The sequence below is a fragment of the Massilia sp. UYP11 genome, assembly GCF_050434805.1.
Lineage (GTDB): Bacteria > Pseudomonadota > Gammaproteobacteria > Burkholderiales > Burkholderiaceae_D > Telluria.
Genome location: NZ_JBNDJE010000002.1, coordinates 341,437 through 398,038 on the forward strand (window position 1 = coordinate 341,437; position 56,602 = coordinate 398,038).

A 56,602-nucleotide genomic window follows, 5' to 3' on the forward strand; every position below is an offset into this window, starting at 1 on the left:
GGTCCTCGCGCCCGCGCAGGCCAAAGCGCGAGCTCTGGGCGCTGCCCGACTGCACGCGGACGATGTCGTCGGTGGGCGAGCCCACCCCGCCGGTGCGGACCTTGTTGACGTATTCGACGCCGGCATCCACGAGGCCGTAGAGCTGGACGTTGGTCTGGGCATGGGCCGTCGTCGACAGGGCGAGGACGGCGCTTGCGAGGGCGATACTGGTTCGTGCCAGGTGCATATTGTCTCCATTGATGTTTTGTTGTTGACTTCTTTTGGGGTGCAACTTGCCCTGCCGGCATCCAGGTGGCGTCGGCATGGGGTCTTACCAGGGCAATGGCAGTGCTACCTGACGGGCATGGCCCCTCAGGACGTCGGTCGGTGGATCTGGTGGCGCATCGGGCTCCTTGTCCGGGTTGAAAGGATGCGGGTCATTCCGCGTCCGGCTGGCGCGCCGGGTGGGCGGCGCCGAACGCCGGCAGGCTGTCGCAGCGTTCGACGATCGCGCCGGCCAGCGGGAACGCGGACAGGTCGGCGCCGAAGCGTTGGGCGTTGAACATCTGCGGCACCAGGAACACGTCGGCCATCCCGGGCGTATCGCCATGGCAGAATGGACTGGCCCGCTGGCGCCGCGCCAGCATGGCCTCCACCGCGGCCAGGCCGTTCTCGCACCAGTGGCGCGCCCAGCGGGCCTTGCGCTCCTCGTCCAGGCCCATCGGCCCGGTCAGGTACTTGAGCACGCGCAGATTGTTCAGCGGGTGGGTTTCGCAGGCGATGGTCGCGCACAAGGCGCGCACCCAGGCCCGCTCGGCCGGCGCCGCCGGCAGCAGGGCCGGCGCCGGATGCGTCTCTTCCAGCCATTCGATGATGGCGCTCGACTGCAGCAGGTGGATGCCGTCGGCCTCGAGCACCGGCACCACGGCGTCAGGACTCATCGCGCGGAAGCCGGCGCCGAACTGCTCGCCGCCGTCGCGGTTCAGGTGCACCGGCGCGTAGCGGTAGTTCAGCCCCTTGAGGTTCAGGGCGATGCGCACGCGGTACGACGACGAGCTGCGAAAGTAATTGTGGAGTACGTAGGCCATCGGTTCGTCCCTGTCGTGCGGGGTCAGCAAATCCGGACGCGGATCTCGCCGAGTCCCTCGACGCTGCCCGTCATCAGGTCGCCCGCCACGACCGCGCCGACGCCTTCCGGCGTGCCGGTGAAGATCAGGTCGCCCGGCTGCAGCTCGAAGTAGCGCGACAGGTAGGCGATGGTCTCGTTGACGTTCCAGATCAGCTTCGTGATGTCGCTGTGCTGGCGCTTTTCGCCGTTGACGTCGACCCGGATGGCGCCTTTGGCGATCTCGCCGGTCGCGGCGATCGGATGGATCGGGCCGATCGGCGCCGACTGGTCGTAGGCCTTGCCCAGCTCCCAGGGACGGCCGGCCTTGCGCAGGTCCATCTGCAGGTCGCGCCGGGTCATGTCGAGGCCGACGGCATAGCCGAAGATGTGGGCCGCCGCCTGGTCTTCGGCGATGTCGCGGCCAGCCTTGCCGATCGCCACCACCAGTTCGATCTCATGGTGCAGGTTGGCGGTCTGCGACGGATAGGGAATGGCCACCGTCTCGCCCGGCGCCACCGGCACGACGGCGTCGGCCGGCTTGCAGAAGAAGAATGGCGCCTCGCGGCCGGAAAAACCCATCTCCTGGGCGTGCTCCACGTAGTTGCGGCCGACGCAGTAGATGCGGCGCACCGGGAAGGCAGTGGCGGCGCCGGCCACCGGGACGGCGGCGATGGGCGCGGGAGGGAAGGCGTAAGCTGTGGTCATGGTGGTTCCTGGTCGGTCGTCGGTTGAAGTGGTTGTTACAGGAGCTGCTCGCGGAAGATGCCCAGCGCCTGCTGGATCGGGCGGTCCGAAAAGCTGAACAGGACGGTCTCTTCGGTCGTCTCGAAGCGCACGGCATACCACGACGGCACCACGAAGTGGTCGCGCGGACCAAAGGCGAACACGTGTTCGTCGTCGCCGCGCGTGACGATGGCGCGGCCGCGTCCCTCGACCACCGAATAGACGGTGCCGTCGGTGCCGCGCTGCGCCTTGCCGGCGAAGCCCTTCGGCAGCAGCTGCATGAAGGCGCCGATGGTGGGTATCGGCCAGCCGCCGGTGGCCGGGTTCACGTAGCGCAGCTTGACGCCGTGCCACTCGTCCACCGGGCCGCCGTGCGCGAGCCTGGCCAGCGCTTCGCGGGTGCGTTCGTACGGATAGTTGAACACCGGCGAAGTCATGCCGTAGGGCGCGTCATAGCGCAGCGGCAGCATGTTGGCGCCATAGCGCGCCAGGCTGTCGCCCTCCGGCCGGAACACCGGCTGCTCCTTCTCGGGATGGTTTTCCGCGAAGCCGGCATCGAAAAAGCGCACGGTCGGGATGTCCAGGCCGTCGAGCCAGACCACCGGCTCGCCGCCCTGCTCCACACCCGGATTACCGTGGTCGTGGAAGGTCCACGACGGCGTGATCACGAAGTCGCCCGGGCGCATCGTGGTGCGCTCGCCGTCGACCGCCGTGTAGGCGCTGGAACCCTGCACCAGGAAGCGCAGCGCGCTCTGCGAATGGCGGTGGCTGGGGGCGATCTCGCCCGGCATGATCAGCTGCAGGCCGGCGTACAGGCTTTGCGTGATGCTGGACTGGCCGCGCAGGGCCGGGTTTTCCAGGATCAGCACGCGCCGCACGGCTTCCTCGGCCGAGATCAGCTCGCCGGCGCGCATCAGGAAGGGCAGCACGTCCTGGTAGGCCCACAGATGTGGTACGCACGGGGTGCGGGGCTCCCGCGGCACCAGGGAATGGAGCGACTCCCACAGCGGCGTGAGGTGCTGTGGCGACATCGCGTCGTACAGGGCTTGGCGTTCGTTCATGGCAGTCTCCGGGGTGGCCGATCGGCCGGCCGTCTAGTTGGCCGATCGGTTGGCCAATTAGTTGGCAGTGATGTTCGCGCTGCGGATCACCTGCAGGTAGCGCGGGATGTCCTGGCCGACCCTGGCCGCCAGCGCGGCCGGGGTGCCGCCCACCACGTCGTACTGCTGCTCGGCCATCTTGGTCTTGACGCCGGCGGTGGCCAGCTCCTTGTTGACGATGGCGTTCAGCCTGGCGACGATCGGCTGCGGCGTGCCGGCCGGCGCGAACAGGCCGAACCAGACGTCGATCGCGTAGCCCGGCAGGTTGATCGCCTCGCTCACGGTCGGCAGATCGGGCGTGTGCGGCGAGCGCGCCGAGCCGGTGACGGCGATGCCCTTGATCTTGCCGCTCTTGACGTGCGGGGCCATGATCGCGATGGTGCTGAACGAGACCGGAACCAGGCCCGACAGGTGGTCGGGCAGGCCGCCGGCGCAGCCCTTGTAGCCCACGTGGATCATCTCGATGCCGGTCATCTGCGCCAGCAGCTCGGCCGCCAGGTGCTGCGGGGTGCCGGCGCCGCACGAGGCATAGGACAGCTTGCCCGGATTGGCCTTGGCGTACTTGACCAGCCCGGCCAGGTCGTCGATCTTGAGCGAAGGGTGGACCGAGATCGCCACCGGCGAACTGCCGACGATGGCGATCGGCTCGAAGTCCTTGGTCGGGTTGAAGTTGACCTTCTTGTACAGCGACGGATTGATCGCGATGTTGTTGGTCACCATCAGCAGCGTGTGGCCGTCCTTGGGCGCACGGGCCACCGCGGCCATGCCGAGGTTGCCGCCGGCGCCCGGCTTGTTCTCGACCACGAAGGGCTGGCCCAGCGCCTTGTTCAGGCCTTCGGCGATGACGCGCGCCATGGTGTCGGTGCCGCCGCCGGCGCTGAACGGGACCACGATCGTGACCGCCTTGTTCGGATAGTCCTGGGCCGCGGCCAGGCTAGATGCGAGCATGCCGGCGGCGAGGCCAAGCGCCGCGACCGCGTTGCGGGTGATGTGATGCATGGGTGTCTCCTGTTTTGTTTTTTTCAGGGGCGGCGCTGCGGCGCCGCGTCATGGGTTCATGCGCCCAACCGGGCCTGCTGCTCGGCCAGCGCGCGGGCCGTCGCACCGGCCTTGATGCTCCAGAAATCCCAGGCCCGCACGACCTGGGTCTCGATCACGCGCACCGTCTCGGCGATCTCGCCTTCGGACAGGAAGGTGACTTCGCCCAGCTGCTGCGCGGCCGACTGGATCTGCGCGTTCACTTCGGTGTACACGGCGCGGTACACGACGCGCCGCAGCGAGTCGGCCACCACGGTCGAGCCGTGGCCGCGCATCAGCACCAGCGAGCGCGTACCCAGGGTGCCGGCCAGGGACTGGCCCAGCTCCTGGCTGGTGATGAGAAGGCTGCTGCCCTCCCCCGCATGGTCGCGGATCTCGTAGACCGGTGCCGCGACGCCGATGAAGCCGGCCATGTGGCAGGTAGCGCGCAGCGGCGAGGTCTTCGACACGCTGAACGGCACCACCGAGGGAGAGTGGCTGTGGACGACGGCGACCACGTCGGGCCGCGCCTTGTAGATCTCGCTGTGGATGAAGCGCTCGAGATAGATGGCGCGCCCGGCGGCATTGAAGGGATTGCCGTCGAGGTCGAATTCGACGATGTCCTGCGCCTGCACCAGGCCGGGCGCCATATTGCGGGCCAGCAGGAAGCGGTCGGGCTGCTCCGCGTGGCGCACGCTGACGTGGCCGAAAGCGTCGAGCACGCCCTGGTCGTACAGGATGTGGTTGGCCGTCACCAGCTCGGCGACCTGCGCCGCCGGCGCCGTCGATGCGCCGTCGGCGTGGTCGCGGGCCTGCTGGGTGAAGCCGTGCTGATCGTGATGCTTGTCCTGACACATGGTTCTGTTCCTTGATGATGAAAGGTTCGCCGCCGAAGGTGGGGGTAAGGTTGGAGCGATCATGGCGCCAGGCAGTCCTCGGCCCGCCAGCCGTACAGCCATTCGAGCGCGTCATAGAAGCGCTCGGCCGGCCGCCCCTGCCACAGCGCATTGCGCACGTGGCGCTCGATGCCCTTGGCGTGATAGATGCGGCCCATCTCGCGCGCCGACAGCACGACCCGCGCGGTGCGCGTGGCGCGCGAGCGCTGGTACAGCCCGAAGGCGGCGTCGAGGTCGCCTTCGCAGTGGCGGATCGCTTCGCCCAGGGTGACCGCATCCTCGATCGCCATGCAGGCGCCCTGGGCCAGGTATTGCAGCATCGGGTGGGCCGAATCGCCCAGCAGCGTGATGCGGCCCTGGCTCCAGGTCTCGATCGGGTCGCGGTCGGCCGTGCTCCAGCGCTTCCAGGAAGTGGGCTTGTCGAGCAGGCTGCGCGGACGTTCGCAGATCCCGGTGAAGTAGGACAGCACTTCTTCCTGGCTGCCCTCGCGCACGCCCCAGGTTTCCTCTTCGCGGCTGTGGAATGTCACCACCAGGTTGTATTGCTGGCCGCCGCGCAGCGGGTAGTGCACCAGGTGGCAGTTGGGACCGGCCCACACCGCCGGCGCGTTCCAGCGCAGGTCTTCCGGCATCTCGTCCACCGGCACCACGGCGCGGTACACCACGTGGCCCGACACGCGCGGCCGGTCTCCGACCAGCTTGTCGCGGATGACCGACTTGACGCCGTCGCAGCCGATCACGGCGTCGCCCGTGTAGCGGCGTCCGGCGCGATCGATCACGGTCGCGCTGCGGCCGTCCTGTTCCACGTCCACCGCATGCACCGAGGTGTGGAAGGTGATCAGGGGCGACTCCCTGACCGCCTCGTACAGCGACAGGTGGATGTCGGCGCGGTGGATCACGGCATAGGGGTTGCCGAAGCGCTGGCGGAAGGCCTCGCCCACCTCGAAGGTGGCCACCTCGGCGCCGTCGACCGCGTCCATCATCACCAGGCGCTCGGTGAACACGGCGCGCCGGCGCGCATTCTCGCCGACGCCCAGCGCATCCATCGCGGCGAAGGCGTTCGGCCCGAGCTGGATGCCGGCGCCGATCTCGCCGATCTCGGCGGACTGTTCGAGGAGGGTAATGCGGATTCCCTGGCGCGACAGCGCCAGCGCCGCCGCCATGCCGCCGATGCCGCCACCTACTATTACGATCGATAATTCACTGTTGTCTTGCGCAGCCAATGGCGCCTCCTGCTTGCTTCCATTTATTGATACCCCATCTATGCAGGGCAGGTACCGGCGGTGCGCCGGGCGCCGCTTTTTGGGGCCCGGCACCGTCCGGATCGCAACAAGTGTCGCCTGCCGCCTTGCCTTGCGCAAATCGCTGAGGTAATTAGCTGTATTATGTTTTTCAATAAAGGCACGATCATAACGACGAAGGAGACATGGCTCATGGCCAAATTTGACCTGGAATGGCTGCAGGTTTTCGACGGTATTTTCACCAGCCACAGCGTGTCGCGCACGGCCGAGCGGCTGGGCCTGGCGCAGGCCACGGTGAGCATCGCGCTCAACAAACTGCGCGCGCATTTCGACGACAAGCTGTTCATCCGCACCTCGCACGGCATGGAACCGACGCCGCGCGCGCAGGCGCTGCATCCGCAGCTGGCCGCCGTGCTGGCCACGCTGGAAGCGGCGCGCCTGGCGCCGACCGAGTTCGTTCCCAGCGAGGCGAAGCGCGAGTTCAGCCTGTGCATGACCGACATCTCGGAAGTGGTCCTGCTGCCGCGCCTGATGAACCACCTGCGGCGCGTGGCGCCCAAGGTCAGCGTGGTGGCCGAAAAGATCACGCCCGAGAGTCCGAAGCGCCTCGAATCGGGAGAAGTCGACATGGCGATCGGCTTCATGCCGCACCTGGAAGCGGGCTTCTACCAGAAGACGCTGTTCACCCAGAACTTCGTGTGCCTGGCGGCCAGCAACCATCCGCGCATCCGCGGCGAACCGACCAGGCAGGCCTTCCTGGCCGAGGCGCACATCCGGGTCAGCACCTCGGGCACCGGTCACACCATCGTCGACAAGACGCTGGCGATGCAGGGCGTGCAGCGCGAGGTGGTGCTGAACCTGTCGAGCTTCCTGGGCGTGGCGCGGGTGGTGGCCGAGACCGAGCTGCTGGTGATCGTGCCGAAGATGCTCGGCATGACGCTGCGCACGCAGGAACAGGTGCAGATCCTGGCCCTGCCCTTCGACCTGCCCAGCTACGCGGTCAAGCAGCACTGGCACGACCGCTTCCATGCGGAGCCCGGAAATATCTGGCTGCGGCGCACGGTGGCCGACCTGTTCCGCGATTTCTCCGATTAAGTACTCAACCGGAAATAAATGTGAATTTTGGCAAACAGAACCGGATGCGGTGCAAGGCGGCGACTGCGCCGCAGTGCGAGCACTGCAAGCAGGAGCCAACGCAGCAACGCGCCGGTTCTGGCAGCCAAAAACACATTTATTGACGGGTGAGTACTTTAGCTCCGGCGCTGTCACCTGCATCGTTCCCTCCTGTCGGACCGCGCGACCAATTTGGCGCGCACGGCGCACATGTGTGCTGGACAAAGCCAGCGGCTTGTCTTATATTTTACTTAGAGATCTAAATAAAGCAAGACGACGCCAGGTCGCGCCGATCTCTGCAAGCACATCGCGCCAGACATCTCACACACATGAAGACAGCCGAGGAGACACAACATGAAATACGGATTTCACCAGTTCGCAGGCCTTGCCGCGCGCGTCGCGGGCACGATGCTGCTCAGCGCCGGCGTGGCCCTGAGCGCCCATGCCCAGACCAGGATCATCGTCGGCAGCACCGTCTCGACCGATGTCTCGGCTGCGGCGCTGGCGCTGGCCATGAAGGATGGCTCGTTCAAGCGCGCCGGCCTGGACGTGCAGTTGAAGAATTTCGTCCAGTCCAACCAGAAGTACGACACCTTCAAGGCCGGCGCGATCGACGTGGACATCAACATGGGCGCGATCAACGCGGCCCAGCTGTATTCTTCCGGGGTGCCGCTGCAGGTATTGCGGGCCGCGACGCCGGCCGATATCTGGGCCGTGGTCACGCCCACCGCCTCGCCGTTGAAGGTGCCTGCCGACCTCAAGGGCAAGCGCTATGGCGTGGTCTCGCTGTCGGGCACCAACTACGGCGCCACCTATGCGGCGCTGAAGCTGGTCAATGTCGACCTGATGCGCGACGTCAAGGTGTCCACGCTGCCGCCGTCGGCCATCCTGCTGGCGCTGGGCAAGAACGACATCGACGCCGCCACCCTGTATGAACCCTACCTGACGCCGGCGATCCAGAGCGGCCGCGTGAAGGTGATGTTCAAGCCTGACGACCTGTACCGGTCGCACTACAAGGAACCGTTCCTGGCGCTCGTCATTGCGGCGCGCAAGGACTTCGTGACCAAGAACCAGGCCGCCGCCGCCAAGTTCGTGGATGTGATGGAGCAGGCCATGGCCAGGCTCGCCGACAACACCGATGCGGCGGCCACGGCGCTGACCGAGGTCATGCCCGAGATCAAGCTCACGCCGGCCCAGGTGAAGGAGCTGCTGCTGCCGTACATCCCGAACATCATCAAGACGCCGAACGATCCCGCCACCATCAAAATCGCGCAGAACCTGTATGACCGCATGCTCGAGGCGCGGCAGTTGCGTTCGCCGGTGAAGGCCAGCGAGTTCTGGATCAAGCTGTGATGCCGGGAGCCGATGCCATGATGACTTCCCAAACCCTCGCGGCGCCGTCGGGCGCCGCGGCCAAGCATTCCGCCCCGTCGCCGTGGGGCGCGCGCCTCAGGCGCACCGCCGTCGCGATCCTGCCCTACCTGGTGCTGGTCGCGGTCTGGCAGCTGATCGCCGCCACCCAGCCGGCCTATGTGTTCCCGCCACTGGGCGACATCCTCGACACCATCGGCCTGCTGCACCAGGACGGCCTGTTGATCCCGGCCACGCTGGCCACCGCGCGCTCGGTGCTGATCGGCGCCGTGATCTCGCTGGTGTTCGGCACCTTGATCGGCTTCGCGCTGGCGCGCATGGAATCGTTCACCAACCCGATCCTGAACTTCGTGCAGACCGTGCCCTATGTGGTGTGGGCGCTGATGGCGCTGATCTGGTTCGGCCTGACCCCGTTCTCGGTGGTGTTTACGATCGTCGTCGCGGCCTTCCCGATCGTCTCGTTCAACGTGGCCGCCGGCCTCAAGAACGTGGACGGCCTGCTGCTCGGCATGAGCGAATCGGTGCGCGCCAACCGCACGATGGTGCTGCGCCACATCGTGTTCCCGAGCCTGACCCCGTACCTGCTCAGCGCCAGCCGCACCATGCTCGGCATGTGCTGGAAGATCAGCGTGCTGGCCGAACTGTTCGCCGGCGGCGCCGGCGGCGGCGGGGTCGGCTACAAGCTGTTCGTCGGCTGGGAATTCAGCCGACCGACCGAGGTCTTCGCCTGGACCCTGTGGCTGGTGCTCTTGATGATGCTGTCCGAATGGCTGATCATCAAGCCCATCGAAGCCTTCATCACCCGCTGGAAGAAAGCATAAAGGGACATCACATGAGCAGCATTGACATCCAGGGCCTGACCAAGGTCTTCGACACCGCGACCGGCCCCCTGCTGGTGGTCGACGACGTCAGCTTCGAGGTCGCGAACGGCGAATTCGTGTGCCTGCTGGGCCCATCCGGTTCCGGCAAGTCGGTCACCCTCAACTGCATCTCCGGCCTGCTGGAGGCCACCCGCGGCGAGGTGAAGGTGGGCGGCGTGCCGGTAGCCCGGCAAAAGCCGCACTACGGCTACGTGTTCCAGCAGCCGCGGCTGCTGCCGTGGCGCACGGTGGAACAGAACCTGCGCTTCGCGCTGCGCGCCGAAGGCGGCCGCGCCGTGCCCGGCGAGGACGAACGGATCCGCCAGGTGCTGGAACTGGTGAATCTGTCCGGCTACGAAGACTTCTATCCGCACCAGATCTCGGGCGGCATGCAGCACCGGGTCGGCATCGCCCGCGCCTACATCCGCAATCCCGACCTGCTGCTGATGGACGAGCCGTTTGGCGCGCTCGACGAATTGACCGCGCGCCGCCTGCGTTCGGAACTGGTGGACGCCTGGCTCAAGGACCGCCGCACGGTGGTGTTCGTGACCCACGACATCGTCGAGGCCTGCTACCTGGCCGACCGCATCGTGGTGTACACGCCCAAGCCGACCCGCATCGCCCAGGTGATCAAGGTCGACCTGCCGCATCCGCGCGTCTACGGCAGCCCCGAGCTGCATGCGATCGAGACCGAGGTCTTGTCGGCCTTCGAGCGCAGCATCAGCGCGTTCGCGGAAACCGCGTGAACGGCCGGCCGGCGCGCGGTCGGCGGGTCCGCGCGCCGACCGCGCGCCGGCGCCTCGTATAATGACGGTTCCGAGCCGACGACGCAGCATTGCCCCCATGAGCACCAAGACCAAGACCAAGACCAAGACCGCGGCGAACAACGAAACCGAAGCCATCCTCAACCACTGGCAGGACGGCGGCTTCGACGACCGCCTCGCCCACCTGGTCAAGGACGCGACCCGCGCCCTGGTGCGGGCCCTGCAGATCCGGCTGATCGAGCACGACGTTTCGTTCGGCCACTGGACCTTCCTGCGCATCCTGTGGGGCAAGGACGGCGTGACCCAGCGCGCGCTGAGCGAGGCGGCCGGGGTGATGGAGCCCACCACCTATGCCGCCCTCACCGGCATGGAAAAACTGGGCTATATCGAGCGCCGCCAGTCGCCCGAAAACAAGAAGAACATGTACGTGTTCCTGACCGAGGCCGGCCGCGCGCTGGAAAGCAAGCTGGTGCCGCTGGCGGTCGAGGTCAACGACGTGAGCATGCGAGGCAGCAGCGAGGAAGAGATCCGCGTCACCCGCAAGGTGCTGCTCAACATCATCAAGAATCTCGCGGCCGACGAGCGCGAAGCCACCGACGTCGCGCGCAAGATGCCGTCCACCCGCCGCCTCGGCGACATCGTCGCCCGCAGCGCCGCCAAGTAAGCCGGGCCCGCGCCCGCACCCTCGTCCACCGGCCGCCGCGCGGCCTCATTCCCTCCCTCCCCCCGCCGACCTTCACGCCGCCGCGGCCAGCGCCATGGCGGCGCGCCCGCGCGCGCCCGTCCCTGCCCGCCGCGCGCGAAAAACCCCGGAACGCACTGGACAAACCGTTTGCCCGATCCTATACTTATACTTAGAGATCTAAGTTTATTCATGCATGGCCGCCAGCGGCCGGCGTTCGACAATCCGGAGAGAGACATGCTGACCAAGGAAGAAAACGACTTGCTGTGCCGCGTCGAGGGCGACGCGCCGATGGGTCAACTGATGCGGCGCCACTGGCAGCCCATATGCCTGATCGAAGAGGTCAGCGAACCGGACGGCGCGCCGGTGCGGGCGCGCATGTTCGGCGAAGACCTGGTGGTGTTTCGCGATACCGAAGGCGAGGTCGGCGTGATGGACGAATACTGCCCGCACCGCAAGGCCTCGCTGGCGCTGGGCCGCAACGAGGACGGCGGCCTGCGCTGCCTGTATCACGGCTGGAAGATGGACGTGCGCGGCAACGTGATCGAGATGGCGTCCGAGCCGGCGGCGAGCTGCATGGCCGACAAGGTCAAGCACCTGGCCTACCCGACGAAGGAATGGGGCGGCTTCGTCTGGACCTATATGGGCCCGCAGGACGCCGTGCCGGAGTTCGCACCGCCGGCCTGGGCGCCGACCGCCGATACCCGGGTCAGCATCGCCAAGGTGCTGGTGCCGTGCAACTGGGCCCAGATCCTGGAAGGCGCGATCGATTCGGCCCACAGCTCGAGCCTGCATTCGTCGGACTTCGTGCCGGCCCGCGTCAGCAGCGCCGAAGCCACCGACAAGAACTGGCTGCGGCCGTCGACCGACAAGGCGCCGCGCATGCAGGTCCAGCGCACCGGCTATGGCTTTCGCTATGCCGCGATCCGGCGCCCGATCGCCAACGCCGCGACCCACGACTACGTGCGCTCGACGATTTTCGTGGCGCCGGCCACCGCGCTGATCCCGCCCAACAACCTGTACAACGTGGCCAACATCAACGTGCCGCGTGACGACACCTGCACGGCCTTCTATTTCATCGCCTGGGGCCATCCTTCGCAGACGCCGGAAACCGAGACCTGGCGCAAGTTCCTGGGCCAGCGCGTGGGCGTCGACCTCGACGCCGAGTACCGCCCGCTGCGCACGCGCGAGAACAACTTCATGCAGGACCGCGAAAAGATGAAGGCCGGGAACTTCACCGGCATCACGGGCTTCCCGAACCAGGACCTGGCGATGTGGGTGACCATGGGCCCGGTGGCCGACCGCACCCGCGAGCGCCTCGGCGCCAGCGACATCGCGGTGGTCGAGTTCCGGCGCCGCATGCTCGACGCCCTGGCCGCCTTCCAGCAGGGCGAAGCGGCCATCGGCACCGGCGAACTGCGGATCCCGCCGCGCGACGTGTCGTACCAGGCGATCGTGCCCAAGACCGTCGACTGGCGCAACTACGAGGCCGAGTACATCTGGACCCGGCCGGTGGCCGCCCTGGAGCCGTCGTACAACACGGACGGCCCGAACGACTGAGCGCCGACTGCCCGCTCAGACCAATAATCACAAGGAGACACACGCATGGCCAAGCTGAACCTTTCCGTCGCCATGGGCGACTATGACCGCACCCGCGCCCTGCTCGACGGCAGCGTCCAGATCGACGGCGTCGATCCGGTCTACATGACCCTGTCGCCGGAAGAGATCTTCTTCCGCGCCTTCCGCAACCGTGAATTCGACATCAGCGAGCTGTCGCTGTCGAGCTACCTGGTCAAGGCCTCGCGCGACGAGAGCCCCTATGTGGCGATCCCGGTGTTCCTGTCGCGCGCCTTCCGCCACACCTCGATCTACGTGCGCAAGGACCGCGTCAAGCGTCCCGAAGACCTGAAGGGCGCGCGCATCGGCATTCCCGAGTACCAGCTGACCGCGATCGTGTGGGCGCGCGCCATCCTGCAGAACGACTACGGCGTGGCGCCGCAAGACGTGACCTGGGTGCGCGGCGGGATCGACACCCCGGGCCGTCCCGAGAAGATCAAGCTGCAGCTGCCGCCTGGCGTCGAGATGGAAAGCGCCCCGCCCGACCGCACCATCTCCGACATGCTGGACGCGGGCGAGATCGACGGCTTCATCGCCCCGCGCCCGCCCAGCGGCGCGGCGGCCCGCAACCCGAACGTGGGCTGGCTGTTCGACGACCCGACCGCCACGGCCAAGGAGTACTACGCACGCACCGGCGTGTTCCCGATCATGCACGTGGTGGGCGTGCGCAAGGAACTGGCGGCCGCGCATCCATGGCTGCCGGGCGCGGTTGCCAAGGCCTTCGGCCAGGCCAAGGACGCGGCGCTCGACAAGCTGGCCGACACCTCGGCCACCAAAGTCACGCTGCCCTTCGTCGAAGAGCAGCTCAAGGCCGCGCGCGAGCTGATGGGCGCGGACTACTGGTCGTACGGCGTGGAGCCGGCGCGCAAGACCCTCGAGACCTTCGTGCGCGCACACCACGCGCAGGGCCTGTCGGCGCGCCTGATGGACGTGGACGAGCTGTTCCATCCCGCCACCTACGAGTCGTACAAGATCTGAGCCGCGGCCCGGCCAGGTTCGAACACGACGATACCCTCGATGCGGCGCGGGCGCGCGATGTGCGCGACGCGCCGATGGAAGACATCGGCCGCGGCGGCTGGAGCGCGGGCGCTACTGGAAGGAACGAGACATGCAAATCACCACTGAAGCGATGATGCAGCTGCGCATTGCCAGCGTCGGCGACGCGGCCAACGGCATCCGCACCTTCGAGCTGCGGGCCGCGGACGGCGCCGAGCTGCCACCATTTACACCCGGCGCGCACGTGACAGTGCAGGCGCCGAACGGCATGCTGCGCAAATATTCGCTGTGCAACGACCCGAACGAACGCGAGCGCTACGTCATCGCCGTCAAGCGCGACCCCAACGGCCAGGGCGGGTCGCTGAGCATGCACGACGAGGCGCGTGAAGGCATGATCCTGCCGACCTCGCTGCCCGACAACGCCTTCCCGCTGGTCGACACCCGCGCCGGCTACATCTTCATCGCCGGCGGCATCGGGATCACGCCTATCCTGTCGATGATCCGCTCGTTCGGCGAGCTGCCGCCGGCGCCATGGAAGCTGTATTACTTCACCCAGTCGCCGGAGACCACCGCCTTCCTGGAAGAACTGTCGACGCCCGAGCTGCGCGCCAACGTGGTGATCCACCACGACTGCGGCGACGCCGCCCAGGCCTTCGACCTGTGGCCGGTGCTCGAGCGCCCCAGCAGCAAGCATATCTACTGCTGCGGCCCGCGCGGCCTGATGGAAGCGGTGCGCGACATGGGCGGCCACTGGAACAGCGCCAACCTGCACTTCGAGAGTTTCGCCCAGGGCGGCGCGGCGCGCCCCGACGACCGACCCTTCACCGTCAGGCTGGCCGCCAGCGGCCGCGAATTCGAAGTCCCGGTCGGGCAAAGCATCCTGGACGTGCTGCGCGCCGGCGGCTGCGAGGTGCGCGCCTCGTGCGAGAGCGGCACCTGCGGCACCTGCCGCACGCGCCTGCTCGAGGGCGTGGCCGACCACCGCGACATGGTCCTGATGCCGGACGAGATGGACGACCACATCATGCCCTGCGTATCGCGCGCGAAGACCGACACGATCGTGATCGACCTGTGAGGACGGCGCCATGACAGCACCGACCATCCGGCTGGGCGTCGCGGGACTGGGACGCGCCTTTTCGCTGATGCTGCCCACCTTCCTGCGCGACCCCAGGATCGCGCTGGTCGCGGCCTGCGACCCGCGCCCCACCGCGCGCGCACGGTTCGCGCAGGATTTCGCGGCCAACGCCTACGCGACGATCGAGGAGCTCGCCGCCGACGCCGCGGTGGACGCCATCTACATCGCCAGCCCGCACCAGTTCCATGCGGACCACACGCAAGTCGCGGCGCGCCAGGGCAAGCACGTGCTGGTGGAGAAACCGATGGCGCTCTCGCTGGCCGAGTGCGATCGGATGATCGCGTGCTGCCGGGAAGCGGGCGTGCACCTGGTGGTGGGCCACTGCCACAGCTTCGACTCGCCCTACCTGGCGGCGCGCGCGCTGGTGGCGGGTGGGGAATACGGCAGGGTGAAGATGATCCACGCCCTGAACTACACCGACTTCCTGTTCCGCCCGCGCCGGCCCGAAGAACTGATGACGGCCGAAGGCGGCGGCGTGGTGTTCAGCCAGGCCGCCCACCAGGTGGACGTGGTGCGCCTGCTGGCCGGCAGCCCGGTGGTGCGGGTGCGCGCCGCGCTGGGCGCCTGGGACCCGTCGCGCCCCACCGAGGGCGCCTACAGCGCCATGCTGTGGTTCGCGGACGGCGCCTTCGCCTCGCTCACCTATAGCGGCTACGCGCACTTCGATTCGGACGAGTGGATGGGCTGGACCGGCGAGATGGGCAATGCCAGGAACGCGGACGACTACGGCGCCGCGCGGCGGCGCCTGGACACCCTGGCATCAAGCGAGGCCGAGGCGCGCCTGAAGGCGGCCGGCACCTACGGTGGGCCGGACTACCGGCCGCCGGCGCTGGATGCGGCCGCCCTGCACCAGCATTTCGGCCCGCTGGTGGTCAGCTGCGAGCGCGCCGACCTGCGTCCGCTGCCGTCCGGGGTGATGGTGTATGGCGACCGCAAGCGCGAACACCATCCGCTGCCCGCGCCGGCCGTGCCGCGCTTCGAAGTGATCGACGAACTGGTGGACGCGGTGGCGCACGGCGTGACGCCGCTGCACGACGGCCGCTGGGCGCGCGCCACCCTGGAAGTCTGCCTGGCGCTGCTCGACTCCGGCCGCGAGGGCCACGACGTCGCGCTAGCGGCCGCGGGATGACCGCGCACAGCTTCGGCATCGTCCTGGCCGTGGCCGCGCTGGGCATGTTCTCGGCCAATGTGCTGCTGATCAAGCAGGCTTCGATGCGGGTCGGCCTCGAACTGGGCTTCCTGGTCTCGGTGAGCGTCAATGTCGTGTTCTGCGCGCTGCTGCTGGCGGGCCAGCTGCTGCTGTCCGGAACCGGCATCGGCTGGTCGTGGCAGGCGGCGCTGTTCTTCATGCTGGGCGGGGCCTTTTCCACCTATCTCGGACGCTGGTTCTTCTTCGAGGCGGTGGTGCGCATGGGATCGTCCAAGGCCAGCCTGTTCCAGGTCAGCAGTCCCGGCTTCGCGGCGCTGATCGCCTGGGCCGCGCTGGGCGAGACGCTGTCGCCGCCGAGGACGGGAGCGATCGTGTTCACCATCCTGGGGCTGGCGCTGATCGGCTACGTGCCGGGCATGTTCTCGCGCGGCCAGCGCGCCGGACCGGCGCCCGTGCGCCCGCGCCTGACAGACCGCATCAAGGGTTCGGCCCTGATGCTCGGCGCCGGCGGATCGATGGCGTATGCGATCGGGACCGTGGTGCGCGGCGCGGCGATCCGCGACTGGAACCAGCCGATCGTCGGCGCCCTGCTGGGCGCGGCCACCGGGCTGCTGCTGTCCCTGGCGCTCGGCCGGGAAGTCCGCGGCCTGCCCGCCAGCCTGCGCGCGGCCGACCGGCGCGGGCTGCTGCTGTTCGTGGCCTGCGGCGTGCTGACGATCTCGGCGCAGGTGTGCTCGATCTGGTCGTTGCGCTATATCGAGGTCGCGCTGTCCAACCTGATCACCCTGAGCACGCCGCTCCTGGTGATCCCGGGCGGGTATTATCTGTTCGCGCAGAGGGAGGTCTTGTCGGCGCGGACATGGATGGGCGGGGCGATGGTGCTGGCGGGGGTGGCGGTGCTGACGCTGGCGCGCTAGGGTTTGTCTGACTGATGCGGTGCGCGGGATCGCGGATTTCCGTGGGGTGATCGGCGCGTTCGACCGCGCGTTCGGCTCTGCCATGCGTGGCGGCTGCGCTCATGCCTGTCGGACGCACGGTCAGATCAAGTCTATCGACGATGAACTCGAGCATTTTGAAATTCTTCGCAAAGCATTTGAAAGGCGCGTGAGGCTTTAAGCAGCACGTCGACCATCGGCACGTAACTAAACCAGTCGGCCAAGATAGAAAAAAGATGTTGATCACTCACCCCAAATGACCAACAGCTCTTCAGTTTCAATTCAAAATCAGTTACTTAGGGAACTCCGCTCACGCCCACTCAATGAACAATGGCTGAGCTAAGTCATTGAACAGAGGGAGCTTCCTATGGCCAAAGACTCGTCGATACCATCCGATATACCATGTACCTCGGTCCGGGCCATGTCGAACACGGGACGACTGTCTCGAGTCCAACGCGAAGAATGGTTTGCTGCAACTATGCCGGCCCCTGCTACAAGACGTCCCGGGCTCGCTGCCGGCAACCGATCTGGACAGCTTGCGGCCGCTGGACGAGCGCTATTCTTCTGCCAGCTTCCCGATGGTGGAGAACAGTCCGGCTGTCGTAGCATACGCTTCGCCCGAGGTTTCCCGTCCACGAACCAATACAAGTTTTTCTGACGGATCGACAGGGTTCGAGAAGCGCAGCCCCAGTACATCGGCGGGGCGCCTGGTGACGCGGGCAACCCGGTCGACGCCGCATCCAGAAGCGTTGACGATCAGGATTGCGCTGGACTTGCCGATTTCGTCGAGCCGCCGGAAGAATCGTTCCCTGAGCTGGGTTTCGACGGACATCATATCAATGACGAGATCACAGTCCTTCAGGTGGTGAAACCTGGCGGTGGCGCTACAAAGCGCAAGCCGCCAGTCGCGCTGGCCCGCAGCCAGTGCTCCACTGACCAGTGACTGTTCGTAACGCGAGCGAAGCAGCGCAAGCCCCTGGTCGAGCGCATCCCGCTTGTCGAACACGGTGACCGGCATGCCGGCGTCAAGCAGGCCCATGGCGAGGTTGATACTCGCACCGTGAGCACCCATGATCCCTACTCGGCCCACTGGCCGTACGGCGTCATTCGCCGGCTGTTCGGAAAAGCCGGCGGTTTCCGTCAAGGTCCGCACCTGCGGGTCTGTGTGAATCTGGCGGTGGTCGCGAAGACGATCGTCCATTGCGCCGTCGCTCTGCGGGGCAGTCGCAAGGGTGCTTGCGGAGCCGGTGTTTGTATTATTCATGGTTGTCCCAGAGATTGGTGAGAATGTTGGGCGCCGCGCTCGGCAGGCGCCCCCGTTCCAGCAGCCGATCAGAACTGATTCATCGTATTGTGCTTGCCACCGGCCTTCAGCGCAGCTTCGCCGCTGAAGTAGTCCTTGTGATCGTCGCCGATATCCGAACCGGACATGTTCTGGTGCTTGACGCAGGCGATGCCCTGGCGGATTTCCTTGCGCTGCACACCCTTCACATAGCCCAGCATGCCTTGATCGCCGAAGTATTCCTTGGCCAGGTTGTCGGTCGACAATGCCGCGGTATGGTAGGTCGGAAGCGTGATCAGGTGATGGAAGATGCCCGCCTCGCGCGCGGCATCGGCCTGGAAGGTACGGATCTTTTCATCGGCGATGCGCGCCAGCTCCGTCTCGTCGTATTCGGCGCTCATCAGCATGTTGCGTTCGTATGCGCCGACATCCTTGCCCTCGGCCTTCATGCTGTCGAACACTTGCTGGCGGAAGTTCAGGGTCCAGTTGAAGGACGGGCTGTTGTTATAGACCAGCTTTGCGTTCGGAATCACCTTGCGGATCTCCTTCACCATGCCGCCGATCTGGCCGATGTGCGGCTTCTCGGTTTCGATCCACAACAGGTCGGCGCCGTTCTGCAGCGAGGTGATGCTGTCGAGCACGCAGCGGGCTTCGCCCGTTCCCTCGCGGAACTGGAACAGGTTGCTCGGAAGGCGCTTGGGGCGCACCAGCTTGCCGTCGCGGCTGAGGAGCACGTCGCCGTTATTCAGGGACTCGACCGACACTTCTTCGGCGTCGAGGAAGGCGTTGTACTGGTCGCCCAGGTCGCCGGGTTCGCGGGTAAACGCGATCTGCTTCGTGAGGCCAGCGCCCAGGGAATCGGTACGGGCAACGATCACACCGTCGTCCACGCCCAGTTCGAGGAAGGCGTAGCGGACCGCGCGGATCTTGGCAAGGAAGTCCTCGTGCGGCACGGTGACCTTGCCGTCCTGGTGACCGCACTGCTTTTCATCCGACACCTGGTTTTCAAGCTGGATGCAGCAAGCGCCCGCTTCGATCATCTGCTTGGCCAACAGATAGGTCGCCTCTGCGTTACCGAAACCGGCGTCGATGTCGGCGATGATGGGCACCACATGGGTCACGTGCCGGTCGATCTTTTGCTGGATTTCCTCCCTGGCGGCGCTAGATGCGCCGTCCAGCTGGCGGAACAGGTCGCCCAGCTCGCGTGCGTCGGCCTGGCGCAGGAAGGTATATAGCTCCTTGATCAGGGCGGGCACCGTCGTTTTTTCATGCATCGACTGGTCCGGCAGCGGGCCGAATTCCGAACGCAGGGCTGCGATCATCCAACCCGACAGGTAGAGGTAGCGGCGATCCGTGCTGTTGAAATGCTTTTTTATCGAAATCAGCTTTTGCTGGCCGATGAAGCCATGCCAGCAGCCGAGAGACTGGGTATACATGGACGGATCGGCATCGTAGGCCGCCATATCGGTGCGCATGATCTTGGCGGTGTAGCGCGCGATATCGAGGCCGGTCTTGAACCGGTTCTGGGCGCGCATGCGTGCGGCAGACTCGGGATTGATCGCATTCCATGCGCTTCCGTACACCTTCTTGAGACTGGAAATCGATTCGATATCGGCTTGAAACTGAGACATGAATAACTCCTGATTTGCGGATTAAAAAACCTGGATGACCGAGCATGTTGCCAGTGCCCATACAGCAAGCGGCTTCATGTATTTAATGGTACGCAGTTCTGCTGCATCGCACGCGTTAAACCCATCCGCGATGAAGTAAATTAATTTCCTTTGTTTTCAATAACCTACGAGTTTCATTTCACATAGTAAAAACAAGTCTTATAGAGCAGAATAAATTTCTGCTGCTGCGCAGCGAGCATTTTGTATTGTGAAATGTCATTTACTGTGACGAAAACAGGACTCTCGTTTTCACAGGGCATTCGCATCCACTACCTTCGGCGACCTCGATGCCTAGTCGATCCTGGCCAAGAAAAATGCGCGCTTGCTTGGAGGGACATTCAGTCTGCACAAGCTCACTGAATCGCCACGACTTCAGTAGACACTCCTGAGCCATAATGTCGGGCACAAGGAGAAGATATGAGCGGTAAGCGGTACACAGAGGAATTCAAGATTGCAGCGGTCAAGCAGGTGGCGCAGGGCGGTCACCCGGCGAGCGAAGTAGCGGCACGGCTCGGGATAAGCATCCACAGTCTGTACGCCTGGACGAAGCGCTATGGCGTGCCCGAGGCGGAGCGCAAGGCTGTCGATGCCCAGTCCGACGAGATGCGGCGCCTGAAGGCCGAGCTCAAGCGCGTCACGGAGGAGCGTGACATATTGAAAAAGGCCGCGGTGTACTTTGCCAAGACGTCCGGGTACGGTACACCTTAATTATTGAGTTGCAGGACCAATTTCCGGTGCGCCGGCTGTGCAAAGTGCTCGAGGTGCATCCGAGTGGCTTCTATGCGTGGCGCCTGAGCCCTGAAAGCAAGCGAGCCAGGGAAGACAAGCGCCTTCTGGTTCCCATCAAGGAATCGTGGCTGGAAAGCGGCAGCGTGTACGGTTACCGTAAAGTCAGCGACGATCTGCGCGAGCTCGGTGAACAATGCGGCATCAATCGCGTCCACCGTCTGATGAGGTCGGCCGGGATTCGTTCGCAAACCGGCTACGCCAAGCGCAAGTACAAACGCGGCGGCGCCCCTTCGCTGGTAGCGCCCAACCATCTTCAGCGCCAGTTCGACGTGCAAGAACCGAATCGGGTCTGGGTGACAGATATCACGTACATCCGCACTTATGAGGGCTGGCTTTATCTAGCCGTGGTGCTTGATCTGTTCTCGCGCCAGGTAATTGGCTGGTCGATGAGTTCACGCATCGATCGCGAGCTGGCGATGAATGCGCTCTTGATGGCGGTTTGGCGGCGGCAGCCCAAGAATACGGTGATGGTGCATTCCGATCAGGGCAGTCAGTTCAGCAGCTATGACTGGCGCGACTTCCTGAGCCAGCACAATCTGCAGCAAAGCATGAGCCGACGAGGAAACTGCCACGATAACGCCGTGGCCGAGAGCTTCTTCCAGCTCTTGAAAAGGGAACGAATCCGACGCAAGATTTACGGCACCCGGGAAGAGGCAAGGCAGGATGTCTTCGATTACATCGAGATGTTCTACAATCCGAAGCGCCGGCACAGCTTCAGCAATGACTTGTCGCCGGTCGAGTATGAAAAGCAGTATTTCCAACGGCTCTCGAGTGCCTAGAAAACTCGTGGCGATTCAGGCCAAGACAGTAAAAAAGCCGTTGATCATTCAATCCGATGATCAACGGCTCTTTATTTTTCAATTCAAAATCAGTTACTTAGAGGACTCCAGTCAATCCCATTCGATAATCAATGGTTCAGGTAAGCTGCTGAATCCGTTTCGGATTTATTAGTCCTGCGTGAGCAATACCACGAGCAATACCATGCCGGGCTCACCCATGCCCGTGGCAGCAGCGAGCATGAATCGGGTCCGCCAGCCCGCCGATGAAAGCAGCAGGACAGGCGCCGGGACACCATCCTAGTGCAAGCCCCGCGGCCGTGCTGCCGCCGTATGACGCCGCTCGGCGCCGGCCGGCGGGGGCTGCAGCTCCTGCTCCCGGTCCGTCGGTCCCGGCCGCTGCGCGACCGCCGCCTCCTTCTGCCACACTTCGAGCAGCCGCGTTTCGCCCAGCCGCCAGCCGTCTCCCTGGTTCAGCAGTGCGGTGCGGCCCCTGATGCCAACGACCCGGCCGTCGACGACCGCATCGCTCACGTGCCACATCAGGCTGCCCTCGGGCACGCCGTCCCGGTGCATGCCCGGCGCACGGTCGAGCGTGAGCACGTCCGGCGACAGCATTGCGCCGAAGATTTGCGCGGAGCGCCAGATCGCCGCCCGCGCCCGCCCCCTGCCAGGCCGCGCGCCGCACTGCTCCAGCGCGCCCGCCAGGTCGCTGCATAGCGGGTCGCGGTCGCCGCGCAATGCCAGGAAATGCGCGGCCTGCACGCGCCCATGCTCGACCAGCGTGTTTTTCAGCGCCAGGTCACGGTCGAATTTGGAAAAGATACCCAGTTCGCGCCCCGTGGCGGCGCTGACCGCTTCCGCATCCATGACGATGCGCGCCATTTCGACCGGCTTGTCCTGCGAGCGCCCGGCCTGGTATGGGTCGTCCAGCCGGCGGTTGACCGCTTCGATGAAGGCCATTTCCTGGTTCAGCGACAGGTTGCCCGACAGCGTGTCGCGCCGATGCCAGAGCTCGCTCCCATAGCGATAGGTGTCGGTCACGTCTGCAATGCGCTTGCTGAAATCGCATTTGTCCTGGTTGATCTGCAGGATCCACAGTCCGTTGGGCTTCTTGGCTGGATCGACGAGGTGGGAGATGAAGTTCTTGATCGGCGGATTCTGGGAGAACAGGCCGTCCCAGCAGGCGGTGGCGCGCAATTCCTGGGTGTCCGGGTCGATGCAGGCGATCTCCTGTGCCTTGAACATCCACGGCAGGCAAGCCGAGGCGATGACCGCGTCGAGCGTCACACCGGCCTCCTCCGGCGAACGTTCCGAGCTGAAGGCGAGGAAAGCGCCGCTGTCGATGTCGACGGCGCCAATCAGGAGCTGCGGGATCGTGTAGCTGACATCCTGCACCGCTGCAGCCAGCCGGTCGAGCGAGGCGGGCTCAAAGCTGTACTGCGGCACTTCCCAGGCGTCGAAGGCGGCGCGCAGCACGCAGTCCGGTTCCAGGTCCTGGCGGGCAATCCGATCCACGAGGCGGCGCGTGGTCTCCATTTTCGCCCGGATCCTCTCCTCGATGGCATGGCGTTTCGTGCGTATGTCGGCGTGGCCCGGCTGCCCCGCGTCGACCATCCTTGCCTCCAGGTCGCAGGACTGCCAGCGTTTCACCTCCTGGGCGATGCTGCAGAAATCGCCGATCGCGCCGACGAGTTCGAAATCCACGTGGGGTGCGACCGTTTCGCGCAACTGGAAATAGTGGTCGCGGATCCAGTTACCCAAGGGCGGCCACATATTCGTCATCCAAGGCCACGTCCGGGTGGCGAAGCGTTCGATATCGCGCAGTGGCGGCAGATAGGGGCTGAACTTCAGATCGACGCTCAGCATACGGCCCGTCAACTGCGTCATCTCGTTGAGCATGCGTTCGCCCGGCTGGTGCGCGCAGTTCGCATCCCAGAAGGCGTCGAGCCGGGCCTGCGCGGCCTGCGGTCCACCGGTCAGGTAACCGAACCAGGCCAGCAGCGCGCTGATCGCGCCACCCGAGGTGCCGCTGATGCCGGCCAGGTTCAGGTGTTCACCGCTGCCCTCTTCCACGAAGTTCCGCTTGCCGCCGGAGCGCGCAATGAGGACATTGTCGAAGCGGGGCAGCAGCACCGGCAGCGCACCCGCCGTGTACGCCGCATGGCTGCCCCCGCCCTGGCAGGCGATTGCAATGTTCTTGATGGCCATGATCGTCCTCTATGGGAAACTGAACGCAAACCGGCCGGCCTGCCGCGGGCTGTCCATTGGCGCTGTCGCATAGCTCAGGCACGTTGGTGTTAATGAGGTGCTCCGATCTGGCCGAGGAAGTCAGGTTTGACCGGCGCGTGGCGGGACGGTTCGGGAGATCTTGTGCTCGAGCCAGGCCGAATGCCGGTCGACGGCAGTCGACGAGAGAAGCTGCGGGTGGCTGGGGATGCGCAGCGCCGGTGCTAACTACCGACTGGCTCCTTTTGTAGAGACTCGGCCACTTCGACCATGGCGGCAGGATTTTCAAGCGTACTCAGGTCGCCCGGGTCGCGCCCTTCGGCGAGCGCCTGCAGTGCCCTCCTCAGCAGTTTCCCCGACCTGGTCTTCGGCAGCGCGGAGACGAAATGGATATCGGATGGCCGCGCCACCGCTCCCAACTGGGTGGCAACCAGCTGTTTCAGGTCGGCTTTCAGCCGAGCGCTGCCCTGCTTGACGGCCGCGAACACCAGCGGCACCTGTCCCTTCAGCGAATCCGCCACGCCGACCACCGCGACCTCCGCGATCGCCGGGTGGGCCGCAATGCATGCTTCTAGTTCGCGCGTGCCGATGCGATGGCCTGCCACGTTGATGACATCGTCGGTTCGTCCCAGGATGAAGAAATACCCGTCCTCGTCGCGAACTCCCCAGTCGAACGTGCTGTAGACGACTTTCCCGGCAATGCTGCGCCAGTAAGTGTCGACGTACCTGTCGTCGTCGCCCCACACGGTCTGCATGCAACCGGGCGGTAACGGCGCCACAATCGCGACCACGCCCTTCCGGTTGGCGCCGGCGATCTCTTCGCCGGTGAGCTCGTCGATCAGCTTGACGTCGTAACCGTACATCGGCAATCCCGCACTGCCCGCCTTCGGCGCGCACTTGTCGAAGCCGATGGCCGATGCCAGGATCGGCCAGCCGGTTTCGGTCTGCCAGTAGTTGTCGACGATCGGCACCTGCAAGGTATCCTGCACCCAGCCGGACGTCGCTTCGTCGAGCGGTTCGCCGGCGAGGAACAGGGCCCGCAGCGAGCTCAGGTCATGCTTGCGCGCCGCATCCTGCCCTTCCTTCTTGAGCACGCGAACGGCCGTCGGGGAACTGAACATCGCCCGCACCCGGAAGCGCTCGACCAGCGACCACCAGATATCCGGGCCCGGCCGTGTCGGCAGGCCCTCGTACATCAGGGTCGTCATCCCGGCAATCAAGGGGCCATAGACGATATAGCTGTGCCCGACGACCCACCCGATGTCGCTGGTGGCGAAAAAGGATCCGCCCGGCTCGCCCAGGAAGATGTGCTTCATGCTGGAGGAAAGGGCGACCGCATAGCCACCGGTATCCCTTTGCACCCCTTTCGGCTTGCCTGTCGTCCCGCTCGTGTACAGGATATACGAGGGATGGGATGCATCGACCCATGCGCATGGCACGGACGCGCCCCCGGCCACCCTGGCCCGTGCGCCGGCATAGTCCACGTCCCGCCCTTCGACCCACGCTGGCGCGCTCAGTCCGCGATCGACGACGAGTACCTGCTGCGGCTTGTAGGCCGAGGCTTCGATGGCCTGGTCGAGCAAGGGCTTGTAGGCGATGACCTTGCCGTCGCGCGAACCCGCGTCGGCGCAGACGATCAGCTTCGGGGCCGAATCTTCGATGCGCGTCGCCAGGCTTGCGCTGGCAAAGCCACCGAACACGACGGAGTGAATGGCGCCCAGCCGGACGCACGCGAGCATCGCGAACGCGGCCTCCGGAATCATCGGCATGTAGATCAGCACACGGTCGCCCTGGGCGACACCATGCGCGACAAATACGGCCGCCATCGCCTGCACTTCCGCGTGCAGATCGGCGTAGGTGTAGATGCGTTCCTGGTTGACTTCGGTCGAATGCCAGACCAGGGCGGGCTGGTCGGCACGGTCGATGAGATGCCGGTCGACCGCATTATGGCAAAGGTTGAGCTTGCCGCCAGCGAACCACCTGGCAAATTCCGGGCTTGCCGTGGAGAGGACGGCGTCAAAGGGGCGATGCCAGTCGATGGCCTGTGCCTCGCGAGACCAGAAAGTCTCCGGCGATTCGATCGACTCATGGTAAAAGACCGGATAATCCATGCGCGCTCCAGATGTGAGTGATTCATCAGGGCCGGGCCGCCCGCGGCAGCCGGCGGCATCGGTATCACTGCGCTCGGGTGCTCACGGGAAGCGGTACCATCACCGGCTGCCCCGGCTTGGAGCAGCCGGTATCGCAGCAGCGGCCGGGCTGGCGATTCCTGGTGATCGAGCGACTTTCGTCGTGCAGGATACCACGCTCGAGCAGGCGCTCCACCAGCTCGACCTTGCTTCCGACCGGGTAGTTGCGCCAGATTTCCTGCTTCATGGCGGCCGGCGACCCGCCACCGTGCAGGCTGATCACCGAGTACCAGCCGCCCTGATAGGATGCCGTCAGGTCTTCGATGAAGCGTGCCGTCTCGATGCGCTTGTCGTAGGGGATGTCCGGGCTGGCCTGCAGCACTTCGGAGAGCCTGGCAGCCGTCGCCGGGTTATGGTCTTCGTCCGGCCCCGGCAGCGCGACGATCAGGCCGCCGGAAACCTCGTGCGCGATCCGGTGCATGTCGTAGATTTTGGTCGCCAGCAGCAACTTGCCGATGTTGCTGAACACCGGGTCGGGCATGAATGAGCCGCTGTATTTGTCCTGGGTGGCATAGACGCTTGCCGCGACACCGCAGGCATAGAAGCCCTCGGTAATGGTGATCAGCTCCACCATCGGGTCGCGCAGATTGCTCTTGGCGCCCGGATCGAGGCCGTTGGCTTCGCACATCAGTGCGCCGGCGCCGATGAGCAGGTCGCCGAACCCGGCGCGCGCTGCGATACAGCTGTGGCGGTGGTGGGTCGCATAGCTATAGGTCAGCACATGGCTGTGTTCCCAATCGCCGGCATAGAACACGCGTTCCCAGGGAACGAAGACACGGTCGAACATGACCACGGCCGTGGACTGGCCGTATTTGCGCGAGAACAGGGCGTCTCCGTGCTCCAGCTTTTCGCCGGGTCGCCCCGCCGGCCGGGCGACGATCGTGATGCCCGGTTCATCCACACGCACCGCGCAACATACGGCAAAGTCTTCGTCCTCCTGTCCCATGTTCCGGCTCGGCATGACCAGCAACTCGTGCATGTAGGGCCCGCCCGTCACGATGGCCTTGGTGCCGCTGATGACGATGCCCTTGCCGTTGCGTTCGACGATGTGGACGTAGGTATCCGGATTGGCCTGCTGGTGCGGCTTCCTGCTGCGGTCGCCCTTCGCGTCCGTCATCGCCACGCCGATCGACAGATCCTGGTCCTGCACGTGGGCCAGGTAGGCATCGAAGCGGGCCCTGTGCTCGGCCGAGCCTTTGGCGTCGTCGATACAGGCGACCGCCTGCGCCAGCCCGTTCAGGGCATCGTGGGCCAGATAACGCTGCGCGCACCCCGTTTCCTGGCACAGCACCCGCACGGCCTCGAGCTTGTTCAACAGGTCGCCGGCCGACTCGTTCAGGTGCAGCATCCTGCTGACCACACGGTTGCGCCGGGTCTGGGTGGCCAGCGCGATCGGCTGCAGTTCGGGGCGCAGCGCGTAGTCGTAAGTGTAGGCCAGGGCATTGATGCCGGGCCGGAAGGCCGGCTCGTCGGCCACGCTGTCGACTTCGCGTCCGTCGACGTAGACCCTGGGCTTGTACTCACGCAGCGATTCGCGGTACTGCTCGCCGGACATCAGGTCGACGCAGGTGGCCGGCGCAGCTTCGTGGGGGACGTTCATCGCGATCTCCATTGAACAGTGATCTTCAGATTAAACGGTGTTCAATCCGCTTGTCAACGTTTATACTGACCCCATGAACACCCCATCGTCCGCACCCCGCCGCAGCGCCGGCAAGAAGGAAAAGGAGACCCAGGTCGCGCGCCAGGCACGCCACCAGGCATTGGCCGACGTCAGGCGCGAACTGATCCTGGATGCCGCGCGGTCGGCCTTCTTCGAACTGGGAATGGAAAAGACGAGCATCCGCGAGATCGCGCACCGGGCCGGCTACACGCCAGGCGCGATCTACAGCTATTTCGCCAGCAAGGAAGCACTCTACGGCGCCCTGCTCGGCGAATCGCTCGACAGGCTCAATGCGCTGGTCGAGCACGCCCGCGAGAACTGCGCTCCGGGAGCGGACTGCCTGCGCGCGACGGCGCGGGCCTTTTTTGAATTCTATCGCGAGAATTCGCGCGACCTCGACCTCGGCTTCTACCTGTTCCAGGGCATGCAGCCGCGGGGCCTGACGCCGGAACTGAACGAGACGCTCAATGCACGCCTGCGCGATGCGCTGCAGCCCTCTCAGGACGCCTTGCAACAGCTCGGCCTGACGGCGACGAAGGCGCTGCAAGAAGTCACCGCGCTGTTCGCTCATACCGTCGGTTTGCTGGTGCTCAGCCACACCGGGCGTATCCGCATGTTCAGGCAAGCATCGCAGGATCTGTTCGACACCTATCTCGCACAGCTGGTCTCCCGGGCTGAAGCGCATTCGCGGAGTTGACGATGACTATGATGCGTGCTGAAAAAAGCGTACTGGTGCTGGTGGACTACCAGTCGAGGCTGATGCCGGCGATTCACGAAGCTAGCCACGTCGCGGGCATTGCACAGCTGCTCGGCCAGGTAGCGCGGCTGCTCGGCATTCCAGTACTGGGGACCGAACAGAATCCGGACAAGCTCGGACCGAACCTTGAACAGGTCAAGGCCGGGTGTGACCGCACCCTCGCCAAGACCCACTTCGACGCGTGCAAAGACGGGCTGCTGGGCGCGCTGGACGACGCGAAGCCCGGATGCGAGCAGATCGTCATCGCCGGTTGCGAAGCCCACGTCTGCATGATGCAAACGGCGCTCGGACTGCTTGAAAGCGGGAAGCGCGTCTGGGTCGTCGCCAATGCAAGCGGTTCGCGCCACCCCGGCGATCACGCCGCTGCGATGAGCCGACTGGCCCACGCAGGCGCGACGATCGTGACCCACGAGATGGTCATGTTCGAGTGGCTGGGCGACTGCAGGCAGGCACGCTTCCGTGAAGTGCTGGAACTGATCAAGGCATCCGCCTGAGGCGAGGCGGGAGAACTTCGAGCGTTCGAGCCGATACGAAGACGAGCACGCCGCCAGCGGTCAGCGCCAGTTGTCGGGCCGTATCAAGCACGCGCGGCATCGGGCGTCCAGGCGACGCAGGGAAGCCGGCACAACAGGCAACCGGGCGCCGCTGCCCCCGTCCAGGATGAGGAAATCAGGGGCTCAGGCGTCGTTGATGCCACTCTTTGCCACGCTGCGTTTCACTCCCACTCAATCGTCGCCGGCGGCTTGCCCGAAATGTCATACACAACGCGATTCAAACCACGCACCTCGTTGATGATCCGATTGCTCACCTTGCCCAGCAGCGAATGCGGCAAATGCGCCCACTGCGCCGTCATGAAGTCCAGCGTCTGCACCGCACGCAGCGCCACCACGTACTCATAAGTACGCCCGTCGCCCATCACCCCCACCGACTTCACCGGCAGGAACACGGCGAACGCCTGGCTGGTCGCCTCGTACCAGTTCACCGGCGCCTTGCCCGCATCGATGCCCGGCACGTGCGGCACTTCGAACGGGGTGTTGCGCAGCTCTTCGATGAAGATCGCGTCCGCCTCGCGCAGCAGATCGGCATACTCCTTCTTCACCTCGCCCAGGATGCGCACGCCCAGGCCAGGGCCCGGGAACGGATGACGATAGACCATGTCATGCGGCAGCCCCAGCGCCACGCCGAGTTTGCGCACCTCGTCCTTGAACAGCTCGCGCAGCGGCTCGAGCAACTTGAGGTTCAGGGTCTCCGGCAGGCCGCCCACATTGTGGTGGCTCTTGATGGTCTGGCCCTTTTTGCCCTTGCCGGCCGATTCGATCACGTCCGGATAAATCGTGCCCTGCGCCAGCCACCTGGCGTTGGTCAGCTTGCCCGCTTCGACCTGGAATACCTCGACGAACTCGCGGCCGATGATCTTGCGCTTCTGCTCGGGGTCGGTGACGCCGGCCAGGTGACCCATGAACTGCGCCTCGGCATCGATACGCACGACTTTTACGCCGAGGTTCTTGGAGAACATGTCCATGACCATCTTGCCTTCGTCCTTGCGCAGCAGGCCGTGGTCCACGAACACGCAGGTCAGCTGGTCGCCGATCGCGCGGTGGATCAGCGCGGCGGCGACGCTCGAGTCGACGCCGCCCGACAGGCCCAGGATCACCTCATCGGTGCCGACCTGCTCGCGGATCTTGGCGACGGCTTCGCCGATATAGTCGGGCATGTTCCAGTCCGACTTGCAGCCGCAGATCTCGTGCACGAAGCGGCCGATGATGGCTTCGCCCTGGGTGGTGTGGGTCACTTCCGGGTGGAACTGCAACGCGTAGAAGCGGCGCTCTTCGTCGGCCATCGCGGCGATCGGGCAGCTGTCGGTCGAACCCATCAGCTTGAAGCCTTCCGGCATCTCCAGCACCTTGTCGCCGTGACTCATCCAGACCTTCAGCATGCCGTGGCCTTCGTCGGTCACAAAGTCGTTGATGCCGTTGAGCAGCGCCGTATGGCCGCGGGCGCGCACTTCGGCGTAGCCGAATTCGCGCTTCAGGCCGTTCTCGACCCTGCCGCCCAGCTGGGCCGCCATGGTCTGCATGCCGTAGCAGATGCCCAGCACCGGCACGCCGGCTTCGAATACCGCCTGCGGCGCGCGCGGCGAATCGCCTTCGAGCGTCGAGTTGTGGCTGCCCGACAGGATGATGCCCGAGGCGCCGTATTCGCGGACGAACTCGTCGCTGACGTCATAGGGGAAGACTTCGGAGAACACGCCGGCGTCACGCACGCGGCGGGCGATCAGCTGGGTAACCTGGGAACCGAAATCGAGGATGAGGATTTTGGAATGCATAGGGAGACAGTAGGTGGTGATCGTAGGGTGGATGGCTGCGCCGGCCACGCGTTCAAACAGCGCGTGCGTCGATTGAACGGGTGGGAGGGGAACCCGTCCACCCCACAAGAGCGCAGCCGTCGCTAAGGCCGCGGCGGATGTCGATTACTCCGAACGGTAGTTCGGCGCTTCTTTCGTGATCTGCACGTCGTGCACATGCGATTCGCGCATGCCGGCCGAGGTGATCTCGACGAACTCCGCCTTCTCGCGCAGCTCATCGATGGTCGAGCAGCCGCAGTAGCCCATCGACTGGCGCACGCCGCCGATCAGCTGGAAGATGATCGCCAGCACGCTGCCCTTGTAGGCGACACGGCCTTCGATGCCTTCCGGGACGAACTTGTCGGCCGTGCTCGAGGCTTCCTGGAAGTAGCGGTCGGCCGAACCGTCGGCCATCGCGCCCAGGCTGCCCATGCCGCGGTAGGATTTGTAGCTGCGGCCCTGATACAGGATCACTTCGCCCGGCGCTTCTTCGGTGCCGGCGAACATCGAACCCATCATGACCGTGTGGGCGCCGGCTGCCAGCGCTTTCGAGATGTCGCCCGAGAAGCGGATGCCGCCGTCGGCGATGCACGGCACACCGGTGCCTTCGAGCGCCTTGGCCACGTTCGAGATCGCGGTGATCTGCGGCACGCCGACGCCGGCGACGATACGGGTGGTGCAGATCGAGCCGGGGCCGATGCCAACCTTCACCGCATCGGCGCCCGCTTCCACCAGCGCCAGCGCCGCGGCGGCGGTGGCGATGTTGCCGCCGATGACGTCCACGTGCGGGAAGCGCTCCTTGATCCATTTCACGCGGTCCAGGATGCCCTGCGAGTGGCCGTGGGCGGTGTCCACCACCAGCACGTCCACGCCGGCGGCGACCAGCAGTTCGATGCGCTCCTCGTCGCGCGGGCCCACGCCGGTGGCGGCGCCGACCAGCAGCTTACCCTGCGAATCTTTTGAGGCCAGCGGGTGCTCGTGCGACTTTTGAATGTCTTTCACGGTGATCAGGCCGCGCAGCTCGAAGTCGTCGTTGATCACCAGCACGCGCTCCAGGCGGTGCTTGTTCATCAGGCGCTTGGCTTCAGCCGTGTCCGCGTTCTCCTTCACGGTCACCAGCTTCTCGCGCGGCGTCATCTTGGCGCGCGCTTCGGCTTCCAGGTCTTCCTCGAAACGCAGGTCGCGGTTGGTGATGATGCCCACCACCTGGCTGCCCTCGACCACCGGGAAGCCGCTGATGCCGTGCTGCTGCGAGAGCGCCAGCACTTCACGGATCTTCATGGTCGGCGGGATCGTGATCGGGTCGCGCAGCACGCCGGCTTCGAAACGCTTCACCCGCGCCACTTCGCGCGCCTGGTCGCTCGGCCTCAGGTTCTTGTGAATGATGCCGATGCCGCCCTCTTGCGCCATTGCGATCGCCAGACGTGATTCGGTGACGGTGTCCATGGCCGCCGACAGCAGCGGAATGTTCAGCGTGATGTTCCGGGTCAGCTTGGTACGCAGCGAGGTTTGGGCCGGGAGAACGTTGGAATAAGCCGGGACGAGCAGCACGTCATCGAAGGTGAGTGCTTTTTGGAGGAGACGCATAGTATTTCCTATAGGCGCAAAAGCGAATTATACAGAAACTCCCCATTGCCGTCGCCGGGGAGGCGCAAAATTTCTTTTGCATGGTGCGCCCGGCAATTGACAGCCGAGCCAGGACATGGCGAAATCGACGCGATTCAATCAGGAACCATCTCATGCCTCTTCTGTCCAGACACGCCCTCGGCGCCCTGCTCCTCTTTGCCGCGACCGCCGCCCATGCCCAGTACGTCTGGATCGGCCCCAACGGCACGCGCCAGTATACCGACCGCCCACCGCCGCCCGGCACGCCGGCCAGCAAGATCCTCAAGTCGCCCGGCCGCCCGGCGCCCGAACCAGCGCCTCCTGCGGAACCTGCCGCCGCGACGCCAACCGGGGGCCAGGCCGCGGCCAGAGCGCCCACCCTGGCCGAGCAGGAAGCCGCCTTCCGCGAACGCAGCAAGGCGCGCGCCGAGCAGGAGCAAGCAAGCCAGGAAGAAGCCGCGCGCCGCCGGCGCCTGGCCGAGCATTGCGCCGCGGCGCGCGAGACAGAGGCCAGTCTCGCCTCGGGCATGCGCGTCGCGCGGGTCGGACCGGATGGCGAAAAAACCTATCTGAGCGACGAAGAAAAGGCCGCGCGCAGCGAACAGGTGAAGCGCGCGCTGCAGGAGTGCCGCTGAGCCGCTACGCCGCCGGCTCGCTCAGTTTGCCGCTCAGCGCGCCGCTCATCGGGCCGGTGAGCGGCTCGGGCGCGACCTCCACGCGGTTGCGCCCGCCCGCCTTGGCCGCGTACAGGGCCGTATCGGCGCGCGCCATCAGGCTGGCGATGTGCTCGCCAGGTTGCAGCATGGCCATGCCGATGCTGACCGTACAGGACACGCCGGCCTCGCCCGCCCCCGCCGGCAGCGCGTGTTCGAGCGCGGCGCGCAGGCGCTGCGCCACCGCGAGCACCGTGCCGCCGTCGGCGTCGGGCAGCAGCACCGCGAACTCTTCGCCGCCCAGGCGCGCGCAGTAGTCGATCTTGCGGATGGCTTGCCGGGTGCGCTCGACGAGGTCGCGCAGCACCTGGTCGCCGACCCCGTGGCCATGGGTGTCATTGATGCGCTTGAAGTGGTCGGCATCCACCAGCAACAGGCCGAGACCGCTGCCACTGCGCCCGGCCCGCGCCAGCTCGCGCTCGGCGAAGGCGAAGAATGCGCGGCGCGAGGCGGCGCCGGTCAGGTGATCGTGGTCGGCGGCGTGCATGCTGGCGGCGATCAGGCGCGCATTGGCCATCATCACGGCGCCCAGCGTCAGCGCCGGCAGCGCCAGGGTGCCGATCGCAAAGAACACCATATTGTAGTTGCTCGCCTCGAGCAGCGAATAAGGCTGGTAGGCATCGATGGCGTAGAAGGCGCCGCGCCAGGCGTGGCCCACGCCCAGCACCAGGGCGGCGCAGCGGGTGAAGATGAACGAATAGCGCAGGCGCGGCTCGGCCGGCGCGCGCAAGGCGACGCCGATCGCGAAACAGACGGCGCTGTGGTAGATCGACATCGCCACGATGCGCAGCGGCGGCGAATCGACGGCAAGATGGAAGAACACGAGCGCGGACATGGCGGCCAGCGCCCCGCACGCCAGCATCCGCCACGGGACCGAGCGCCCCAGGAAACGGCGAAAGCCCGCATAGCACATCGTGATCGTGCCCATGTAGAGCGCGTTGGCCACCTCGATGCTCAGGAAATCGGGGACCAGCCCGCGCCCGGCGAACAGCGTCAGCGCCACCACCGCCAGCAGGTTCGCCCGTCGCCACTCACGGATACCCGCCACCTCGCTCTTGGCGAGCGACGACAGGACCAGCAGCATGACACCGGACAAGGCGGTGGTCACCAATAACAAACTTACGGCATTTAATATCGGCACAGCAATAAGGCGGGTAGTAACGCGGCGGGTGGACACACCGGCATGGCGGCACGGCGGCGACGAATGGGCGCCATCGTGTCAGGCCAGGCTCCGGGGCGCCGTGCGCCCTTGCCTTTCGCCGCATGCACGCCTCGGCCCATGGGAGTCGTCATGATACCAAGAAACCCCGTGGAATCTATCCAATTATTGCGGGCGCACAACAGACAACGCGTGCGTGCCGCTAGGCGCCGTCGTCGGCCAGGTCGGCCCCAGCGGCGGGCGCGCCGCGCGCCTTCTTGGCCGCGCGCTTGCGGCGCGACTCCTTGGGATCGGCCACGAGCGGCCGGTAGATTTCGATGCGGTCGCGCTCGCGCAGTACGGTGTCGAGCGTCTTTTTCTTGGCATAGATGCCGACCGGCTGCGTCGTCAGGTTGATGTCGGGAAAGGCCTGGAGCACGCCGCTGCGCTCGATCGCCTCGCCGATGGTCGTGCCCGCGTCGACCTGCATCGGGTGCAGCCATTCGACCCGGTCGCTGGCATAGCACACCGAAATGCGCAGCGTCTCAGCCATACAGCGCCTCGGCGCGCTTGCAGAACGAGTCGACCATGCTGTTGGCGATCATTCCGAATACGGGGCCGACGATCTGCGCCAGGATCACGCTCGAGAACTCGTACTGCATGTCGAAATCGATCTTGCAGGCATCTTCACGCAGGGCCTTGAAACTCCAGGTTGCCTCCAGCATCTTGAAAGGACCGTCCACCAGGTGCATCTTCATCTGGGTCGGGCGCTGGTTGTGGTTCGCCGTCGTGAAGCTTTGCTTAACGCCGTGGAAATTGATCTGCAGGCTGGCGACCAGTTTGTCGTCAGTCCGCTCCACCACCTTGACGCCCGCACACCAGGGCAGGAACTTGGGGTAATCCTCGACCTTGGCGACCAGGTCGAACATCTGTTCTGCGCTATAGCCAAGGAAAACTGATTTGTGCACTACTGCCATTGGTCAACCGTTTGTTATGATGTTGGTCATTTGCATGCGCCGTTTGTTGGCGCAATGGCAGTAGTTTAACCGACACGCGAATTTTCGCCTTTTCATGAGCATCGCTGACAATAAAAAAGCATTTTTTGACTACTTCATCGAAGACCGCTACGAAGCGGGCCTGGTGCTGGAGGGTTGGGAAGTAAAAGCCATCCGCGAAGGGCGGGTGCAGATCAAGGAAGCCTATGTGCTCGTCCGCAACGGCGAGCTCTACCTGTTCGGCGCGCACGTCAGTGCGTTGACGACGACTTCCACCTTCAGCCACCCGGAGGCGCTGCGCTCGCGCAAGCTGCTGCTGCACCGCGCCGAGATCGACAAGCTGATCGGCAAGGTCGAGCGCGCCGGGTTCACGCTGGTGCCGCTCAACCTGCACATGAAGAAAGGCCGCGTGAAATGCGAGATCGGCCTGGCCAAGGGCAAGAAGCAGCACGACAAGCGCGCCACCGAGAAGGACCGCGACGCCAAGCGCGAAGTCAACCAGGCCATGAAGACCAACCGCCGCTGACGCGGCCGTGGTGTGGGCGGACGTGTCAGGCGCCCAGCGCGCCCGGCGCCACCGCGCTGCGCACCGACAGGCGCCAGGCGCCAAAGCTCAGCAGCAGGCCGGCCGCCACGCCCAGCGCCAGTTTCAGGGCGCTGTCGAACAGCAGCGGCGCCACCAGGCCCGACACCAGCGCGAACGACATCATCTGGATGAAGCCGACCATCGACGAGGCCAGGCCGCGGTTGCGCGGAAACAGGCCCATCGCGGTCAACTGCAGCGCCGGCATCGCCACCGCGAGGCCGAAGGTATAGACGAACAGCGGCAGCACCGACCACGGCACGCTGGCCGGGAACAGCGCGTGATAACCGACGTTGAGCGCCACGCCCAGCGCCATCAGCACGTAGCCGGTCCGCATCATGGCGCCGGGGGTCGCGCCGGGGGTCGCACGGTGAGCGCGCCTGCCGCCCCAGGCCGAGCCCACCACCATGCCTCCCACCAGCGGGATGAACATCCACGCGAACGCCGTCTCGGGCAGGCCAAGGATCTCCATCACGAAGTTCGAGGCCGAACCGATGTAGAGCGACAGGCCGCTGAAGGCCAGGCCCACCGACAGCGCCAGGAACACGAATTGCGGGTTGCGCAGCACCATCAGGTAGTTGCGGCCGATGGTTCCGGGGTGGAAGGCCTGGCGCTTGTCGACCGGCAGGCTTTCGGGCAGCATTTTCATGACCAGGACGATCAGCGCCGCGCCGAACACGGCCAGGAACACGAACGACGCGCGCCAGCCGAAGTGCACGTGCAGCCAGCCGCCCAGGATCGGGGCGATGGCCGGCGCCAGGCCGAACACCATCATGATGTGCGACATCATGCGCTGGGCTTGCGCGCCCGAAAAACGGTCTTGCACGATGGCCTGGCCGATCACCGAACCGGCGCCGGCCGACAGGCCCTGCAGCGCGCGAAACACCAGCAGCCAGCCGAAGCTCGGCGCCCACGCCGCGCCGATCGAGGCCAGCGTGTAGACCAGGAGCGCGGCCAGGATCACGGGCCGGCGGCCGAAGGAATCCGACAGCGTGCCGTAGAACAGCATCATGAAGGCGAACGTGAACAGGAACACGCTCAGGGTCTGTTGCACGGCCACCGGGCCGACCCCGAATTCGACGCCGATCGCCGGCATCGACGGCAGATAGGTATCGATGGCCAGGGCGCCGATCATGCCGAGGCAGGCGAGGATGACGGTGAGGAGCTTTTGCATGTACTACACTTTCGGGATCATTGCGAATGGGCGCCTGGATACCGCACGATGCGATCGTCAGGGGGACGCGATTGTACGCCATGTCGCCCCCTTCAATCCTCACCGATCCTCACCCCGTGCTGCGGCGCGGTCGCCCCGGCGTCGCCCTACGGCGCGCGCAGCGACAGGCCGAAGCGGTCCAGGCGCGGCATCCAGTCTTCCTGGTAGGCGGCCGACACCAGGATGCGCTCGGCGCGGCCGATCAGCTTCTCGCGCGGCACCAGGCCGATCACGCGCGAATCGGCGCTGTCGTTGCGGTTGTCGCCCAACATCAGGTACTGGCCGGCCGGGACGCGCAACGGGTCGAAGCTGCGCGGCGCCGCAACGCCCGGCAAGACCTGGATGCGCTGGCGCGTGCCCGCCACCCGCTCTTCCAGCCGGATGGCGTCGACCGCGTGGCCGCGGCTGCGCTCGCGCGCCTCGCCCAGCACCGAATAGCTGGCGCCCTCGCCATTGATGAACAGGCGGTCGCCCCGCATCTCGACCAGGTCGCCCGGCACGGCCAGCACGCGCTTGATCAGGCGGATGTCGTCGTGCGGCGCGTGAAATACGACCATGTCGCCGCGCGCCGGCTCGCCCAGGTGCGCCACGCTCCGCTCGGTCAATGGTATCTTGAGGTCGAAGGCCATGCGGTTGATCAGCACCACGTCGCCCTCCAGCAGGTTCGGCCGCATCGAGCCGCTCGGGATCGGGCTCCAGTCGGCCACCGCGCTGCGAAACACGCCGAACAACAGCAGGAACATCAGGAAGCCCTTGTTGGCGCGTACGAAGTTTCTCATGGACGGCTCCTCGGTGAATGGAGCGCCAAGCATAGCCGTCGCCATCGTATCAAGGCTTAACAGTTCGTTAAGTCAATTGCAGGCGAAGGGGCGCCGGTGTCACCGGGTTGTCATATTTGACATCTACACTGACTGCGGGACGACTACGACCGCAGAATATGGACATGAAGAAAAAGGCCATCGAGGCTGAGCTCAAACAATTTTCCGACAGTGGCGCCTACCTGAACCGCGAACTGTCGCTGCTCGAATTCAACCGCCGCGTGCTGGCCCAGGCCGAAGACCCGTCGGTTCCCCTGCTCGAACGCCTGCGCTTCTTGTGCATCGTGGCGAGCAACCTGGACGAGTTCTTCGAAGTGCGGGTCGCCAGCCTGCTGGCCCAGTACCAGATCGACCGCGACAGCGGCGCCCTGCCCGACGTCCTGGCGGCCGACCTGGAACGCGCCAGCGCCGAATGCCGCCACCTGATCGCCCGCCAGTACAGCCTGTTCAACACCGAGATCCAGCCGCAACTGTCCGAGCACGGCATCCATCTGCTGCACCGCAGCGAACGCAACCCCGCCCAGCGCGCCTGGGTCAAGCAGTACTTCGACAACGAGGTGCGCCCGCTGCTCACGCCGATCGGGCTCGATCCGGCCCATCCCTTCCCGCGCGTGATCAACAAGAGCCTGAACTTCATCGTGGAGCTCAGCGGCAAGGACGCCTTCGGGCGCGGCTCGGGCATCGCGATCATGAAGGCGCCGCGCGTGCTGCCGCGCGTGATCCGGCTGCCCGACGAGCTCTCGGACAAGAAAGGCGCCTCCTACTGCATGCTGTCGTCGGTGATCCAGGCCCACATGGCCGACCTGTTCACCGGCCGCGAGGTGGTGTCGCACTCGCAATTCCGCGTCACCCGCAACAGCGACCTGTGGGTCGACGAGGAAGAAGTGAAGAACCTGCGCCAGGCGCTGCGCAGCGAGTTGCACAGCCGCCAGTACGGCTTCGCCGTGCGCCTGGAGGTGGGCCGCTCCTGCCCCGAGCACCTGTCGGACTTCCTGCTCGACCAGTTCCAGATCGACCGCAGCCGCCTGTTCACGGTCGACGGCCCGGTCAACCTGGGCCGGCTGCTCGAGATCGTCAACGCCAACGACCAGGCGGAACTGAAATTCCCGCCCTTCGTGCCCGGCTATGCCGGCAAGCTGTCCGGCCCGGACCTGTTCGCCACCCTGCGCAAGCACGACGCGCTGCTGCACCACCCGTTCGAGTCGTTCCAGCCGGTGATCAACTTCATCGGGTGCGCGGCGGCCGATCCCAACGTGGTGGCGATCAAGCAGACCATCTACCGCGCCGGCAGCAATTCGGAGCTGGTCGAAGCGCTGATCGAGGCCGCGCGGCGCGGCAAGGAAGTCACCGTCATCGTCGAACTGATGGCGCGCTTCGACGAGGAAGCCAACATCAATTGGGCCGAGAAGCTCGAGCAGGCCGGGGCCCAGGTGGTGTATGGCGTGGTGGGCCTCAAGACCCATGCCAAGATGGCCCTGGTGCTGCGCCGCGAACCCAGTGGCCTGCGCCGCTACGCCCATCTCGGCACCGGCAACTACAACCCGACGACGGCCAAGTTCTATACCGACATGGGCCTCCTGACCGCCGATCCGGAACTCACCGCCGACGTCAACGAGGTGTTCATCCACCTCACCAGCATGACCCGGCCCAGGCAGCTGGCCAGCATCTGGCTGGCGCCGTTCTCGCTGCAGAAAGAGATCGTGCGCGCGATCCGCCAGGAAGCCGAGATCGCGCGCCATGGCCGGCCGGGCCGCATCATCGCCAAGATGAATTCGCTCACCGACGAATCGGTGATCAAGGCGCTGTACGAGGCCTCGCAGGCCGGAGTCAAGATCGACCTCATCGTGCGCGGCGCCTGCTCGCTGCGGCCGGGCGTGGACGGCCTGTCCGACAACATCAAGGTGCGCTCGATCGTCGGCCGCTTCCTGGAGCACACCCGCATCTTTTACTTCCGCAACGACTTGAAGCACGACGTGGTGCTCAGCAGCGCGGACTGGATGAACCGCAACCTGTTCCGCCGGGTCGAAGTCGCATTCCCGATCCGCTCGACCGCGCTCAAGCGGCGCGTGCTGCGCGAGGGGCTGCACCCCTACCTGAAGGACAACGTCAATGCCTGGGAGCTGGCGTCCGACGGCCATTACCGGCGCCGCAAGGCGCGCGGCAAGCAGCCGCAGTACAGCGCGCAGCAGGTGCTGATGGACATGCTCGGCGCCGCCAGCCTCAAAGGGGACGCCAACGACAAGGAGACCGACAATGGAACTGATCCTGTGGCGCCACGCTGAGGCCGAGCCGGGCGAGCCGGATGCGGCGCGCGCACTCACGCCCAAGGGCCAACGCCACGCCGCGCGCATGGGCGCCTGGCTCGACCGCAAGCTTCCGCCCGCCTGCCGCATCCTGGTGAGCCCGGCCAGGCGCTGCATCCAGACCGTCGAGGCGCTGGGACGGCGCTACGAGGTGGTCGAGGCGCTCAGCACCGACTCGAGCGCGGAGGCGATCATCGCCGCCTGCGGCTGGCCCGGGCACCGCCAGCCGGCGCTGATCGTCGGCCACCAGCCGCTACTGGGGCAAGTCGCGTCGATGGTCGTGTGCGGAGACAAGCAGGATTGGCGCATCCGCAAGGCGGGCGTGTTCTGGATCGAGCACAAGGGGGCGGACGGCGTACCCTTTATCCGGCTGGTGGCGGGGCCCGACGTGATCGGCAAATTGCGCTGAACGGCGTGGGGTTGGCGGCTTGCTGCAATGCGGTGATGGTGATCGGCTCCGGTATCGCGCCGAATGATCTAGTGGCAATCTATCACCGCGTCGGCGGCAAAGCCGCCGACCCTACCGCACCTGGAAGCCGATTCCGACCTCATTCCAGTTGCCCTCTTCCTTCTCGAACCACGGCGCCAGCGTCGGATGGCGCGCCAGCAGTTCCGGCGGCAGGTCGATCTCGATCCTGCTCTTCATGCGCAGGCGCAGGCCGCCGATGTCGTTGTCGGCGCGCGCGTGCATGAACACCACCGCCAGGCGCAGCGCCAGCACCGCCTTGGCCAGGTCGGGATCGATCAGCGCGTCGCGGATCTTGCGCAGATTGCCCTTCTGCCCCAGCACCAGGGTCGCCAGCAGGCGCTGCTCGCGCGTGGTGAAGCCGCCCAGGTCGGCGTGCTCGACGATGTAGGCGCCGTGCTTGTGGGCCCCGCTCATCGAGATGGCCAGGCCGATCTCGTGCAGCATGCCGCTCCAGGCCAGGTAGTGCGGCTGGCTGTCGGCCTGCGGCTGCAGGCGTTCGTACAGCAGGGTCGCGATGCCGCAGGTGCGCAGCGCGCGCTGGGTGTCGACCCGGAAGCGCTGCATGCAGGAGCGGACCGCGGCGTCGCGCCGGTCGCGCCGGTTGGCGCGCAGCTCGAGGTCGGACAGCACGCCCAGGCGCAGCCCGGCATTGACCACCTGCAGGCGCTCGACCTTCAGCTCCTGCATGGCGCCGATGAGCACCGTCAGGCCGCCGACCATCACCGGCACCCGGTCGCGCTTGACGCCCGGAAGCGAGACGGCTTCCACGTGGCCCAGCTCGATCAGCAGGTCGCGCAGCAGCAGCAGGCTGGCCTGCGACACCGCACCGTCGCCGATCGCGTTACGGCCGATGACTTCCGAAATGGCGCGCATGGTGCCGGACGAGCCGTAGGCGGCGTCCCAGCCCTGGGCGTGATACAGCGAGGCGGCGTCCTCGAAGCGGGCGCGCGCCGCGGTGACGGCGGCGTCGAAGGCGCGCGCGGTGATGCGGCCGTCGGGGAAATAGGCGCGCACCTGCGGCTGGGTGCCGATGCCGAACGACTCGACCAGGTGGATCTCGGCGCCGGCGCCGGCGATGACCTCGGTCGAGCCGCCGCCGATGTCGATCACCAGCCGCCGCTCGTCGTGGCGCTCGATGGCGCGGGTCACGCCCATGTAGATCAGGCGCCCCTCTTCCTCGCCCGAGATGATCTCGATCGGGTATCCGATCGCCGCTTCGAGCTGCGGCAGCAGCTGGTCGGCGTTCTTCGCCACGCGCATGGTGTTGGTGGCGACCACGCGCACGGCGTCGAGGTGGTATTCGTCGAGGATCTTGCGAAAGTCGTGCAGGCAGGCGATGGCGCCGCGCATCGCCGCCTCGCTGAGCATGTTCCGGCTGTCGAGCCCCGCCGCCAGGCGGATCGGATCGCGCGCGGTGCGCACGATGTGCATGCGGGCGCCGAGCGGCTCGCCGATGTGCAGGCGGAAGCTGTTGGACCCGAGGTCGACTGCTGCAAACATGAGGCCCTTTCGAGAATGGACGAATCCCGCGGCCAGCTCATGCTGTGCGGAATCGACTGGCGCCAAGTATACAGCGTGGCGCGGGCCGTCACCAACCCCGGCGCACCAAACGTGCCCCGGGCGCCGCGCGGCGCCGCCGGTTCAGCGGCGCTGGCGGGCGCTCGGCGTGCGGCGCAGGCAGGACCAGGCGCCGACCAGGCAGGGAATGCCAAGCGTGACGGCGGACAGGGCGTCCCAGATGCCGTCACCCAGCAGGGCCGAGATGAGGCCGATGGTGGTCAGGATGGCGAGCACGATCGGCGCGCCCCAGATCTGCATCGGGCTTCGGCCAGCGGCGCGGCTCATGGTGCGGCTCATGGTGCGGCTCACGACCCGCCCCCCTCGCGCGCCAGCGCCGGCGCCCCGTGGCCACATGCCGGCGCGTGCTTGTCCAGGGCCGCGGCCTTGGCCGTCGCGTTGGCGGTCTTGCCGCGCTTGACCCACAGGTACAGGCCCGTCACCAGGATCCCGATGGTCGCCAGGTCGAGCACCGCCCACAGGAATTTCATCCACTGGCCGCCGTAGTCGCCGAAGTGCAGCGGTTGCGACACCAGCAGCGCTTTCAGGTACCACGGCAGTTCGGGCGCGTCGGTCAGTTCGCCGGTGTGGGCGTCGACCAGCACCGGCCGGTGCATGCGCGAGCTGAACGGTTCGTCGCCGTTCATGTAGATGCCGTAGTGGTGGGCGCTGGTGAAGTCCGTTCCCGGGAAGGCCACGAAGGCGACCCGCATGCCCGGCAGCCGCTCCCTGGCCTTTTCGATCGCGTCGTGCACCGAGGCGGTATGCGGCTGCGGCGCCTTGTCCTTGTACTGGGCCAGGATCTCGCTGAGCTCGTTTTGCTGGTAATACTTGAGCATCAGGTCGGCCCAGGTATTGATCATGCCGGTGCCGCCGACCACGAACAGCCAGGTGAGCGTGACGATGCCCAGCAGGTTGTGCATGTCGAGCCATTTGAGGCGGCTGCTCTTTTCCTTGCGCACGGTGCCGAAATCGAGCTTGCGCATGAAGGGCGAGTACAGGACCGCGCCGCTGACGATCGCCACCAACAGCAACAGGGCCATCAACCCCAGGAACAGTTGGCCGGCCAGGCCCATGAACAGGTCGACGTGCAGCGCCAGCATGGTCGACATGAATGCGCCGCCCTCGAAGGCCGGCTCGGTGATCACCTGCGTGGTGCGCGCATCGACCGCGATCGGCTTGTAGTCGTGGTCGTGCATGTGGTCGGCCAGGGTCACGTTCCAGATCTCGGGCACGTCCGCTTCCTGGGAGATGAACATCGGCTTCTTGGACGGGTACAGCTCCTGGGCCGAGGCGATCACGGCGTCGACGTTGCCCATTGGCATCGGTTGCGACAGGGCCGGCGGCTCGACCTCGTTGCCCAGCAGGTGGCCGATCTCGTGGTAATAGATGAGCGGCAGGCCGGTCAGGCACAGCAGCAGCATGAAGGTGGTGCAGACCAGGCTGGACCACTTGTGAATCCAGCCCCAGCGGCGCAGGGAAACAGGTGACATGTTATTGGGTAAGCATAATAGCTAGCGACACAGACCACGAATAATAATCGTTCTCATTTACAGACGCAAGCTTCAGGCATAGAATGCGCGTCATCTCCATTGCATAAGAAGAGCAAGACACATGAATTCCCTGCGCCCGACCCTGAAGCCAACCCCCACCCCGGCCGCGCTGGCCGCCGCCCTCCTCGTCGCCATGACGGCGTCCGGCGCCGTATCGGCCCAGCAGAACGCGCCGGACACCGGCGAGAGCATCTCGACCGTCGTCGTGACCGCGTCGGCCGACGCTTCGGCCCAGGGCCTGCCCGCGGCCTATGCCGGCGGCCAGGTGGCGCGCGGCGGTCGCCTGGGCCTCTTGGGCAACGTCGACATCATGGACACCCCGTTCAACAGCACCAACTACACCCATGCGCTGATCCAGGACCAGCAGGCGCGCAGCGTGGCCGACGTGGTGCAGAACGACCCGTCGGTGCGGGTGGCGCGCGGCTTCGGCAATTACCAGGAGCTGTACATGATCCGCGGCTTCGCGGTCGGTTCGGACGACACCGCCTACAACGGCCTGTACGGCCTGCTGCCGCGCCAGTTCGTGGCCACCGAGCTGATGGAACGGGTGGAGGTGCTGCGCGGTGCGCACAGCTTCATCAACGGCGCGGCGCCGGCCGGCGGCAGCATCGGCGGCTCGATCAACATCCTGCCCAAGCGCGCCCCGAACCAGGAACTGAGCGAAGTCACCGTGGGTGTCGAAACCGGCGGCCAGGGCTACGGCGCCATCGACCTGGGCCGCCGCTTCGGCGAGGAAGGCCGCGCCGGCGTGCGCGTCAATGTGGCGCACCGCAACGGCGACACGGCGGTCGACCGCGAAGAGCGCGAGCTGTCCGTGTATTCGATCGGCGTCGACTACCGCGGCCGCGGCTACCGCCTGTCGGCCGACGTCGGCGCGCAGGACCACCAGCTGACCAATGCCCGTCCGAGCGTGGACCTGGCGCCCGGCCTGCCAATGATCGCGGCGCCGGATGCGAGCCACAACTTCGCCCAGCCCTGGACCGTCTCCAACGAGCGCCATACCTTCGGCACCGTGCGCGCCGAGGTCGACCTGGGCACCGACGCGGTGGCCTGGGCGGCCGCGGGCCTGCGCAACGGCCAGGAGTTCAACATCCTGGCCGGCATCGACGTCAACGCCGTCAATGGCGACGCCACCATGAGCCGCTTCGACAATATCCGCAAGGACCAGGTGCGCACCGGCGAAGTGGGCGTGCGCGGTTCGCTGCGCACGGGCGCCGTCAAGCATGTGCTGAGCGCGTCAGCGTCCGGTTTTCATTCCAAGTCGCGCAACGCCTACGGCATGAGCGACTTCGCCGGCTTCGGGTCCAACCTGTACGCGCCGCGCGACGTCGCGGCGCCGTCGCCGACCTTCTTCACCGGCGGCGACATGAGCGATCCGCTGGTGACCTCGAAGACCATCCTGTCGGGCCTGGCGGTCGCCGACACCATGTCGTTCATGGAGGACAAGGTGCTGGTCAACGTCGGCGTGCGCCACCAGCGCATCAAGGACTTCGGCTACGACTACAATACCGGGCTGGAGAATTCGGGCTACGAATCGAGCGAGAACACGCCATTCGCGGCCATCGTCTACAAGCCACGCAAGGACGTGTCGGTATATGCCAACTACAGCGAAGGCCTGCAGCGCGGCGCGGTCGCCTCGGGCGTCGACATAATCAACCAGGGCGAGGTCTTCGCACCCTACGTCGCGCGCCAGCGTGAAGCGGGCGTCAAGTACGACAGCGGCCGCTACGGCGTGACGGCCGCCGTGTTCTCGACCAGCCAGCCGAGCGCCTATGTCGAGAACCGCGTGTTCGGCGTGTTCGGCGAGCAGCGCAACCGCGGCCTCGAGCTGTCGGTGTTCGGCACCCCGATGCGCGGCCTGAAGCTGCTGGGGGGCCTGACCCTGATCGACGCCGAGCAGCGCGTGACGGCCGGCGGCGTGAACCAGGGCAAGGACGCGATCGGCGTGCCGGAAACGCAGCTGAACATCGGCGCCGACTGGGACGTGCCGGGCGTGGCCGGCCTGTCGCTGAACGCGCGCACCGTGTACACGTCGAAACAGTACGCCGACGGCGCCAACCTGCAAAAGCTGCCGTCGTGGACCCGCGTGGACCTGGGCGCCACCTACAGCACCCGCTTCATGGCCCGCGACCTGACCCTGCGCGCGCGCGTGGACAACGTCACGGACAAGAATTACTGGGCCTCGGCCGGCGGCTATCCGGGCGCGGGCTACCTGGTGCTGGCAGCGCCGCGCAGCGTGGTGGTGTCGGCGACCATGGGGTTCTGATGGCGATGTAACGCGTTGGCGGCTGCGCCGCCGACGCGCTCAACCGGCTCTCGGTGACCACCACGATTCATTGCGGCCGCAGGTCGTCCTTCACGGCGGCCAGCGCCATCCGGTCGACCAGGCCGGGCGCGATCAGCTTGAGCCAGCGCCCGATCCTGCCCTGGGCCGTCATCACGACTTCGCGCCGGCGCGCCTCCATCGCCTTGACGATCAGGCGCGCGCATTCCCCGACCGGCATCGCCTTCTCTTCCTTGAGCGCGCTGGCGCCCGCTTCCTCTCCCCTGGCGTTGAAGCCTCGGCAGCGGATGCGCGTGGCCACCACGCCCGGATAGGCCGTCGTCACGCTGACGCCCTCCTCCTTCAATTCGACCCGCAGCGCCTCGAAGAAGCCGCTCATGGCGAACTTGGTGGCGCAATACGCGGTGCGTCCCGGCACCCCGACCAGGCCAGCCAGCGACGACACCGCCACGATGGCGCCGCGGCTCGCCTTCAGGTGCGGCAGCGCGGCCTGGGTGCACCACACGCTGCCCCACAGGTTCACGCGCATCAGCTCCTCGTACCAGGCCAGGTTCTCGACCTCGTCGAACAGGGCGTGCGCCGAACGGCCGGCATTGTTGACCAGGACGTCGATGCGGCCGAAGTGGTCGACCGCCCGCGCGACCAGGCGCTGGCAATCGTCCTGGCGGCCGGCGTCGAAGGCCACCGTGAGCGTGTCGGCGCCGAGCGAGCGGCACTGGCCGGCGACCAGGTCGAGCGGCCCCTGGTTGCGCGCGGCCAGCACCAGCGCGACCCCGGCGCCGTGCCGGGCCGCGAGCTGGCGTGCGATCTCGGCGCCGATGCCATTGGACCCGCCGGTGACGATAAAGACGCGCTTCACTTGTGCACCTTCACGATCTGCAGCGCGCTGGCGATCATGGTGCTCATGTCGCCCAGGTTGGCCGGCACGATCAGGGTGTTGTTGGTCCCGGCCAGGTTCGCGAACGCGTCCACGTAGTGCTCGGCCACGCGCAGGCTGACCGCGTCCATGCCGCCCTTCGAGGCGATCGCCTCGCCCACCTGGCGCAGCGCCGATGCGCTGGCCTCGACCAGCGCCACGATGGCGGCCGCCTCGCCCATGGCGCGGTTGATCTCGGCCTGCTTCTCGCCTTCGGAGCGCGCGATGGCCGCCTCGCGCTCGCCGCTGGCGATGTTGATCTGCTCCTGGCGCCGGCCTTCCGAGGCCGCGATCAGCGCGCGCTTTTCGCGCTCGGCCGTGATCTGGGCCTGCATCGCCAGCAGGATCTCGGCCGGCGGCGTCAGGTCCTTGATCTCGTAGCGCAGCACCTTGACGCCCCAGTTGGCGGCCGACTCGTCGATGGCGTTGACGATGTGGGTGTTGATCAGGTCGCGTTCTTCGAAGGTCTTGTCCAGCTCCATGCGGCCGATCACCGAGCGCAACGTGGTCTGGGCCAGCTGCGTGATGGCCTGGATGTAGTTCGACGAACCGTAGGAGGCGCGCATGGCGTCGGTCACCTGGAAGTACAGGATGCCGTCCACGTGCAGTTGGGTGTTGTCGCGCGTGATGCAGACCTGGGGCGGTACGTCGAGCGGAATCTCCTTCAGGCTGTGCTTGTAGGCGACGCGGTCGACGAACGGCACCACGATGTTCAGGCCGGGGGCCAGGGTGGCGTGGTACTTGCCGAGGCGCTCGACCACCCAGGCGTTCTGCTGCGGCACCACGTTGATGGTCTTGAACACGAAGACCAGGGCAATGGCGAAGATCACGATCGCGACCACGCTGAAAGACGGTTCCATGTGCATCCTTTCTCGTTACGGGTTGTTCTTCCGTGCCGCTAGCGGCGGGCGACGATCAGGCGGTTGCCCCGGACCTCGACGATCTCGAAGTCGCCCGGCTCCGGCTCCAGCCCGGCGCGCAGCTCGACGTCCCACAGCGCGCCGCGGTACATCACGCGCGCGCGCCGCTCCTGCCACTGCGGCACGGTGACGCGCTGGCCGATGTCGAGGTTGATGCTGGGGTCGTTCGCGGCCTGGCCGCGTCCGTGCCGGGCATAGCGGGTACGGCGCAGGATCATGGTGGCGACGATGCCGACGATCGCCGCCGCCAGGGTCTGCAGCGGACCGCTGGCGCCCAGCCAGGCCGCGGCGGCGCCGGACAAGAGTCCGATCGCGATCATCAGCAGGTAGAAGGTGCCGATGAACAGCTCGGCGACGACCAGGATGCCGGCGCCGATCAGCCAGTACGTCCAGTCGGACATGTCAGGGTCTCCTCTCGTTAGACGAAATAAAAAACCCTCGCTACCCGGGATGGGTAACGAGGGTTCTGTACCGCCGCGCGACAAGCGCGGCGGTCATTCTCGAGGGCTTGGAAAGCGATCATTCCTGCCAGTGTAGCACCGGCGGCCCGCGATGGAACATGCCTGCAATCAGGCCTTGGCCAGTTTCTGCCAGGTCTCGATCACCGAGTCCGGGTTGAGCGACATCGACTCGATGCCTTCGTCCACCAGCCACTGGGCGAAGTCCGGATGGTCCGACGGACCCTGGCCGCAGATGCCGACGTACTTGCCCTGCGCCAGGCAGGCCTTGATCGCCAGCGACAGCATCGCCTTGACGGCCGGGTCGCGCTCGTCGAAGTCCTTGGCCAGGAGTTCCATGCCGGAGTCGCGGTCCAGGCCCAGGGTGAGCTGGGTCAGGTCGTTGGAGCCGATCGAGAAGCCGTCGAAGTACTGCAGGAACTGCTCGGCCAGGATGGCGTTGGACGGCACCTCGCACATCATGATCAGGCGCAGGCCGTTCTCGCCGCGGGTCAAGCCATTCTTGGCCAGCAGGTCCACGACCTTCTCGGCCTGGCCCAGGGTACGCACGAACGGCACCATCAGCTCGACGTTGGTCAGGCCCATGTCGTTGCGCACGCGCTTCATGGCCGCGCATTCCATCGCGAACGATTCGGCGAAGTCCTCGGCCAGGTAGCGCGCGGCGCCGCGGAAGCCCAGCATCGGGTTCTCTTCGTCCGGTTCGTAGCGCGAACCGCCGATCAGCTTCTTGTACTCGTTCGACTTGAAGTCGGACAGGCGCACGATCACCGGCTTCGGCCAGAAGGCGGCGGCGATGGTGGCCACGCCTTCGACCAGCTTGTCGACGTAGAAGGCGCGCGGCGAGGCGTGGCCGCGGGCCACCGACTCCACCGCCTTTTTCAGGTCGGCATCGATGTTCGGGTACTCGAGGATGGCCTTCGGGTGCACGCCGATATTGTTGTTGATGATGAACTCGAGGCGGGCCAGGCCAACGCCGTTGTTGGGCACCGACTGGAAGTCGAATGCCAGTTGCGGGTTGCCGACGTTGAGCATCAGCTTGGTCTTGATCGGCGGCAGTTCGCCACGCGAGACTTCGGTGACCTCGGTTTCCAGCAGGCCGTCGTAGATCATGCCTTCGTCGCCTTCGGCGCAGGACACGGTGACCAGGGTGCCGTCCTTGAGCACGTCGGTTGCGTCGCCGCAACCAACCACCGCCGGCACGCCCAGCTCACGCGCGATGATCGCCGCGTGGCAGGTGCGGCCGCCGCGGTTGGTGACGATCGCCGAAGCGCGCTTCATGACCGGTTCCCAGTTCGGGTCGGTCATGTCGGCCACCAGCACGTCGCCCGGCTGCACGCGTTCCATCTCGGACGGGTCGGTGATGACGCGCACCGGGCCGGCGCCGATCTTCTGGCCGATCGCGCGGCCGTGGGTCAGCACGGTGCCGGTGCCCTTGAGCTTGAAGCGCTGCTGGGCGTCGGTGGACTTCTGCTGCGACTTCACGGTCTCGGGACGCGCCTGCAGGATGTACAGCTTGCCGTCGCGGCCATCCTTGCCCCACTCGATGTCCATCGGACGGCCGTAGTGGTTCTCGATGATCATCGCGTACTTGGCCAGCTCGATGACCTCTTCCTCGACCAGCGAATAGCGGTTGCGCAGCTCGATCGGCACGTCGACGGTCTTGACCGAGCGGCCGGCCTTGGCCTCGCTGGTGAACTCCATCTTGATCAGCTTGGAGCCGATATTGCGGCGGATGACGGCCGACTTGCCCTGGGCCAGCATCGGCTTGTGGACGTAGAACTCGTCCGGATTCACCGCGCCCTGCACCACGGTCTCGCCCAGGCCATAGCTCGAGGTGATGAACACCACGTCCTTGAAGCCCGATTCGGTGTCGATGGTGAACATCACGCCCGCGGCGCCGGTGTCGGAACGCACCATGCGCTGCACGCCGGCCGACAGCGCGACCTCGGCGTGGGTGAAGCCCTTGTGCACGCGGTACGAGATCGCGCGGTCGTTGTAGAGCGAGGCGAAGACGTGCTTCATCGCTTCGAGCACGTTGTCGATGCCGACCACGTTCAGGAACGATTCCTGCTGGCCGGCGAACGAAGCGTCCGGCAAATCCTCGGCGGTGGCCGAGGAGCGCACGGCGAACGAGACTTCGGTGTCCGAACCGGCGAACAGGCGCTCGTAGAACGCGCGGATGTCCTGCTCCAGGCGGGGCTGGAACGGGGTCTCGACGATCCAGCCGCGGATCTCGGCGCCGGCGGCCGCCAGCGAGCGCACGTCGTCGACGTCCAGGCCCTCGAGGCGGGTCGCGATGCGCTGGCCCAGCGATGGGCCGCCGTCGGCGCTGTGGTCAAGGAAGTCGCGGAAGGCGTCGGCCGTGGTGGCGAAACCGGTCGGCACGCGCACGCCGGCGCCGGCCAGCTGGCTGATCATCTCGCCGAGCGAGGCGTTCTTGCCGCCGACCGACTCGACGTCGGTCATGCGCAGGTCCTCGAACGAGGCCACGTAGACGCGATTGGCGCCGTCGGCCTGCAGTGCGTCTGGCGACAATGCTGGAGTAGCTAGGTTAGTCATGATAAAAACACCCTTACTTGATGATGGAAAGCTGTTGGTGCATCGGCGCCGGCAAGCGGGGGCGTCTTGACGTGTTCTTGTTATTCTGGCCCGCGTGCAGCACAATGCAAAACCCGTTACCGAGCATTTTACCCCGCGGCGGGGTGAAGTGCAGCGCACATTTAATGCCACTTTGTCAGCAAAGCATACCGACCCAGCCACCATGACCGACGATTCCCTGCCTCTCCCAGTCGCCGCATCGCGCACCGTGTTCTTCGTTTCCGACGGCACAGGCATCACGGCGGAGACCTTCGGTCACGCCGTGCTGAGCCAGTTCGACCTGCGTTTCCGCCAGATTCGCCTGCCGTTCGTGGATTCGATCGAGAAGGCGTACGACGCCGCGCGCCGCATCAACGAAAGCTTTGCGCTGCACGGCCAGCGGCCGATCGTGTTCTCGACGCTGGTGAAGAACGACCTGTCGGCCGTGATCCGCTCGGCGAACGGCATGCACATGGACCTGTTCCAGACCTTCGTCGCGCCGCTCGAGCAGGAACTGGACGTGAAATCGACGCACACGATCGGGCGCATCCACAATGCGGTGGATACCGAGGAATACAAGAACCGCATCGAGGCGATCAACTTCTCGCTGGCGCATGACGACGGTCAATCGCACAAGAACCTGGCCGAGGCCGACGTGATCCTGGTCGGCGTCTCGCGCTCCGGCAAGACGCCGACGAGCCTGTACCTGGCGATGCAATACGGCCTGAAAGCAGCGAATTACCCGTTGATCCCGGACGACTTCGAACGCGGCAGGCTGCCGACTTCGCTGCCGCCGTTCAAGGCCAAGCTGTTCGGCCTGACGATCACGCCCGAACGCCTCTCGCAAATCCGCAACGAGCGCCGCGCCGGCAGCAAGTACGCCTCGCTGGAAAACTGCCGCTACGAAGTCAACGAGGCCGAGCACCTGATGCGCCGCGAAGGCATCCGCTGGCTCTCGTCGACCACGAAATCCATCGAAGAAATCGCCACCACCATCCTCCAGGAAATCAAACCCGACCGCCGCGAATACTGACCACACGAGGGTCAGTGTCGAATTATCGGGAAAGTTTTTGGCGGGGCAATTAATCTCACACAAGCTAGCCGCAGCTTGCCTAAAAGCTCGTGCACATTAATTAGGGTCAGAGTCGAATTGTTTGACAACTTCAAGGAATTGCTCGGCAATTCCACTCTGACCCTCAATATTTTTTACTATCTGATCGACCCTGGTCGAGTACTCGGGAAATAAAATGCCGTGGAGGACGACTTCCTCCGTGTGTTAGCGCTATACCTCGCACAAACTAATTAGGGTCAGAGTCGAATTGTTTGACAACATTCACGGCTGAGCCGTTAATTTGACTCCGACCCTAATTATCCGCTGAGTAATTGGCCAATAATTCTACTCTGACCCTATTTATTTACGGGCCGAATTTGGGAAATTGCACAACAATTCTACTCTGACCCTATTTGGGGTTAGAAGAATTGGCGCCAGTCGGCGAGCCAGGAGGGGAAGTTGGTCGCTTCCATGGGGTTGGCGATGTGGTAGCCCTGGGCGTAGGTGCAGCCGAGGCTTTGGAGGAAGTCCCAGTCTTGCCGGGTTTCGACGCCCACCGCGACCGACATGCGATCCAGACTGTGGGCCAGGTTCAGGCAACTGCGCAGCACCGTGCCCAGCGGCCGGCGCTTGGAGGCGCCGTCGACGAAGCTGCGGTCGATTTTCAGTTCCGTGAACGGGACGCGGGCCAGCAGTTGCAGGTTCGAGCGGCCGGTGCCGTAGTCGTCGATCGCCAGGCCGAAGCCCATCATGCGCAGCCGCACCAGGCGCTCGATGAAATCGGGATTGGTGTTCAGCACCGACGATTCGGGCAGCTCGAAGGTGATGGAGTCGGGCCGGACCTGGTGGCGCTCGAGCGAGGCGACGATCTGGCGCGCGAACGCCGGATGGGCCAGCGTTTCGGGGGCGATGTTCAGCGAGATCGGGACCGGGATGCCCTGGTCCTGGAACCAGCGGCAGCGCTCCACCGACAGCTCGATCATGCTCCAGTCCAGGAAGTCGATGCGGCCGCTCTCTTCCAGCGCTGCCATGAACGATGCCGGCCCCAGCACGCCGTGCTCGGGATGGCGCCAGCGGGCGAAGGCTTCCAGGCCCTTTACCTGGCCGGTCGCGAGCTCGATCTTGGGCTGGAAGAACGGCTCGAACTGGCGCTTCTGCAAGCCGATGCCGATCTGCTGGAACGTGAAGCGCGGGTCGCCAGGCTTTTCGGGCGGTCGCGCCATTGGGGTGTAGTTGTCGAGCAGCGGCTTCAGACTGGCGGCGGTGACCGGCGTGGCGACCACGCCCAGCAGCTCGACGCCGAAGGCCTGGGCCAGGGTCTCGACCGAAAACAGCAGGTCGGCGGGCTGTGCGCCCGTCACCACCACGCGCGCGGGCGCCTGAATCTGGCCCAGCTTGCGGATCAGCTCCAGCCCATCCATGCCCGCCAGCGCGAGATCGACGATGGCGACGTTCACCGCCGGGGCCATGCCGGCCTCCAGGGCCTGCAACGCGAGATGCCCGTCCGGCACGTCGGTGACGCGGCTGGCGCCGAGCTGGCGCAACAAATCCACCAGCGCCCTGCGCTGGGCCATGTCGGCTTGTGCTACCAGAAAATGCAAATGCGCGATGTCCATCGTTACTCCAGTTTCCCAGCCGCAAGACTACGCGATGCGGAGGAAGCCGTCTATAGCCTGGAGCCTATTCCGGTAGGTGGGGGGAAGCTCATGACGACATGCGCGTCCGCGATGCGTGGCTGGCGTGGGCAAGGCGCGAGCAGGCCGCATGGCGAGCCCACGGGTTTGCCACTGCGCGACGAGCAACGCAGCACACGCCTGCCAGGCGCGTCAGGAGCGACTCCCCCCTACCGGCATAGGCTCCCACATCTGCTGCTGGCGCAGCCCCTCGAAGAAGCACACGGCTGCGCAGGCGGCGACGTTGAGCGACTCGACCCGGCCCGCATGCGGCACGGCGACCCGGTGCGTGGCCAGCTTCAAGAGTTCTTCCGACACGCCCTGCCCTTCGTGCCCCAGCACCCAGGCCACCGGCTGGCGCAGGTCCATCGCATACAGCCGCTCGGCCGCATAGCCGCTGGTCGCCAGCACCGGCACCGCAGCGCCTTGCACCAGCGGCGCCAGTTCCACCTGCTCGAAGATGTCGAGCACGAAGTGCGCGCCCATCGCCGCGCGCAGCACCTTCGGCGACCAGCAGAAAGCGGTGCCGGGACTGCAGTAGACCTGCTTGATGCCGGCCGCCGCCGCGCTGCGCAGGATCGAGCCGACGTTGCCCGGATCCTGCACGCCGTCCAGCAGCACGCTCGGCCCCACCAGGGCCGGCGCCGCGCAAGGCTGCGGCGAATCGATCACGAACAGCAGGTGCACGCCGTGCTCGACCTGGCTGACGGCATTGAACAGCGCGTCGGGCAGCGCCGTCAGCGGCGCATGCAGCGCCGCGCAGCGCGCGACGATGGCCTGCACTTCGCGGTTGCCGAGCGCGCCTTCCGCCACCACGCAGTGGCGCGGCGCGCCGCGCAGCTCGAGCCAGCTCTGGCACAGGTGCACGCCGTCGAGCAGGCTTTGCCCGGCCTTGCGCCGCGCCTGCGAGCTGGTGGCCAGGCTTTTCAGATCTTTATAGAACGCGTTGTCGCGCGAGCTGATGGTTTTCATACTGTTTCTGCTTCAGTCATCTGGCCACCAACTTCAGCAAACAGGTCGACCTGCAGCAGGTTGCGCACCGGCGCGAACGATCGGCGGTGCGCCGGCGACGGGCCATGCAGGCGCAGACGCTCCAGGTGCAGCGGCGTGCCGTACCCCTTGTGCTGGTCGAAGCCGTATTGCGGGTAAAGCCCGTGCAGGCGCACCAGCGCGGCGTCGCGCGCCGTCTTGGCCAGGATCGAGGCGGCCGAGATGGCGTTGACCTTGTCGTCGCCCTCCACGATCGCATGCGCGCGCACGTTCATCTGCGGGCAGCGGTTGCCGTCGATCAGGGCCAGCGTCGGCAGCGTCTGCAGCGCCTCCACCGCGCGCCGCATCGCCAGCATGGTCGCCTGCAGGATGTTGATGCTGTCGATCTCTTCGCACGAGCATTCGGCGATGGCCCAGGCCAGCGCATGCTCGCGGATCAGCGGCGCGAGTTCGTCGCGGCGCGCCTCGGAGAGCTTCTTGGAGTCGCGCAGGCCCTCGATCGGCCGCAGCGGATCGAGGATGACGGCGGCGGCGAACACGGGTCCTGCCAGCGGACCGCGCCCGGCCTCGTCGACGCCGCACACGACATCGAGCTCGGTGAACGGCCGGTTCCTGGCCGGCAGTCCGGGATACAAATTGACTTTCTTCTTTCTCATGTCTATTCACGCGGCCCTGGGGCCGCGTCCAATGACGCCGAGCACCGCTTGCGCGCTGACGCGCGCGCTGTCGCGCAGCAGGCTGTGGTGCATTTCCAGGAAGCGGCCGGCCAGCCGTTCGCGCCCGGCCGCATCCTGCAGTTGGGTCCAGACGGCGTCGGCCAGCGCCTCGGGCGTGGCCGCGTGCTGGATCAGTTCCGGCACCAGGAACTCGCGCGCCAGGATGTTCGGCAGGCCGATCCAGGGCTGGTAGCCCATATGGCGCATGATCGCATAGGACGCCGCCATCACTTTATACGCGATCACCATCGGCTTCTTGAACAGCGCCACTTCGAGGGTCGCGGTACCGGAAGCGACCAGCACCGCATCGGCGGCGGCGATCGCCGTGTGCGAGCCGGCGGCGCTCACCTGCAGCTCGACGTCCTGCAAGCCCGCCTTGACCACGATCTCGTCGAAGTAGGCGCGCTGGCGTTCGCCGACCATCGGCACCACGAAGCGCAAGCCAGGATCGCGCGCGGCCAGCAGCTTGACGGCGCGCACGAACGGCTCGGCCAGGTATTTCAGCTCGCCCATGCGGCTGCCCGGCATCACCGTCACCACGCGCGCATCCGCATGCAAGCCGAGCGCGCGGCGCGCCGCGGCGACGTCCGGCGCCAGCGGGATGGTCTCGGCCAGCGGATGCCCGATATACGTCACCGGCACGCCGGCCTCGCGATAGATCGCTTCCTCGAACGGGAAGATCACCAGCATGTGCGAGACCGCGCGCTGGATCTTCTTGATGCGCCCACCGCGCCAGGCCCAGATCTGCGGCCCGATGAAGTGCACGGTCGGAATGCCGACGCCGCGCAGCTGCTCTTCCAGGCCGAGATTAAAGCCCGGATAGTCGGCGCCGATGAAGGCGGCCGGCCGCTCGACGGTCAGGCGGTCGCGCAGCCGGCTCTGGATGCGTTTCAGTTCAGGGTAGCGCGGAATGACTTCGAACAGGCCGCGCACCGTGAGCGTGTCCATCGGCACGTCGCTCACCATGCCCTGCTCGATCATGCGCGGCCCGCCGATGCCGTGGAAACGCGCGTCGGGCAGCATCGGCCGCAGCCCGGCCAGCAGGCGCGCGGCGAGCATGTCGCCGGACGCCTCGCCGGCCACCAACGCCAGCGAAACGTCGTTTCTCATATCGCTAGCGGACGATGCCACGGGTGGCGGCGCCGAGGAACTCGCGCAGCAGGCGAATATCGCCGCTGGCCGCCGGCAGGCGCTCTTCTTCGGCCTGGAGGGCCGCCTTGGCCTCTTCCAGGGTCAGGTTCGAGCGGTACAGCAGTTTATAGGCGCTGCGGATGCCGTCGAGCTGCTCGCGCGTAAAGCCGCGGCGCTTGAGTCCTTCGAGGTTCACGCCACGCGCGCCGGCCGGATTGCCCGAGACGAGCACGTAGGGCGGCACGTCCTGGGTGAGGCTCGTGTACATGCCGATGAAGGCGTGCGCCCCGATCTTGCAGAACTGGTGCACGCCGGCGTAGCCCGACAGGATGGCCCAGTCGCCCACCTGCACGTGGCCCGCGAGCTGGGCATTGTTCGAGAAGATCGTATTGCTGCCCACCTGGCAGTCGTGGGCCACATGGACGTAGGCCGAGATCCAGTTGTCGCTGCCGACGCGGGTCACGCCTTCGTCCTGGACCGTGCCCAGGTTGAAGGTGACGAATTCGCGCACCGTGTTGCGGTCGCCCACTTCGAGGCGGGTCGGTTCGCCGTTCCA

50 protein-coding genes (2 of these 50 running past the window's edge) are annotated in these 56,602 nt (G+C 66.0%); 19 read left to right on the forward strand and 31 right to left on the reverse strand.

Annotated elements, in window-relative coordinates; all coding sequences use genetic code 11:
* From ABIB38_RS05005 to ABIB38_RS05035, 7 genes are all read right to left on the reverse strand, one after another.
* A protein-coding gene (locus ABIB38_RS05005) for a porin (protein ID WP_429202284.1) crosses the window boundary here: on the reverse strand, positions 1-226 show its beginning. It extends 839 nt beyond the left edge of the window; 226 of the gene's 1,065 nt are visible here — the first part of the coding sequence; it begins with the start codon at positions 224-226; its stop codon lies beyond the left edge, outside the window.
* Between the two features lie 190 nt (positions 227-416).
* Positions 417-1,067 carry a maleylacetoacetate isomerase gene (gene maiA, locus ABIB38_RS05010; protein WP_429202286.1) on the reverse strand — a complete coding sequence of 217 codons (651 nt, stop codon included), beginning with the start codon at positions 1,065-1,067 and terminating at the stop codon, positions 417-419.
* A gap of 23 nt (positions 1,068-1,090) precedes the next feature.
* The gene (locus ABIB38_RS05015; RefSeq protein WP_429202287.1) at positions 1,091-1,792 is read right to left on the reverse strand and encodes a fumarylacetoacetate hydrolase family protein; all 702 of its coding nucleotides are present in this window, start codon (positions 1,790-1,792) and stop codon (positions 1,091-1,093) included.
* A gap of 35 nt (positions 1,793-1,827) precedes the next feature.
* Positions 1,828-2,871 (reverse strand): gentisate 1,2-dioxygenase, encoded by a 1,044-nt coding sequence (gtdA, locus tag ABIB38_RS05020; RefSeq protein WP_429202289.1) that lies wholly within the window; start codon positions 2,869-2,871, stop codon positions 1,828-1,830.
* Positions 2,872-2,928: 57 nt separating this feature from the next.
* On the reverse strand, positions 2,929-3,909 hold the full coding sequence (locus ABIB38_RS05025) for a Bug family tripartite tricarboxylate transporter substrate binding protein (RefSeq protein WP_429202291.1): 981 nt from the start codon (positions 3,907-3,909) through the stop codon (positions 2,929-2,931).
* 56 nt (positions 3,910-3,965) lie between these two features.
* Entirely contained in the window at positions 3,966-4,784 is an 819-nt protein-coding gene (locus tag ABIB38_RS05030; RefSeq protein WP_429202293.1) for a class II aldolase/adducin family protein, read from the reverse strand.
* A gap of 59 nt (positions 4,785-4,843) precedes the next feature.
* Positions 4,844-5,986: a 3-hydroxybenzoate 6-monooxygenase gene (locus ABIB38_RS05035; protein WP_429202838.1), complete on the reverse strand. Its 1,143-nt coding sequence runs from the start codon at positions 5,984-5,986 to the stop codon at positions 4,844-4,846.
* Positions 5,987-6,256: 270 nt separating this feature from the next.
* On the opposite strand from ABIB38_RS05035, the gene ABIB38_RS05040 reads away from it, so the two are divergent.
* From ABIB38_RS05040 to ABIB38_RS05085, 10 genes are all read left to right on the forward strand, one after another.
* Entirely contained in the window at positions 6,257-7,159 is a 903-nt protein-coding gene (locus ABIB38_RS05040; protein WP_429202294.1) for a LysR family transcriptional regulator, read from the forward strand.
* A 372-nt stretch (positions 7,160-7,531) separates the two neighbouring features.
* Positions 7,532-8,530: an ABC transporter substrate-binding protein gene (locus ABIB38_RS05045; RefSeq protein WP_429202295.1), complete on the forward strand. Its 999-nt coding sequence runs from the start codon at positions 7,532-7,534 to the stop codon at positions 8,528-8,530.
* A gap of 17 nt (positions 8,531-8,547) precedes the next feature.
* Complete coding sequence (locus ABIB38_RS05050) at positions 8,548-9,369, forward strand: ABC transporter permease (RefSeq protein WP_429202297.1); 822 nt, start codon at positions 8,548-8,550, stop codon at positions 9,367-9,369.
* Between the two features lie 11 nt (positions 9,370-9,380).
* Positions 9,381-10,154 (forward strand): ABC transporter ATP-binding protein, encoded by a 774-nt coding sequence (locus ABIB38_RS05055; RefSeq protein ID WP_429202299.1) that lies wholly within the window; start codon positions 9,381-9,383, stop codon positions 10,152-10,154.
* Between the two features lie 97 nt (positions 10,155-10,251).
* The gene (locus ABIB38_RS05060) at positions 10,252-10,836 is read left to right on the forward strand and encodes a MarR family winged helix-turn-helix transcriptional regulator (RefSeq protein WP_429202301.1); all 585 of its coding nucleotides are present in this window, start codon (positions 10,252-10,254) and stop codon (positions 10,834-10,836) included.
* 255 nt (positions 10,837-11,091) lie between these two features.
* Positions 11,092-12,414 (forward strand): Rieske 2Fe-2S domain-containing protein, encoded by a 1,323-nt coding sequence (locus tag ABIB38_RS05065; RefSeq protein WP_429202302.1) that lies wholly within the window; start codon positions 11,092-11,094, stop codon positions 12,412-12,414.
* A gap of 45 nt (positions 12,415-12,459) precedes the next feature.
* Positions 12,460-13,449: an ABC transporter substrate-binding protein gene (locus ABIB38_RS05070; RefSeq protein ID WP_429202304.1), complete on the forward strand. Its 990-nt coding sequence runs from the start codon at positions 12,460-12,462 to the stop codon at positions 13,447-13,449.
* A 130-nt stretch (positions 13,450-13,579) separates the two neighbouring features.
* Complete coding sequence (locus tag ABIB38_RS05075) at positions 13,580-14,542, forward strand: PDR/VanB family oxidoreductase (RefSeq protein ID WP_429202305.1); 963 nt, start codon at positions 13,580-13,582, stop codon at positions 14,540-14,542.
* 10 nt (positions 14,543-14,552) lie between these two features.
* Complete coding sequence (locus tag ABIB38_RS05080) at positions 14,553-15,731, forward strand: Gfo/Idh/MocA family protein (protein WP_429202307.1); 1,179 nt, start codon at positions 14,553-14,555, stop codon at positions 15,729-15,731.
* The gene (locus ABIB38_RS05085; protein ID WP_429202309.1) at positions 15,728-16,669 is read left to right on the forward strand and encodes a DMT family transporter; all 942 of its coding nucleotides are present in this window, start codon (positions 15,728-15,730) and stop codon (positions 16,667-16,669) included. The genes ABIB38_RS05080 and ABIB38_RS05085 overlap by 4 nt, the downstream gene beginning before the upstream one ends.
* A 574-nt stretch (positions 16,670-17,243) precedes the next feature.
* Here ABIB38_RS05085 and ABIB38_RS05090 read toward each other — a convergent pair.
* Positions 17,244-17,951 carry a 3-hydroxyacyl-CoA dehydrogenase NAD-binding domain-containing protein gene (locus ABIB38_RS05090; protein ID WP_429202311.1) on the reverse strand — a complete coding sequence of 236 codons (708 nt, stop codon included), beginning with the start codon at positions 17,949-17,951 and terminating at the stop codon, positions 17,244-17,246.
* 68 nt (positions 17,952-18,019) lie between these two features.
* Positions 18,020-19,600 (reverse strand): isocitrate lyase, encoded by a 1,581-nt coding sequence (locus ABIB38_RS05095; RefSeq protein ID WP_429202313.1) that lies wholly within the window; start codon positions 19,598-19,600, stop codon positions 18,020-18,022.
* A gap of 456 nt (positions 19,601-20,056) precedes the next feature.
* On the opposite strand from ABIB38_RS05095, the gene ABIB38_RS05100 reads away from it, so the two are divergent.
* A protein-coding gene (locus ABIB38_RS05100; protein ID WP_429202314.1) for an IS3 family transposase occupies positions 20,057-21,207 on the forward strand; the annotation gives its coding sequence in 2 pieces (ribosomal slippage) (positions 20,057-20,297 and positions 20,297-21,207; 1,152 coding nt in all).
* Between the two features lie 297 nt (positions 21,208-21,504).
* Here the strand turns inward: ABIB38_RS05100 and ABIB38_RS05105 are convergent.
* The 3 genes from ABIB38_RS05105 to ABIB38_RS05115 form a co-directional block, all read right to left on the reverse strand.
* Complete coding sequence (locus tag ABIB38_RS05105; protein WP_429202316.1) at positions 21,505-23,415, reverse strand: patatin-like phospholipase family protein; 1,911 nt, start codon at positions 23,413-23,415, stop codon at positions 21,505-21,507.
* Between the two features lie 242 nt (positions 23,416-23,657).
* Complete coding sequence (locus ABIB38_RS05110) at positions 23,658-25,544, reverse strand: propionate--CoA ligase (RefSeq protein WP_429202318.1); 1,887 nt, start codon at positions 25,542-25,544, stop codon at positions 23,658-23,660.
* Between the two features lie 64 nt (positions 25,545-25,608).
* Positions 25,609-27,222: a 4-hydroxyphenylacetate 3-hydroxylase family protein gene (locus tag ABIB38_RS05115; protein WP_429202320.1), complete on the reverse strand. Its 1,614-nt coding sequence runs from the start codon at positions 27,220-27,222 to the stop codon at positions 25,609-25,611.
* Positions 27,223-27,295: 73 nt separating this feature from the next.
* On the opposite strand from ABIB38_RS05115, the gene ABIB38_RS05120 reads away from it, so the two are divergent.
* Positions 27,296-27,979, forward strand: a complete 684-nt coding sequence (locus tag ABIB38_RS05120; protein WP_429202322.1) for a TetR/AcrR family transcriptional regulator — start codon at positions 27,296-27,298, stop codon at positions 27,977-27,979.
* 2 nt (positions 27,980-27,981) lie between these two features.
* Complete coding sequence (locus ABIB38_RS05125) at positions 27,982-28,533, forward strand: isochorismatase family protein (RefSeq protein WP_429202323.1); 552 nt, start codon at positions 27,982-27,984, stop codon at positions 28,531-28,533.
* 221 nt (positions 28,534-28,754) lie between these two features.
* Here the strand turns inward: ABIB38_RS05125 and guaA are convergent, their stop codons facing one another.
* Positions 28,755-30,365, reverse strand: coding sequence for a glutamine-hydrolyzing GMP synthase (gene guaA, locus ABIB38_RS05130; RefSeq protein WP_429202324.1), 1,611 nt, complete (start codon positions 30,363-30,365; stop codon positions 28,755-28,757).
* Between the two features lie 144 nt (positions 30,366-30,509).
* On the reverse strand, positions 30,510-31,970 hold the full coding sequence (gene guaB, locus ABIB38_RS05135) for an IMP dehydrogenase (RefSeq protein WP_429202326.1): 1,461 nt from the start codon (positions 31,968-31,970) through the stop codon (positions 30,510-30,512).
* Between the two features lie 152 nt (positions 31,971-32,122).
* Here guaB and ABIB38_RS05140 point away from each other — a divergent pair, with 152 nt between their 5' ends.
* Positions 32,123-32,623 (forward strand): DUF4124 domain-containing protein, encoded by a 501-nt coding sequence (locus ABIB38_RS05140; protein ID WP_429202328.1) that lies wholly within the window; start codon positions 32,123-32,125, stop codon positions 32,621-32,623.
* Between the two features lie 4 nt (positions 32,624-32,627).
* On the opposite strand, the gene ABIB38_RS05145 is transcribed toward ABIB38_RS05140, so the two are convergent.
* The 3 genes from ABIB38_RS05145 to ABIB38_RS05155 form a co-directional block, all read right to left on the reverse strand.
* Positions 32,628-33,797 (reverse strand): diguanylate cyclase, encoded by a 1,170-nt coding sequence (locus tag ABIB38_RS05145; protein ID WP_429202330.1) that lies wholly within the window; start codon positions 33,795-33,797, stop codon positions 32,628-32,630.
* 265 nt (positions 33,798-34,062) lie between these two features.
* The gene (locus tag ABIB38_RS05150; RefSeq protein WP_429202332.1) at positions 34,063-34,392 is read right to left on the reverse strand and encodes an RnfH family protein; all 330 of its coding nucleotides are present in this window, start codon (positions 34,390-34,392) and stop codon (positions 34,063-34,065) included.
* Complete coding sequence (locus ABIB38_RS05155) at positions 34,385-34,816, reverse strand: type II toxin-antitoxin system RatA family toxin (protein WP_208277973.1); 432 nt, start codon at positions 34,814-34,816, stop codon at positions 34,385-34,387. Before ABIB38_RS05155 ends, ABIB38_RS05150 begins: the two co-directional genes overlap by 8 nt.
* A 94-nt stretch (positions 34,817-34,910) precedes the next feature.
* Here ABIB38_RS05155 and smpB point away from each other — a divergent pair, with 94 nt between their 5' ends.
* Positions 34,911-35,360, forward strand: coding sequence for an SsrA-binding protein SmpB (gene smpB, locus ABIB38_RS05160; RefSeq protein WP_005667675.1), 450 nt, complete (start codon positions 34,911-34,913; stop codon positions 35,358-35,360).
* Between the two features lie 25 nt (positions 35,361-35,385).
* On the opposite strand, the gene ABIB38_RS05165 is transcribed toward smpB, so the two are convergent.
* Together ABIB38_RS05165 and lepB are read right to left on the reverse strand one after the other, a co-directional pair.
* The gene (locus tag ABIB38_RS05165) at positions 35,386-36,591 is read right to left on the reverse strand and encodes a multidrug effflux MFS transporter (RefSeq protein ID WP_429202334.1); all 1,206 of its coding nucleotides are present in this window, start codon (positions 36,589-36,591) and stop codon (positions 35,386-35,388) included.
* A 146-nt stretch (positions 36,592-36,737) separates the two neighbouring features.
* Entirely contained in the window at positions 36,738-37,409 is a 672-nt protein-coding gene (lepB, locus tag ABIB38_RS05170; RefSeq protein WP_429202336.1) for a signal peptidase I, read from the reverse strand.
* Positions 37,410-37,567: 158 nt separating this feature from the next.
* Here lepB and ppk1 point away from each other — a divergent pair, with 158 nt between their 5' ends.
* Both ppk1 and ABIB38_RS05180 read left to right on the forward strand, forming a co-directional pair.
* The gene (ppk1, locus tag ABIB38_RS05175; RefSeq protein ID WP_429202338.1) at positions 37,568-39,730 is read left to right on the forward strand and encodes a polyphosphate kinase 1; all 2,163 of its coding nucleotides are present in this window, start codon (positions 37,568-37,570) and stop codon (positions 39,728-39,730) included.
* Entirely contained in the window at positions 39,702-40,160 is a 459-nt protein-coding gene (locus tag ABIB38_RS05180) for a SixA phosphatase family protein (protein WP_429202339.1), read from the forward strand. The genes ppk1 and ABIB38_RS05180 overlap by 29 nt, the downstream gene beginning before the upstream one ends.
* Positions 40,161-40,271: 111 nt before the next feature.
* Here ABIB38_RS05180 and ABIB38_RS05185 read toward each other — a convergent pair whose 3' ends face one another.
* From ABIB38_RS05185 to ABIB38_RS05195, 3 genes are all read right to left on the reverse strand, one after another.
* Positions 40,272-41,720 (reverse strand): Ppx/GppA phosphatase family protein, encoded by a 1,449-nt coding sequence (locus ABIB38_RS05185; protein WP_429202341.1) that lies wholly within the window; start codon positions 41,718-41,720, stop codon positions 40,272-40,274.
* A gap of 141 nt (positions 41,721-41,861) precedes the next feature.
* Positions 41,862-42,089: a hypothetical protein gene (locus tag ABIB38_RS05190; protein WP_429202343.1), complete on the reverse strand. Its 228-nt coding sequence runs from the start codon at positions 42,087-42,089 to the stop codon at positions 41,862-41,864.
* A complete protein-coding gene (locus tag ABIB38_RS05195) occupies positions 42,086-43,270 on the reverse strand; it encodes a PepSY-associated TM helix domain-containing protein (RefSeq protein ID WP_429202345.1) in 1,185 nt (394 codons plus the stop codon). Before ABIB38_RS05195 ends, ABIB38_RS05190 begins: the two co-directional genes overlap by 4 nt.
* Before the next feature lie 121 nt (positions 43,271-43,391).
* On the opposite strand from ABIB38_RS05195, the gene ABIB38_RS05200 reads away from it, so the two are divergent.
* Positions 43,392-45,596: a TonB-dependent receptor gene (locus ABIB38_RS05200; protein WP_429202347.1), complete on the forward strand. Its 2,205-nt coding sequence runs from the start codon at positions 43,392-43,394 to the stop codon at positions 45,594-45,596.
* Positions 45,597-45,663: 67 nt separating this feature from the next.
* On the opposite strand, the gene ABIB38_RS05205 is transcribed toward ABIB38_RS05200, so the two are convergent.
* The 4 genes from ABIB38_RS05205 to ppsA all read right to left on the reverse strand — a co-directional run bounded on the left by ABIB38_RS05205 (position 45,664) and on the right by ppsA (position 50,467).
* Positions 45,664-46,473, reverse strand: coding sequence for an SDR family oxidoreductase (locus ABIB38_RS05205; RefSeq protein WP_429202349.1), 810 nt, complete (start codon positions 46,471-46,473; stop codon positions 45,664-45,666).
* On the reverse strand, positions 46,470-47,390 hold the full coding sequence (locus ABIB38_RS05210) for an SPFH domain-containing protein (protein WP_429202351.1): 921 nt from the start codon (positions 47,388-47,390) through the stop codon (positions 46,470-46,472). Before ABIB38_RS05210 ends, ABIB38_RS05205 begins: the two co-directional genes overlap by 4 nt.
* Before the next feature lie 38 nt (positions 47,391-47,428).
* The gene (locus ABIB38_RS05215; RefSeq protein ID WP_429202352.1) at positions 47,429-47,851 is read right to left on the reverse strand and encodes an NfeD family protein; all 423 of its coding nucleotides are present in this window, start codon (positions 47,849-47,851) and stop codon (positions 47,429-47,431) included.
* Between the two features lie 168 nt (positions 47,852-48,019).
* On the reverse strand, positions 48,020-50,467 hold the full coding sequence (ppsA, locus tag ABIB38_RS05220) for a phosphoenolpyruvate synthase (RefSeq protein ID WP_429202354.1): 2,448 nt from the start codon (positions 50,465-50,467) through the stop codon (positions 48,020-48,022).
* Positions 50,468-50,669: 202 nt separating this feature from the next.
* Here ppsA and ppsR point away from each other — a divergent pair, with 202 nt between their 5' ends.
* Positions 50,670-51,518, forward strand: coding sequence for a posphoenolpyruvate synthetase regulatory kinase/phosphorylase PpsR (gene ppsR, locus ABIB38_RS05225; RefSeq protein ID WP_429202356.1), 849 nt, complete (start codon positions 50,670-50,672; stop codon positions 51,516-51,518).
* 437 nt (positions 51,519-51,955) lie between these two features.
* On the opposite strand, the gene ABIB38_RS05230 is transcribed toward ppsR, so the two are convergent.
* From ABIB38_RS05230 to lpxA, 5 genes are all read right to left on the reverse strand, one after another.
* Positions 51,956-53,152, reverse strand: coding sequence for an EAL domain-containing response regulator (locus ABIB38_RS05230; RefSeq protein ID WP_429202358.1), 1,197 nt, complete (start codon positions 53,150-53,152; stop codon positions 51,956-51,958).
* Between the two features lie 210 nt (positions 53,153-53,362).
* Positions 53,363-54,181, reverse strand: a complete 819-nt coding sequence (locus ABIB38_RS05235; protein WP_429202359.1) for a TrmH family RNA methyltransferase — start codon at positions 54,179-54,181, stop codon at positions 53,363-53,365.
* Positions 54,178-54,855 (reverse strand): ribonuclease HII, encoded by a 678-nt coding sequence (rnhB, locus tag ABIB38_RS05240; protein WP_429202361.1) that lies wholly within the window; start codon positions 54,853-54,855, stop codon positions 54,178-54,180. Before rnhB ends, ABIB38_RS05235 begins: the two co-directional genes overlap by 4 nt.
* 6 nt (positions 54,856-54,861) lie before the next feature.
* Complete coding sequence (gene lpxB, locus ABIB38_RS05245) at positions 54,862-56,025, reverse strand: lipid-A-disaccharide synthase (protein WP_429202363.1); 1,164 nt, start codon at positions 56,023-56,025, stop codon at positions 54,862-54,864.
* Positions 56,026-56,029: 4 nt separating this feature from the next.
* Positions 56,030-56,602: the 3' portion of an acyl-ACP--UDP-N-acetylglucosamine O-acyltransferase gene (gene lpxA, locus ABIB38_RS05250; protein ID WP_429202365.1), read on the reverse strand. The gene runs 216 nt beyond the window's last position; only the last 573 of its 789 coding nucleotides appear in the window; its start codon lies off the right edge, out of view; the stop codon is at positions 56,030-56,032.

Excerpts from the sequence above, each read along its gene's own strand:
- ABIB38_RS05045 (WP_429202295.1), top strand. The coding sequence starts at position 7,532 with ATGAAATACGGATTTCACCAGTTCGCAGGCCTTGCCGCGCGCGTCGCG.
- ppsR (WP_429202356.1), top strand. The coding sequence starts at position 50,670 with ATGACCGACGATTCCCTGCCTCTCCCAGTCGCCGCATCGCGCACCGTG.
- ABIB38_RS05180 (WP_429202339.1), top strand. The coding sequence starts at position 39,702 with ATGGAACTGATCCTGTGGCGCCACGCTGAGGCCGAGCCGGGCGAGCCG.
- guaA (WP_429202324.1), bottom strand. The coding sequence starts at position 30,365 with ATGCATTCCAAAATCCTCATCCTCGATTTCGGTTCCCAGGTTACCCAG.
- ABIB38_RS05080 (WP_429202307.1), top strand. The coding sequence starts at position 14,553 with ATGACAGCACCGACCATCCGGCTGGGCGTCGCGGGACTGGGACGCGCC.
- maiA (WP_429202286.1), bottom strand. The coding sequence starts at position 1,067 with ATGGCCTACGTACTCCACAATTACTTTCGCAGCTCGTCGTCGTACCGC.
- lpxB (WP_429202363.1), bottom strand. The coding sequence starts at position 56,025 with ATGAGAAACGACGTTTCGCTGGCGTTGGTGGCCGGCGAGGCGTCCGGC.
- ABIB38_RS05235 (WP_429202359.1), bottom strand. The coding sequence starts at position 54,181 with ATGAAAACCATCAGCTCGCGCGACAACGCGTTCTATAAAGATCTGAAA.
- ABIB38_RS05115 (WP_429202320.1), bottom strand. The coding sequence starts at position 27,222 with ATGAACGTCCCCCACGAAGCTGCGCCGGCCACCTGCGTCGACCTGATG.
- gtdA (WP_429202289.1), bottom strand. The coding sequence starts at position 2,871 with ATGAACGAACGCCAAGCCCTGTACGACGCGATGTCGCCACAGCACCTC.
- ABIB38_RS05035 (WP_429202838.1), bottom strand. The coding sequence starts at position 5,986 with ATGGCGGCGGCGCTGGCGCTGTCGCGCCAGGGAATCCGCATTACCCTC.
- ABIB38_RS05110 (WP_429202318.1), bottom strand. The coding sequence starts at position 25,544 with ATGGATTATCCGGTCTTTTACCATGAGTCGATCGAATCGCCGGAGACT.
- ABIB38_RS05030 (WP_429202293.1), bottom strand. The coding sequence starts at position 4,784 with ATGTGTCAGGACAAGCATCACGATCAGCACGGCTTCACCCAGCAGGCC.
- smpB (WP_005667675.1), top strand. The coding sequence starts at position 34,911 with ATGAGCATCGCTGACAATAAAAAAGCATTTTTTGACTACTTCATCGAA.
- ABIB38_RS05230 (WP_429202358.1), bottom strand. The coding sequence starts at position 53,152 with ATGGACATCGCGCATTTGCATTTTCTGGTAGCACAAGCCGACATGGCC.
- ppk1 (WP_429202338.1), top strand. The coding sequence starts at position 37,568 with ATGGACATGAAGAAAAAGGCCATCGAGGCTGAGCTCAAACAATTTTCC.
- ABIB38_RS05140 (WP_429202328.1), top strand. The coding sequence starts at position 32,123 with ATGCCTCTTCTGTCCAGACACGCCCTCGGCGCCCTGCTCCTCTTTGCC.
- ABIB38_RS05085 (WP_429202309.1), top strand. The coding sequence starts at position 15,728 with ATGACCGCGCACAGCTTCGGCATCGTCCTGGCCGTGGCCGCGCTGGGC.
- ABIB38_RS05040 (WP_429202294.1), top strand. The coding sequence starts at position 6,257 with ATGGCCAAATTTGACCTGGAATGGCTGCAGGTTTTCGACGGTATTTTC.
- ABIB38_RS05065 (WP_429202302.1), top strand. The coding sequence starts at position 11,092 with ATGCTGACCAAGGAAGAAAACGACTTGCTGTGCCGCGTCGAGGGCGAC.
- ABIB38_RS05095 (WP_429202313.1), bottom strand. The coding sequence starts at position 19,600 with ATGTCTCAGTTTCAAGCCGATATCGAATCGATTTCCAGTCTCAAGAAG.
- ABIB38_RS05075 (WP_429202305.1), top strand. The coding sequence starts at position 13,580 with ATGCAAATCACCACTGAAGCGATGATGCAGCTGCGCATTGCCAGCGTC.
- ABIB38_RS05050 (WP_429202297.1), top strand. The coding sequence starts at position 8,548 with ATGATGACTTCCCAAACCCTCGCGGCGCCGTCGGGCGCCGCGGCCAAG.
- ABIB38_RS05090 (WP_429202311.1), bottom strand. The coding sequence starts at position 17,951 with ATGAATAATACAAACACCGGCTCCGCAAGCACCCTTGCGACTGCCCCG.
- ppsA (WP_429202354.1), bottom strand. The coding sequence starts at position 50,467 with ATGACTAACCTAGCTACTCCAGCATTGTCGCCAGACGCACTGCAGGCC.
- guaB (WP_429202326.1), bottom strand. The coding sequence starts at position 31,970 with ATGCGTCTCCTCCAAAAAGCACTCACCTTCGATGACGTGCTGCTCGTC.
- ABIB38_RS05120 (WP_429202322.1), top strand. The coding sequence starts at position 27,296 with ATGAACACCCCATCGTCCGCACCCCGCCGCAGCGCCGGCAAGAAGGAA.
- rnhB (WP_429202361.1), bottom strand. The coding sequence starts at position 54,855 with ATGAGAAAGAAGAAAGTCAATTTGTATCCCGGACTGCCGGCCAGGAAC.
- lepB (WP_429202336.1), bottom strand. The coding sequence starts at position 37,409 with ATGAGAAACTTCGTACGCGCCAACAAGGGCTTCCTGATGTTCCTGCTG.
- ABIB38_RS05150 (WP_429202332.1), bottom strand. The coding sequence starts at position 34,392 with ATGGCTGAGACGCTGCGCATTTCGGTGTGCTATGCCAGCGACCGGGTC.
- ABIB38_RS05060 (WP_429202301.1), top strand. The coding sequence starts at position 10,252 with ATGAGCACCAAGACCAAGACCAAGACCAAGACCGCGGCGAACAACGAA.
- ABIB38_RS05155 (WP_208277973.1), bottom strand. The coding sequence starts at position 34,816 with ATGGCAGTAGTGCACAAATCAGTTTTCCTTGGCTATAGCGCAGAACAG.
- ABIB38_RS05015 (WP_429202287.1), bottom strand. The coding sequence starts at position 1,792 with ATGACCACAGCTTACGCCTTCCCTCCCGCGCCCATCGCCGCCGTCCCG.
- ABIB38_RS05215 (WP_429202352.1), bottom strand. The coding sequence starts at position 47,851 with ATGTCCGACTGGACGTACTGGCTGATCGGCGCCGGCATCCTGGTCGTC.
- ABIB38_RS05195 (WP_429202345.1), bottom strand. The coding sequence starts at position 43,270 with ATGTCACCTGTTTCCCTGCGCCGCTGGGGCTGGATTCACAAGTGGTCC.
- ABIB38_RS05165 (WP_429202334.1), bottom strand. The coding sequence starts at position 36,591 with ATGCAAAAGCTCCTCACCGTCATCCTCGCCTGCCTCGGCATGATCGGC.
- ABIB38_RS05025 (WP_429202291.1), bottom strand. The coding sequence starts at position 3,909 with ATGCATCACATCACCCGCAACGCGGTCGCGGCGCTTGGCCTCGCCGCC.
- ABIB38_RS05070 (WP_429202304.1), top strand. The coding sequence starts at position 12,460 with ATGGCCAAGCTGAACCTTTCCGTCGCCATGGGCGACTATGACCGCACC.
- ABIB38_RS05200 (WP_429202347.1), top strand. The coding sequence starts at position 43,392 with ATGAATTCCCTGCGCCCGACCCTGAAGCCAACCCCCACCCCGGCCGCG.
- ABIB38_RS05055 (WP_429202299.1), top strand. The coding sequence starts at position 9,381 with ATGAGCAGCATTGACATCCAGGGCCTGACCAAGGTCTTCGACACCGCG.
- ABIB38_RS05185 (WP_429202341.1), bottom strand. The coding sequence starts at position 41,720 with ATGTTTGCAGCAGTCGACCTCGGGTCCAACAGCTTCCGCCTGCACATC.
- ABIB38_RS05210 (WP_429202351.1), bottom strand. The coding sequence starts at position 47,390 with ATGGAACCGTCTTTCAGCGTGGTCGCGATCGTGATCTTCGCCATTGCC.
- ABIB38_RS05125 (WP_429202323.1), top strand. The coding sequence starts at position 27,982 with ATGACTATGATGCGTGCTGAAAAAAGCGTACTGGTGCTGGTGGACTAC.
- ABIB38_RS05105 (WP_429202316.1), bottom strand. The coding sequence starts at position 23,415 with ATGGCCATCAAGAACATTGCAATCGCCTGCCAGGGCGGGGGCAGCCAT.